We start from the raw sequence: 54,419 nt of genomic DNA on the forward strand, positions 1-54,419 counted from the left end.
CGGCGATGTCGTGGAAAGTGGAGGGATTCTGTTGGCAGGCTCCCTCCGGGCCCCGCCTAAGGATCTGAACCCCTAGGACTTAAGAGGCGAGATCACCCGCACCGCATTACGCGGCGATGGCGAACTCTTCAGCGAAGTTATCGTTCGCAGTTAGTTTAGCGGCCCGATACGGTGAGCCACGCCGAGAGAAAGCATACACCTTTACACGTCTGTCGATGCTGATCGGCCCCATGCATTCCCGTGATAACTCGGGAGGTTTTGGTGGAGCCGCCGGGAATCGCACCCGGGTCCAGTCCGCTTATTACGTGCGCGTTTATCCCCATAGTCCGGGCGAACCCAGACGGACTCAATATAGAGGCTGGGGGGCATGGATGGAAGGCCGCCCGTATTTTTGGCCGTAGCGGGGGTGACGGCGGCGCTGGGCCGGAGGCGGCGGGGTCAGGTTCAGGCGGCCCTCGGTCAGGCGACCGGTCAGCTGGCCGCCGCCGTCCTCGAACAGGCGCACGTCGTCGCCGACCAGCTCGTAGTGGCCTTCGAACACCAGCTCGCCGTCATGACGTTCCTCGAACCGGCCGTCGAGGCGCAGTTCCAGGGCGACCGCCTGGTTGGCGCTGGCCCAGACGCCCGAGATGCGGCGGCCGATCAATGGGAAGCTCCCACAGCGGAAGCGGCGGTGATGAGGGCGGTGGCGGTCAGCCAGACGGCGACGAACCACCGTGGCGCGGCCTGGGGCCGGCGGGGCGAGTAGCGTGTCATGATATCCTCGGGGGCGGACGGCCGCTGCGTCGCTCGGTCCCGAAGCGGGCGCTTCGGGAAGGGGCGGCGACGGCGGCGATGCGGGACGTCCCCACAATGACTCATGGATCGCCGTTCGCGATAGACCGATGCTGCCCCTTGATTGCACGATCCTGCACATCACCTTTGGCAGGCGTGACGGGGTGATCCCCCGAGCGTATGGCAACGTCCATCAGCAAAAGGAAATGTCGATGGTCGAGCAAGGCGAACTCGCCGCGCTGATTGAACGATACGCGCCTCATGACGGCGACCACACCGTGTGCGAGAAGGCCTCGCTGCACCGCTCCAGCCAGCCCACCGAGCCCAAGCACGGCGTGTTCGGCGCCGCGGTCTGCGTGGTGGCCCAGGGCCGCAAGCAGGTGCTGAGCGGCGGATCGGTGCTGGTCTACGACCCGCTGAACTACCTGGTCGCCTCGGTCGACCTGCCGGTGATCGGCCAGGTGATCGAGGCCTCGCCGGACGAGCCCTACCTGTCGTTCCGCATGACCCTGGACCCGGCGGTCATCGGCGACATGCTGCTGCAGCTGGGCGGCGAACCGGCCCTGGCCCAGGACGCCGGGCCGCTGATCCAGGCCATGGCCGTCAGCGAGGTCAATCCGCCCCTGCTGGACGCGGTGATGCGGATGGTCCGCCTGGCCGAGAACCCGCGCGACGCCGCCGTCCTGGCCCCGCTGCTCGAGCGCGAGATCCTGTACCGCATGCTGCTGGGCGACCAGGGGCCGCGCCTGGCCCAGATCGCCCGGGCCGACGGTCGCATGCGCCAGGTCAAGCGGGCGATCGGCTGGATCACACAGCACTTCAACCAGCCCTTCAGCATCGACGAACTGGCGGCCGAGGCGCGCATGAGCCCCTCGGCCCTGCACCGTCATTTCAAGGCCGTGACCGCCCTCAGCCCGCTGCAGTACCAGAAGCAGATCCGCCTGCAGGAGGCGCGCAAGCTGATCCTGGCCCAGCGGATGGACGCCGGCTCGGCCGGCCACGCGGTGGGCTACGACAGCCCCTCGCAGTTCAGCCGCGAATACGCCCGCCTGTTCGGCGCGCCGCCCCTGCGCGACGTGGCCCGCCTGCGCGCCCGGCCCGAGATCCTGCTCGACACCTAGGGCGCGACGTCGCCCCTCCTGGAGGTTTTCCCCCATTTCTGGCCCGGCCGAAGAGGGACAAGCTCGCCCCGCTCGCCTTCGGAGCGAGCTGGGAGAGGAGAGGGTCAGATGTCCAAGTTCGTGGCCGAGTTGATCGGCACGTTCGCCCTGGTGCTGTTCGGCTGCGGCGCGGCGGTCCTGGGCGGCGACCATGTCGGGCAGCTGGGCATAGCCCTGGCTTTCGGCTTCGCGATCGTGGCCATGGCCTACGGGATCGGTCCGGTGTCGGGCTGCCACGTCAATCCGGCGGTCAGCCTGGCGGCCTTCGTGGCCGGGCGGATGAGCGCCAAGCAGATGGTGCTCTACTGGGCGGCCCAGTTCGTCGGCGCCACAGCCGGCGCGGCGGTGCTGCTGTTCATCGCCGGAAGCACGGCCAACGGCCTGGGCCAGAACGGCTGGGGCCCCGGCTACGGCGGCGGGTTCGGCGTCGAGGCGGCCTTCGTCTTCGAGGTGGTGATGACCGCCCTGTTCGTGATCGTCATCCTGGGCTCGACCGGCACGGACTCGGCCCCGGGGTTCGCCGGGATGGGCATCGGCATCGCCCTGGCGGTGATCCACATCGTCGGCATCCAGGTGACCGGCGTCTCGGTCAATCCCGCCCGCAGCTTCGGCCCGGCCGTCTTCGTCGGCGGCCAGGCCCTGGCGCAGCTGTGGCTGTTCTTCGTGGCCCCGGCGATCGGGGCGGTGCTGGGCGCGCTGCTCTACCGCTTCAACCTGCTGAAGGTCGGCTGAGGCGCGCCCAGTCGGCGCGGTGGGCGCTTCGGCCTAGTGCGGCAGGTCGGACCAGTTGATCACGACCGAGTTCTTGGACTGGCCCACCAGGGTCAGCTTCTGGCCCTGGTCGTCGCTGAACACGTCGAAGATGTAGCGCGCGCCGCGGACCTCGACGTTCCGCAGGACCTTGCCGGTGGAGTCGAAGGTGACCACGGCGAACGAGGTGCGGTTGTCGCCGTAGCTGAAGATCCAGGTCCTGGTCGAGCCGTAGTAGACGACCGGGCAGGTCTTGCTGGTCGGCGCGCCGTCGACCGGCGCGTTGATGCAGGCGGTCTGCAGCCCGGGCGGGATCGAGGGGACCTCCGCGGAGGGGACGAACTGGATCTGGGGCGTGTTCGGCACGGCCTGGGCCTGGGCGGCGGTCGCGCCCAGGGCGGCGGCGAGGCCGGCGGCGGCCAGCATGGATTTCAGGACGACGGTCTTGGCCATGGATTCCCTCCGGAGTTATGGTCAAGTTTGATAACGGCGTTATCCAGAAATTGCAATTTCCAGGCGTGGACCCGCGTCTTGCTCGCTAGGGCGAGGTCGGGGGCGGCGCGTCCGGCGTGTCGTCCGGCGCCACGGGCACGGCGGCCGGCTGGGCGCGGCTGCCGGTTCCCGCCTTGAGCCGCCCGCCCGAGGCGATCAGCGAGTCGTAGGCCTGTTGCTGGCGCGAGAAGTCGCCGCCGCGGGCGAACATCGCGTCGAACCGGGCGTCGCGGCCCGACGCCGCCGACAGCGCCGCCGTCAGGGCCGGGGCGATCGAGCCCACCTCGGCGTCGTCGCAGGCCCGGCGCAGGTGGCGGGCCTGGCCGGGGACCAGCAGGGTGACGTCCCACGAGACGCCCTCCAGGCACACCGGCTCCACGGCCCCGCCGCCGTAGTCGACGATCACCGAGCGGGGCTGGGCCCACATCGGCGCGCCGACCAGGGCCTTGAGGGGCGGGATCTGCTGGGTGGCCAGTTCGGCGTCGATGTCGACCCGGCGGCCGATCTCCGGCGTACAGCAGCCCAGGCCGGCGCGGGCCTGGACGAAGGCGCGGCCGTCGCGGCGCACCGTCACCCGGACCACCGCCTGGCGCACGCCGGTGGCCGGCCGGGCCCAGACCTCCAGCACCAGCTCGCCGGGCTTGATCAGCTGGCTCTGCAGGGGCTGCAGGCCCCAGAGGCGGTAGAGCAGGGGATCGACCCCGTTGTCGATCGGGACCAACTGCTCGCCCTTGCGCAGGCGGCGGCCCTGGAAGGGGTCCTGCTCGGGCGGCGGCTTGGGGATTTCCGGCGACCACCAGACGGCGGGATCGGGCGGCGCGGTCGGAGGTGCCTGGGGCGCGGGCTGCTGGCCGGCGAGGGCGAGCCCCGTCAGGAGGCCGGCCAAAAGCATCGCGCCCGTCATGGCTACATCCCTTCAACACCCCGTTCGATGGAAAGCACGCCGGTGCGCGACAGTTCCACCAGACCCAGCGGCCGCATCAGGTCCAGGAACTTGTCGATCTTCGACGGCACGCCCGAAATCTCGAACACGAAGCTCTCCAGGGTGGTGTCCACCGGCTTGGCGCGGAAGATCTCGGCGATGCGCAGGGCCTCGACGCGGTCGGCGCCCGAACCGCGCACCTTGACCAGGGCCAGTTCGCGCTCGACGCCGTTCGGGTCGCGCGTCACGTCGTGCACGCGGCGGACGTTGACCACCTTGTTCAGCTGGGCCTCGATCTGGTCCAGCACCTGGCGGGTGCCGCGGGTCACCACGGTGATGCGGCTGGTGTGGGCCTTGCGGTCGGTCTCGGCCACCGTGAGGCTTTCGATGTTGTAGCCGCGCGCGGCGAACAGGCCGACCACGCGGTGCAGCACGCCCGGTTCGTTGTCCACCAGGAGGGCGAAGGTGGCGGTCTGCTCGACCTGTTCGTTCGGGGCCATGTCGTAGGCGGAGGCGGGTTGAAGGTCGGTCATGACAGGTCTTCCAAGCGGATCTTGATGGCGGGGCGTGTCTGGCGGACGGCGGCGGAAGAGCGCCGGCTGGAGCCGACCTCCTTCTGCAGCAGGGATACGAACTCGCGGCGGGCGTCGCGCAGGGGCTGCTGCAGCCGCCCCTTCCGCTCCGGGCCGGCCTGGGGGATCAGGTGGGCGACATCATAGCCGACGATCACCTGATCCAGGATCACCACCCGCGAACCGCGATAGGCCTCGGGCTTGTCGCCCCGCTGCTGGCCCTTGGACTGGACGTTGGGGAAGAACATCCGGCCCTGGTCGACCAGGCTGGATAGGCGCGCGGCGATGGCCAGGCGCTCGCGATCGAACTCGACGCCCGGCCACAGCGAGGCGGGGTTGGCGCACAGGGTTTCCAGTTCGGCCATGGCGTCCATCACCTTGGCTCCCCAGGCCAGCAGTTCGTCGTCCCGTTCATCCGAACGCTCCCGCGCCGCCAGCAGCCACTGGAAGAGGCTGAACAGACCGGCCACCACGGCGAAGGCCACCGGCGCGACGGCTAGAAAGAGTTGCAGCGACATGGCGTCCCCCACGAATGCCGCCGCAAGCTATAGCAGAGCCCGCGTGTCAGACGAGCCCGGCGCCCGCCGCGCCGATGACATTCCCGATGTCCTCGACGTCGCCCATGATCATCTCGTTGTGGGCCTTGCCCGAGGGGATCATCGGCAGGCAGTTCTCGTGCTTCTCGACGCGGCAGTCGAAGACCACGACCTTGTCGCTGTTGATCATCTCCAGGATCTTGCCGTCCAGCTCGGCCGGGTCGTCGCAGCGGATGCCGACGGCGCCGTAGGCCTCGGCCAGCTTCACGAAGTCGGGCAGGCTGTCGGAATAGGAGTGGCTGTAGCGCTCGCCGTGCAGCAGCTGCTGCCACTGGCGGACCATGCCCATCCATTCGTTGTTCAGGATGAAGATCTTGACCGGCAGGTCGAACTGGATCGCCGTCGACAGCTCCTGGATGCACATCTGGATCGAGGCTTCGCCGGCGATGTCGACGACCAGGCTGCCCGGGTGGGCCAGCTGCACGCCCAGGGCGGCGGGCAGGCCGTAGCCCATGGTGCCCAGGCCGCCCGAGGTCATCCAGCGGTTCGGCTCCTCGAAGCGGAAGAACTGCGCGGCCCACATCTGGTGCTGGCCGACCTCGGTGGTGATGTAGGTGTCGCGGCCCTTGCTCAGCTCGTACAGGCGCTCGATGGCGTACTGCGGCTTGATGACCTTGTCGGACGGGCGATAGGCCAGGCACTGGCGGGCGCGCCACTGGTCGATCTGGGCCCACCATTCGGTGAGGGCGGCCTTGTTGGGCTGGTGGCCGCCGGCCTTCCAGGCGGCGATCAGGTCCTCGAGGATGCTGCCCGCGTCGCCGACGATCGGAAGGTCGACGCGGACGTTCTTGTTGATCGACGAGGCGTCGATGTCGATGTGGATCTTCTTGCTGCCCGGCGAGAAGGCGTCCAGGCGCCCGGTGACCCGGTCGTCGAAGCGCGCGCCGACGCAGACCATCACGTCGCAGTCGTGCATGGCGTTGTTGGCCTCGAACGTGCCGTGCATGCCCAGCATGCCCAGCCAGGCAGGATCGGCCGCCGGGAAGGCGCCCAGGCCCATCAGGGTCGAGGTGACCGGCGCGCCCGTCATCGCCGCGAATTCGCGCAGGGCGGCCGAGGCCTTCGGGCCGGCGTTGATGACGCCGCCGCCGGTGTAGAAGATCGGCCGACGGGCGCCGGCGATCAGCTTTGCCGCCTCGGCGATGCGGGTCTGGTCGCCCTTGACGCGCGGATTGTAGGCGTGGGTCGAGGCGACTTCCGTGGGGCCGTAATATTCGCCCTTGGCGAACTGGACGTCCTTGGGGATGTCGATCAGCACCGGGCCCGGGCGGCCGGTGGTGGCGATCTTGAAGGCCTCGTGGATGATCTGCGGCAGGTCGCGGACGTCTTTGACCAGGTAGTTGTGCTTGGTGCACGAGCGGGTCATGCCGACCGTGTCGGCTTCCTGGAAGGCGTCGGTGCCGATCAGGTGGGTGGGGACCTGGCCGGTGATGACGACCATCGGGATCGAGTCCATCAGGGCGTCCATGATGCCGGTGATGGCGTTGGTCGCGCCCGGGCCCGAGGTGACCAGGACGACGCCCGGCTTGCCCGAGCTGCGCGCGTAGCCCTCGGCGGCGTGGGTCGCGCCCTGCTCATGGCGGACCAGGATGTGCTGCAGGCGCGGTTCGTGGAACAGCGCGTCGTAGATCGGCAGGACCGCGCCGCCCGGATAGCCGAACAGGACCTCGACGCCCTGGTCCACGAGGCCGCGGACCACGATCTCGGCGCCGGTCATGGCGCGATCGCTGATGGTCTGGGCGGGAGCTTTGCTCTCGATGGTCTGGTGGGCGGTCATGGCGGAATCCCTGGATTGGGAGGCGGGCGGGGAAGCTGGGCTTTGGGGTAGGCCGGAAAAGAAAAAAGGCCCCGAAGGACCTTTGTGCGCGCGACCGATCTATCAACGTGACTTCGAGGTCACGCCGTGAACGGCCGCTCCATAAGTACGATCATGGTGTTGCGCACGAGTGTTGCTCCAAATGGATGATTGGGGAATGCCATGCGCACTGGAGAGCGTCAAGGCGCGGTTTGACGCAAGAAACGACCCGTTGCGCTGGCGCAACGCCGTTCTTCCAGGCGAGATTCAGCCCAAGGACTTCAGCAGCAGGGCAAGAGCATGCTCGGCGAAGCGCCGCATGTTGGCCTCGCGGTCGTCCTGGCCCGTCTCGACGGTAAGACTGACCTCGACGCCGGGGCCGACCACGGCGGTGCAGCTGTGGCCGGCGGCGTCGCCGTAACGGTTTCCGTCCGGTCCGGCGGCCCCGGTTTCCGACAGGCCCCACGTCGCCTTGAGGTTCTTGCCGGCCACCCGGGCCAGCAGGACGGCGTAGGGTTCGCTGGCCGAGCGCAGGCCGTCCATGGCCTTCTGCGGGATGTCGAGCAGGGTGAGGCGGGCCCGCGCCGTATAGACCACCGCGCCGCCGACATAGAATTTCGACGCCCCCGGCACGGCCAGCAGGGCGGCCGAGATCAGGCCGCCGGTCGAGGACTCGGCCACGGCGACGGTCTCGCCGCGTTCGACCAGGCGGGCGCCGACGGCGGCGGCGAGGCGGGAAAGTTCGGTCATGGCTATGCTTTCGTCGTCCAGGGAACGACTCGTTCCCAATCCGGGGTCTGGTTCCTGAACCAGGTCATCTGACGCTTGGCGTAGCGTCGCGTCTCCTGGCGGGCGGCGTCCAGCGCCTCGTCCAGCGTGGTCTCGCCGCGCAGGTGCGCCGCCAGTTCGCGATAGCCGACGGCCTTGAGGGCAGGGAGGGACGGGTCCAGGCCGCGCGCCTCCATGGCCCGCACCTCGTCGAGGGCGCCGTTCTGCACCATCAGGCCCAGACGGGCGTCGCAGCGGTCGTAGAGCTCGGCGCGGGGCGGATCGAGGACGACACCGCGCCAGGTCCCTTCGGCGAGGGCCGGCTTGGTGTCGGTCTGCCAGGCGGTCAGCGGCTTGCCCGTGGCCACGGCCACGGCGTGGGCGCGGACCAGGCGCTGGCGGTCGCCGATCTCGATGCGCTTCTCGGCCTCGGGATCCAGCTCGGCCAGGATGTCGCGGAACTCCGGCTCGCCCTGGGCCGCGTACAGAAGGGCCGAGATCTCGCGCTGGGTCTCGGGCACCGGCGGCACGTCGGCCAGGCCGTGGGTCAGGGCGCGGAAATAGAGGCCGGTGCCGCCCACCACGACGGCGGGCCGGCCGCGCGCGGCGATGTCGGCCAGGGCCTGCGTCGCCGCCGCCAGCCAGCGTCCCACCGACCAGCCGTCGGCCGCGTCGGCCACGCCGAACAGGTGGTGCGGCGCCTGGGCCAGTTCATCCGGCGAGGGACCGGCCGTCAGCACCGGCAAACCGGCGTAGATCTGCATGGAATCGGCGTTGACGATCTCGCCGCCGCTCTCGCGCGCCAGGTTCAGCGCGAAAGCCGACTTGCCGCTGGCCGTGGGGCCTCCGATAAGGGTGATGCTGTTGGCGGCCAAATCCTGAGTCCAACGTCTCGTCTCGGCGACACTCTACTGTATCTGGCGCCTGCATATCCGGGGGATGCGATCCATACCATGCTAGACTTGATCTTCACCGCCGCCCTGGTGTCGTCCACGACGCCGGCCGCCACCAAACCCGTCGCGCCGTCGCCGATCGCGGCCCAGTCCAAGGCCGACCAGAAGTTCGGCTGCGCCGTGCTGTTCGTCGGCGCGGACGAGGTCATCCGCAGCAATCCGGCCATCCTGGCCAAGCTGTCGGAAGGCGAGGGCGGCAAGGCCGTCGGGCCGCTGCTCAAGATGATGGGCGTCAGCGGCGAGACCATCCTCAACGCCGCGATCGCCGATGGCGCGGCCCGGGGCGAGAAGCCGGCGGACGTCTATCGCCGCGGCGTGGCCAGCATGGCCAGCATGATGATCGACGCGCCGGTGACCAAGAAGGGCGACGACGCCAACGAGGAGCGCGGCATGCTGCTCTTCACAAACTGCCTGTCGCTGATGAACGAATAGGGCCCCGCCGGGTCCCAATCGCGCACTGCCGGGTTGACGCGGGCGGCTTCCTCCAATAGCCGCCCCTCATGCTCGCGATCACCCTCGTCTCGCCCGACCCTGCCGCCCTGGCGGAGGCCGCCGCCGCCGTGCGCGCCGTCCTGACGGTCTCGTCGGAAGCCCTGCTGGGCGACGGCGCGCTGGACCTGCTGGCCGACGGCCCGCCGGTCGAGACGCACCAGGCGGTGAAGGCCGCCGTCGGCGACCGTCCGGTCGACTTCGCCGTCCAGCCGGTCGCGAACCGCCGGAAGCGCCTGCTGATCGCCGACATGGACTCCACCATCATCAACGTCGAGTGCCTGGACGAGCTGGCCGACTTCGCCGGCGTGAAGGACAAGGTCTCGGAGATCACCGAGCGCGCCATGCGCGGCGAGCTGGCCTTCGAGGGCGCCCTGCGCGAGCGCGTCGGCATGCTGACGGGCCTGTCGGTCGACGCCCTGCAGGCCTGCTACGACGATCGCGTGAAGCTGAACCCCGGCGCCCGCACCCTGGTGCGGACCATGGCCGAGAACGGCGCGCGCTGCGCCCTGGTCTCGGGCGGCTTCACCTTCTTCACCTCGCGGGTCGCGGAAGCCGCCGGCTTCCACCTGAACCGCGCCAACACCCTGATCGAGGCCGACGGCAAGCTGACCGGAACGGTGGGCGACCCGATCCTGGGCAAGGAAGCCAAGCTGGCCGCCCTGCAGGAAGAGACGGCCGCCCTGGGCCTGACCCCGGCCGACGCCCTGGCAGTCGGCGACGGCGCCAACGACCTGGCCATGATCGAGGTCGCGGGCCTGGGCGTGGCCTACCGCGCCAAGCCGATCGTCGCCGCCCAGGCGCATGCGAAGGTCGACCACGCCGACCTGACGGCCTTGCTCTACTTCCAGGGCTACACCCAGGCGGAGTTCGTCTCGTGAGCTTCCCCCGCGGCGTCCAGGCGGTCGTCTTCGACATGGACGGCCTGCTGCTGGACACCGAGACCGTCTACCAGGCGGCGATGATCGAGGCGGGCCGGGCGTTCGGCGTCGACTTCACGGCCGCGACCTACCGCTCGATGGTGGGCAAGACCAATCCGGAATGCGCGGGGATGCTGCGCGACCTCTACGGCCAGGCCTTCCCGGTCGAGGACTATTTCAAGCGCACCTGGGCCGACGTCGAGATGATCCTCGAGGCCGAGGTGCGGCTGAAGACCGGGGTGATGGAGATCCTCGACTACCTGGACGCCCTGGGCCTGCCGCGCGCCATCGCCACCTCCAACAGCCGCCAGGCGGCCGAGCGCTATCTGGGCCGCTTCGACCTGTTCAAGCGCTTCCACGCGGTGGTCGCCCATGCCGACGTCACCCGCCACAAGCCGCATCCCGATCCCTATCTGGAAGCGGCCCGCCGGCTGAACGTCCATCCGACCCTTTGCCTGGCGCTGGAGGACTCCCACCCCGGCGTCCGCGCGGCCCACGCGGCGGGCATGATGACGGTGATGGTGCCCGACATCCTCGATCCCAACGACGAGATGCACGAGAAGTGCATTCACGTGGCCGACAGCCTGCACGTGGTGATGGACCTGCTGAAGGCGGCGGCCTAACGCGCCTTGCGGCGGGCTTTCGCGGGGGCGGAGGCCTCCGCGAGCCGTTGTTCGCCCAGGAACGCCACCAGGGCCTCCAACGCCATCGGCTTGGCGATGTGGTAGCCCTGGGCCAGGTCGCAGCCCATCATCTGCAGCATGGCCAGGGCCTCGCGGCTCTCCACGCCCTCGGCGGTCACCTTCAGGCCCAGGCTGTGGGCCAGGTCGATCGTGGACTTGACCAGCAGGGCGTCCTTGGTGTCGTTCTCCAGCGACAGCACGAAGGCCTTGTCGATCTTCAGCTCGTCGGCGTTGATCTGCTTCAGATAGGCCAGGGACGACAGGCCCGAGCCGTAGTCGTCGATCGACACCGGGATGCCGGCGGCGTTCAGCTTGGCCAGCACGCCCAGGGCGACGTCCGGATTGCCGATCACGGCGGTCTCAGTGATCTCGAAACAGAACCGCGCCCCCGACGCCGCGACCTTCTCGATGGCGCGGTCGGCGAACTCGGCGTCGTCGATCAGGCGGCCAGAGATGTTGATCGAGATCGTCAGGTCGTGGCCCAGGTCGCGCAGGGCGCGCTGGTCCAGGATGGCCCGGTCGATCACGCAGTCGGTCAGGGCGCGGATGTGGCCGGTCTCCTCGGCCATGCCGACGAACAGGTCGGGCCGCAGGAGGCCGCGGGCGGGGTGGTTCCAGCGCACCAGGGCCTCCACGCCCGTGATCGCGCCCGTGCGCAGGTCCAGCTTGGGCTGGTGATGCAGGAACAGGGCGCCGGTCGCCACGCCCTGCAGCATCTCGCTCATCAGCGACAGGTTGCCGGCCGGGTCGCCATAGGCCACCGGGTCGAAGATCGCGACCTTGCGGCCGCAGGCGCGAGCTTGGTCCAGGGCGATCATCGCCTGCTCGATCAGGCGCGGCGCGTCCAGGCCGCCGGCCTCGGCCGCCGCCAGGCCGTTGGACATGTGGACGTCGACCAGTTCGTTGCCCAGCCGCACGGGCGCGGCCAGGTCGACCAGCGCCCGCTCGACCACAGGCACGACCTCGTCGGTCAGCGCTGTCAGGCGGGAGATCACGCAGAGGGTCGAAGTCGTCAGGCGGCCGACCACGGCCTCGGGGTCCAGCACCTGGATCCGCGCCCCGATCTCGCGGACCAGCTGGGTGAACAGGGCGTAGCCGATGGCGCTGCGCAGCACGGTGAAGCGGTCCAGCCCCAGGGCGGCGACCACCACCTGCTGGCCGGGCGCCAGGCGGGCCATGCGCGCCTCGATCTCGCGCTCCATGGCCAGGTGGTTGGGCAGGCCGGTCTCGGCGTCGCGCAGGGCCAGTTCGGTGATCCGGACCTCGCGCTCGCGGATCTCGGCGGCCATCAGGTTGAAGCTGTCGGACAGGCGGCCGATCTCGTCGCTGGAGCGGACGTCCACGTGGGCGGCCTCGCCGTGCCGCAGGCGGCGGGCGGCGGCCTCGAGGGCGGTGATCGGCCGGGCGATGTCGCGCGACAGCGCCCAGCTGGCGGCCACGACCAGGGCCGCGCCGATCAGGCCGGCGATGATCACGGCGGCCATCAGCGGCTGATAGGGCGCCAGGGCCAGGGCCATCGGATAGCGCAGGACCAGGGCGGCCGGGGTCTGGCCGTCCAGCGTCATCAGCCGCTTGACCAGCACCAGGCTGTCGCCCGTGGCGGTGCGCAGGCGGGCGGGTTCGGCGGTCGCCTGGCGCATGGCCGTGGCCACGACCGCGCCCAGGGCGCCGGTGTCGGCGGTCTTGTCGGTGGTCACCCAGGTCTCGCCGCGGCGGTCGAACACCTGGGCGTCCAGGCGGATGGCCGACAGCCGTTCCAGGGCGGTCATCTCGCGGTCGTCGAGGCGCGCGCCGAACACGATCCAGCCGGTCAGGTTCGGCGACATCACGGGTGCGGAGATCAGCTGGTAGGGCGCGCCGTCGACGATGAACACGCCCTGGGCCCGCTCCTCGTGGTCCAGCGCGCTCCACAGCTTGTCGATGTCGACCTTGGCCGGATCGACGCCGACCACGTCGCCGTCGACGCCCACCAGGAAGGCCAGGTCCAGGCCCATGCGCTGGCGCAGGTTGGTCACCGCCGACTCCACGGTCGGCGCGTCGCGGGTGGCCACGGCGGCCCGGAAGCCGAAGTCGCGCGCCAGCAGGTCGGCGCCGTCGCGCAGCCGCTGGGTGCGCAGGGCCCAGACGCTGTCGAACACCGTGCCGGTCGCGGTCAGCTCCCGCCGCACCTGCTGCTGGGCGTTGTTGGCGATGGTCAGGTAGACGCTCACGGCGACCAGGCTCAGGGCCAGGGCGAACAGTCCGGCGTAGAGGACGGTCAGCTTGGTCTGGAGGCGCCTGAACATCGGGGTCAGCGACCGCCTGGACGCAGTTCGATCGTCGCGGTCTCGCGCGCCGCGCCGCGAACGGCGGCGACGGCCAGGGTCTTCTCGTTCTTGGGCGCGCGCAGATAGGGGTGCCAGACCTTGGCGACGACCGGACCGTCCGGCACGCCGTGGATCACGGCCACGCCGTTGGCGTCGCTTTTGGCCGCATAGGCGGTGTCGACCACCTTGATGAAGCCGACCATCTGGTCGTGGATGTTGCAGCCGATCGCCGCCACCCCGACCGCGGGCAGCCGGACCGTGCGGCTCTCCTCGTGGCCATACAGCTTCAGTTCGAACTTGTTGCCGGCCGAGAACGAATAGACGTGGTGGCGGACCTTATCGAGATTGGGGAACGACACCTCGGCCCCCGCCGGCACGATCAGCACGAACGGGGTGAACTGGATGTTCTGCTGGGCGACGCGATAGGGCCAGTCGAACTTGATCGGGCCCTTGGTCGGCTGGCCGTTGGGATAGACGGTGACCACCGCATCCGGGATGGGCTTGCCGTCGGGTCCGCGCACGGCGACCGTCAGGTCCGCGGCCTGCGCCGAACCCGCCAACATTGCTACCGCGAAGAGTATCGGGGCGATCTTCATGACGCCTGCTTAGCCTTGGCGCCGTGAAGTCCCAGTTAACGGGCGTCGAGCGGTGTTCTTCGACCAAGACCTGCGACAAATTGGCAGGGCTCAAGGATCGGTAAGGTCTTACCCGGCATGGTGTTGGACGTAATCGGTTGGGGACGTCATGCGGTCGAGACTTTGGGTTATGGCGGCGGTCGCGGCGACGCTGGCGTTCGGGAGCGGCGCTGTTCAGGCGGCCGAGGCCGAGCCGGGCGGCAAGCTGCTGCTGACTGGCGGCGTCAGCGCCCTCGAGGGGGGCGGGGGCGGCGGCGTGGCGACCTGGGCCCTGATCGGCGGCAACGAGACCTCACGCGGCGTCGGCGGCTCGGTCCACGCCACCTATGTGAACGTGCCCGACTACGAGCTGCGTTCGGCGGGGGTCACCCTGGGCCTGTTCGACCGGGTCGAGCTGTCCCTGGCCCGCCAGGACTTCGACACCGGGGCCACCGGCGCCAAGCTGGGGCTGGGGCAGGGCTTTACCTTCAAGCAGACCGTCGCGGGCGTGAAGGTCCGCGTGCTGGGCGACGCGGTCTACGACCAGGACATCTGGCTGCCCCAGGTGGCGGTGGGCGCCCAGTTCAAGCAGAACGACCAGCCGGCCATCGTCCGCGCCGTCGGCGCCCAGGACGACACCGGGATCGACTACTACGCGGCGGCGACCAAGGTGCTGCTGGACAGGAGCCTGGTCGTCAGCGGCGCGGTGCGCCTGACCAAGGCCAACCAGACGGGCTTGCTGGGCTTCGGGGGCGACAAACACGACAGCTATGGCGCCCAGTTCGAGGGTTCGGCCGGCTGGCTGGTCTCCAAGCGCCTGCTGGTCGGGGCCGAGTATCGGACCAAGCCCGACAATCTGGGCTTCGCCAAGGAGGACGACTGGGCCGACGTCTTCGTGGCCTACGCCTTCAGCAAGACCCTGTCGGTGACGGCGGCCTATGCAGACCTGGGCGACATCGCCACCTTCAGGAACCAGCGGGGGCTCTACGTCTCGCTGCAGGCCGGCTTCTAGGGGAAGACACGACCATGCGCCTCGTCCTGGCCGCCACGGCCCTTTCCCTGACCTTCGCGGGCGTCGCCTTCGCCCAGCAGCCCGTTCCGTCCGGCGAACAGCCGGTCGAGCCCTACGTCCAGTCCAACGCCAACGCCGGCGCCACGCCGATGAAGGACAAGGCCGTGCTGGAGGCCTTCCACGGCAAGGACGGGATCGCGCGGATCGCCAGCGACCTGGTCGACCGCAACATCAGCGACCCGCGGATCAAGGACATCTTCGCCACCGCCGACATCGTCCGGCTGAAGCGGACCCTATCGGAGCAGTTCTGCTACATCCTGGCCGGCCCGGCCTTGGACGGCGGCTGCGACTATACCGGCAAGGACATGAGCGCCACCCACCAGTACCAGGGGATCACGCCGCGCGACTTCAACATCCTGGTCGAGAACCTGCAGAAGGCGATGGACAAGGAAGGCGTGCCCTTCGCCGCCCAGAACAAGCTGCTGGCCAAGCTGGCGCCGATGAGCCGCCAGGTGATCGAGCGGCGCTGATCAGCCCGCCGGGCCCTTCTCGAAGTACTTGAAGAACGCGCTGTCGGGCGAGAGCACCAGGGTGGTGTCGCCCTGGCCCAGCGACTTCTCGTACGCCTGCATCGACCGGTAGAAGGCGGCGAAGCCCGGATCGCGGCCGAAGCTCTCGGCGAACAGCTGGGCGCGCTGGGCGTCCGCGTCGCCGCGGATCTTCTCGGCTTCCTCGTAGGCGGTGGCGACGATCTCGCGGCGCTTCTGCTCGCCGATGGCCCGAAGCTCGGCGGCCTCCTGCTTGCGGGCCGTCTGCATGCGCTCGAACACCGCCTGTTCGTTGGTGGGCGGCAGGTCTGCGCGCTTGATCCGCACGTCGATGATCTGGACGCCCAGGTTCGAGGCGGCCACCTGGCGGGCGACGCGGGCGCGGATGGCGGCCATCACCTGGGCGCGCTTGCCGGCGATCACCTCTTCCGAGGTCGAACGGCCGATTTCCTCGCGCAGGGCGGCGTTGACGATGCGGTCCAGGCGGTCGGCGGCGACCGTTTCCTGGCCCAGGGCGCGGTAGAACTGGCGCGGGTCGGTGATGCGGTAGCGGACGAAGGCGTCGACCACCAGGCGCTCCTGGTCGGCGGCGGTGACTTCCTCCGGCTGGGCGTTCTTCATCTCGATGTTGCGCTTGTCGAACCGGATGACGGTGTCGAACGGGCTTTTCACGTGGAGGCCGGGCTCGCGTACGGTGCGGACCGGATCGCCCAGGCGGACGATCAGGGCCTGCTGGCGCTGGTCCACCTTGAACAGGGTGAAGTTGGCCAGGATCAGCAGGAACAGGGCGCCGACGCCGGTGGCCAGGACGGGCGGGTTGAGGCGGTTCATCGGACGGTCCCCTCGGCGGCGGCGGTGCTGGCGGCGACGGAGTTCCTGGGGCGGAACGCGTCGGGCGGCAGGATCACCGGGGCGGTCGCGCCCTTGTTGTCGATGATGACCTTGTTGGACCGCTCCAGCACCCGCTGCATGGTCTCGATATAGAGGCGCTCGCGGGTGACGGCGGGGGCCAGCTTGTACTGGGCGTAGACCTGGTTGAAACGGTCGGCGTCGCCGGCGGCCTCGCGCACGACCTGTTCGCGATAACCCAGCGCCGCCTGCTTGATCTGGGCGGCTTCGCCCCGGGCGTTGTTGGCGGCGGATTCGGCGTTCTGGGCGGCGCGCTGCACGTCGCGATAGGCTTCCAGCACCGGGCCCGGCGTGGTGGCGGCCTGGATGTTGACGCTCTGGATCGAGACCCCGACGTCGTAGCGGTCGAGGATGCGCTGCATCAGCGCCTCGGTCTGGTCCTGCACCTGGCCGCGGCCGGTGGTCAGGATCGGGGTGAGGGCGGTGCGGCCGATCACCTCGCGCATGGCGCTCTCGGCGACGTCCTTGATCACGGTGTCGGGCTCGCGGACGTTGAACGCGTATTTGGGCGCGTCCGAGACCTTCCATTGCACGGTGAAGCTCAGGTCGACGATGTTCTCGTCGCCGGTCAGCATCAGGCGCTCGTCCGATACCGGCTGGCTGACCGTGCCGCCGATGTCCAGGGTCTGGATCGAGGTGAAGGGCACCAGCTCGGCGTGCTCGACCGGCCAGGGCAGGTGGTAGCGCAGGCCCGGCTGGGCGGTGCGGCTGTAGGCGCCGAAGGTGGTGACCACCGCCTGCTCCTTGGGCTGGACCACGTAGCAGCCCGAGATCCCCCACAGCACCGCCAGGCCGGCGGCCGAGGCGAGGATGGCCCGGCCGCGGCTGGGACCGCCGAACGTCTGGCGCATCCGGTCGGACAGGCGCTCGATCAGGGCGTTGAAGTCGACGGGCGGCGGCGGCTCGCCGGGAGCCCTGGGGCCCCCGCCGCGCGGCTCCTCGCCTCTGTTGCGATCAGCGTCCTTCTTGCCGTCGTTCGGCGGCGGGGCGCCCCAGGGTCCGGGGCCGGCGTTGTCGTTCCAGGGCATGGGCGGTCTGGTCTTCCCGTCGCGGCGAATGGCGGGCCAATGGTGGGCCAAATGGCGGGGTTGTAAAACGACCCCCGCACGCGGATATGAAAGCCCCTGCAGAACAAGGCAAGACAATCCCGTGACCCCAGCTTCCCCCGCCACCCTCGATCACGCCCGCGCGGCGCTGGACCGGGTCGTCGATCCGGTCTCCGGCGAAGGCCTGGTCGCGGCCGGTCTCGTGCAGGGGCTGGTCGTGCGGAGCGGACGCGCGGGCTTCATGCTGGAGGTCCCGGCGTCGCAGGCGGCGACCTACGCCCCGGTCCGCGAGGCGGCCGAGAAGGCCCTGGCGGCCCTGCCGGGGATCGACGTCGCCCAGGTGGTCCTGACCGCCCAGGCGGCCGAGGGCGCGACCCGCGTGCGCAAGGGCGCCAAGGTCTCGGAAGACGGCCAGGCCAAGCTGGTCCCGCCGCCGGAAGCCGAGAAGCCGGCCCATGTGAAGCACGTGATCGCCGTGGCCTCGGGCAAGGGCGGGGTGGGCAAGTCCACCGTCGCCACCAACCTGGCCTGCGCCTTCGCCGCCCAGGGCCTGCGGGTGGGCCTGCTGGACGCCGACGTCTACGGCCCCTCAGCCCCGCGCATGATGGGCGTCGACGGCGAGCCCAGCTTCGAGGACGGCAAGCTGCAGCCGCTGGAGGCCCACGGGATCAGGCTGATGTCGATCGGCTTCCTGGTCGACGAGGGCAAGGCGATGATCTGGCGCGGCCCGATGGCCTCGTCGGCCGTGCGCCAGATGATCCACGACGTGGCCTGGGGCAGCGAGGCCGCGCCGCTGGACGTGCTCGTGGTCGACCTGCCGCCCGGCACCGGCGACATCCAGCTGACCCTGGTCCAGAAGCTGCGGATCGACGGGGCGGTGCTGGTCACCACCCCGCAGGAGATCGCCCTGATCGACGCCCGGCGCGCCGCGGCGATGTTCGGCAAGACCGCCACCCCGATCCTGGGCCTGATCGAGAACATGGCCTTCTTCGCCGACCCGGTCACCGGCGCCCCGATCCCGATCTTCGGAGCCGGCGGCGGCGTGGCGGAAGCCAAGACCCTGGGCGTGCCGGTCCTGGCCCAGGTGCCGATCGAGATCGCCGTCCGCGAGGCGGGCGACGCGGGGACGCCCGTGGTGCTGCGCGCGCCGGACAGCGCGGCGGCCAAGGCGTTCGCAGGGGCGGCGAAGGCTCTCTGGACCAGCATCCAATAATCCGCTCATCCCGGCGAATGCCGGGACCCAGATCCCACAACGGGGTCGGAGGGTTGGAGGGGCTCAGTGTTCCTGGCGACAGCCCCAAAGCCATTCCATCTGGGTCCCGGCATTCGCCGGGATGAGCGGAAGTTGGTTTGAAAGAAAAAGGCCGCCCGGGTTTCCCCGGACGGCCTCGTTCCGTTCAGCTCACGTCGAAGCCTAGAAGCTCCAGCGGACGCCCGTCGACAGGACCACCGCCGAGCCGCCGACGTCGCCCTTGAGGTTCAGGGCCGTCGCCGCCGCGGTGCCGGCGTAGATCGTCTCGGTGCGGTTGATCGTCGTGTCGTCGAAGTTGATGTACGACACGGCCGCGTCCCACGAGATGCTGTCGGTGGCCTTCCAGGTCGAGCCGATCGCGTACAGCATGCGGTCGCCGTCCGGCACGCGGGCGGTGCGGCCGATGTCCGGCGTCGGGGTCGGGTCGAACTGCACGCCGCCGCGCAGGGTCAGCTTGTCGTTGACCACGTAGTCCACGCCGACGGCGTAGGTCGTGGTGTCCTTGTAGTTCTGCTCGCTGATCTGGGTGCGGCCGGCGTACTGGATGACGATCTGGTCGAACTCGCCCCAGCCGATGCGCGAGACCGAGGCGTTCAGCGTGGTCTTGTCGTTGACCTGCCAGCGGGCGCCCAGGTTGGCCATCCACGGGGTGGTGATGTTGGCGACGCCGTCGGTGCTGACGTTGTTGGGGGCCAGCGGGCCGAGCAGGCCCGAGACGACGACCTTGCCGTCCAGGTCGTGCTTGATCTTCGAGCGGTACGACGCGCCGATCGTCAGGGTCGGCGTGGCGTGGAACTGGGCGCCCACGTTCCAGCCGTAGTCCCAGTTGCCTTCGCCCTTCAGCGAGGACGAGCCGTCGGGCAGCAGGGGCGACAGGTTCGGCAGGGCCGAGCTGAGCTCGGCGTCGGTGTACTGGGCCGAAACGCCCACGCCCAGGTCGAGCATGTCGTTGACGCGGTAGGCCACCACGCCGTTGACGTCGATGGTCGTCAGGTTCGACTTCAGGGCATCGTACCGGGTCCAGCTGTTGCTGTTGTAGTCGGTGGTGAAGTTGTAGGGCGCGGCGACCGACAGGCCCAGGGCCAGCTTGTCGTTGACGCGGAAGGCGCCCGCGAAGTTCGGCACGATGCCGTTGTTGATCGGGCCGCCGGCGATGCGGTCGCCGCCGACCGGGGTGGTCAGGCCGGCCGGGGGGATCGGACGGGTCAGGGTCGAGCCGCGGTCGTTGACCTGGGAGTCGACCTGGACGAGGTGCAGGCCGCCGTAGATCTCGTTCTTGTCGAGACCGGCGATCGAGGCCGGGTTCCACCACAGGCTGGCGGCGCCGCGGTCGGCCACTTCGCCCGAATAGGCGCGGCCGGCGCCGCGGACGGATTGCTCTTGCAGATAGAACGCCGCGGCCGAGGCCTGCGAAGCGGCCGCCAGGACGGCCAGCGCCACGCCGGCGGCGAGGGAGGTACGCGAAATAGACATGAGAGACGACCTTCTGGGGAGGAAGCTCCGGCGCCCTTGATGGCGCCGGTTGCCGTCGCTCTAACGCATTAAGTCAAAAAACGTTGCTTTTTATTCGCAAAACGGTGAATTTTGTACCTGATGTCAAATAACCAAGATCGGTATTCGATGTCTATATTTCGCTGTTACGTCAGAAGTGCTTCTCGTTGCCTAAAAACAGCGCGGTTGAGCTGACGTAAGGGAAGTCTACGTCAGCCCAATCCGCGCTGCAATTCAGAATCGTCGGGTGAACGACTTAGCCGCCGGCCAGCGTGCGGAAGAACTTCGCGCCCTGTTCGCCGCCGTTGAAATAGGCCTTCTGGCCGGGCTCGGCGGTGATCTTGTCCCAGTTGTCGCGGACTTCCTCGGCCGACAGGCCGCCTTCGCCCAGATAGACGCCTTCGGTCTCGTAGATTCGCGACAGGGCGAAGGCCCCGGCGCCGGCGGTCAGGATCGCGCCCGTGGGAGCGTCTTCCGAGACCAGGTAGACCACGCCGGGGGTCACGTATTCCGGCTTCAGCTTCTCCAGCACTTCCGGCGGCATCAGGCCCTCGGTCATGCGGGTGGCGGCCACCGGGCTGATGGCGTTGATCTTGACGTTGTTCTTGGCGCCTTCGAGCTTCAGCGTGTTCATCAGGCCCAGCACCGCCATCTTGGCCGCGCCGTAGTTGGACTGGCCGAAGTTGCCGTACATGCCCGAGGACGAGGTGGTGACGACGATGCGGCCGTAGTTCTGGGCCTTCATGATGTCCCAGACCGCCTTGATCGGCTTGAACGTGCCGAAGACGTGGACCTGCAGGACCAGCTCGAAGTCGGCCAGCTCCATCTTGGTCAGGGTCTTGTCGCGCAGGATGCCGGCGTTGGCGATCAGGATGTCGATCCGGCCCCACTTGTCCATCGTGGTCTTGACCAGGTCGGCGACGCCGGCGTCGTCGGTCACCGAGGCGCCGTGCGCGATGGCCTGGCCGCCCAGGGCCTCGATCTCGGCCACGACCGCCTTGGCCGCTTCGGACGAACCGCCCGAGCCGTCGACGCTGCCGCCCAGGTCGTTGACCACCACCTTGGCCCCGCGCCGCGCCAGCTCCAGCGCATGCTGCCGGCCCAGGCCGCCGCCGGCCCCCGTGACGATCGCCACCTGACCGTCGAACCGGATATCGTCCGCCATGCTCGTATCTCCCTCAAACGCGTGTTTGGTTTGGCGCGTTTGTGCGGCGCGGGAGAGGGGGCGTCAAGATGGAGCCTCTTCCCCCTCCGGGGGAGGAGGTCGCGCAGCGACCGGAGGGGGCAAGGGCTAGGTGCAGAGCGGGCGAACACTTGCCCCCTCCGCGCCTGCGGCGCTCATCCCCGGAGGGGGAAGAGGACTCGGACTAAGCCTTCTTCTTCTCGCCCCCGGCCACCGGCGGCTTGGGCTGGTCGCGCTTCACGCCGGCTTTCTGGCCGGGCTTCATGAACTTGACCAGCACGCGCTGGCCCACCAGGACCGGGGCGCCGTCGGCGCTGACCACCACCTCGACGACGCGCTCGTCGCTGCGCTGGCTGGGATCGTCCGAAGCCAGTTTGCGGGCCCCGAACACGGCGGCGCGGCGCAGCACCTTGCCGACATAGGTCTTGGTCGGGTCGGCTTCCGGCTGGATCTCGACCTCCTGGCCGATCGTGACGTTGGGGATGTCGGCCTCGACGATCTCGGCGCGGACGATGCGGGCGGTCTGGGGCTCGAGGTCGAACATCGGGGTGACATTCAGGGTCGAGGCGCCCGAGCCCGGATTGGCGTAGCGGCGGGCGATGCGGCCGTTGGCCGGGGCGCGGATCACCGTCAGTTCCTGGTTGTAGCGGGCCTGGGCCAGCTGGGCGGTCGCCACCTGGATCGCGGCCTGCTGGGCCTGGATGTTGGCGTTGGCCGACGAGATCTGGTCCTGGGCGGCGTCCAGGCGCTGGCCGGCCACGAAGTTGGAGGCCGACAGGTTCTGCAGGCGCTTGTACTCGCGTTGGCCGGTGCGCAGCTGCACCTGGTAGACCGCGATCTGGGCGCGGGCCGAGGCGAGGCTGGCCGAGGCGGTGTCGGCGGCCAGGCGGGCGTCGTCGTCCTCCTGCTTGGCCAGGGGCTGGCCGGCGACCACGTCCTGGCCTTCCTGCACATAGACCTCGCGCACGATGCCCTGGCGGCGCGCGGCCACCTGGATGATGCCGCCCTCGACGTCGGCCTTGCCGTTGGCGATGGCCGCGTAGGGGGAGGGCTCCTCCGCCACGGCGGCGGCCTCGAGCTTCTTCTTCTTTTCGGCCGCCTGGCCCTTCAGGAACAGGAAGCCGCCGCCCCCCAGCAGGACGAGGGCGATGACGATCCAGAAGGCGGGACGGCGCAGGAACGCGGGCATGTTTGAGAGCTTCCCCAGAGATCAGTGGCTGAGCGGCGGCGGATTGGCGTCGGGCGTTCTACGCACGTCGTCCAGGATGCGGCCGTCTTCGATGTGGATGACGCGGTCGGCATAGGCTTCCAGCCGCGGGTCGTGGGTCACGCAGATCACCGCCGCGCCGCGCTCGGTGGCGGCCTGGCGCAGCAGGCGGATGACCACCTCGCCGCTCTTGCCGTCCAGGGCCGAGGTCGGCTCGTCGGCGAAGATCAGGTTCGGGTTCTTGGCCAGGGCGCGGGCGATGGCCACGCGCTGCTTCTCGCCGCCCGACAGCTCGGACGGGCGCTGGTTGACGCGCGGGCCCAGGCCCACCGACTCCAACACCGCCTGGGCGCGCCGGCCGGCCTCGCCAGGGCCGACGCCCTGGTACTTCAGGGCCGTCATCACCTGCTGCTTGGCGGTCAGGGCCGGGAACAGGTTGAAGCCCTGGAAGATGAAGCCGCAGTGGTCGAGACGGAACTTGTCGATCTTGCCCGCCGACAGCTTCCACAGGTCGGGCGTGTCCATCGCCTGGACCTTGCCTTCCTCGGGACGCAGCAGGCCCGACAGGGCCGCCACCAGGGTCGACTTGCCCGAGCCCGAGGGGCCCATGACCATGGTTACGTCGCCGTGCTTGGCGTCGAAGTCCACGCCCTTGAGCACCTCGATGAAGGTGCGGCCGGTCTTGAAGCGCTTGACCAGACCCTTGGCCATCAGGGCGCTTTCGCCGCGCTTGTGGCTGTGATCGCCGTTCATCGCAAAAGGTCCGCGGGCTGGCTGTTCTTGAGGATGCCCAGCGACAGGAAACCGGACAGCATGGCGATGACGATCAGGAAGACCGAGACCAGCGCCACCAGGGCGGGCGGGAAGGCCATCGGCACGCCGTTGGCCGTGGCGATCAGCCAGACCAGCCAGGTCAGCAGGCCCGAGGCCAGGACCCCGACCACCCCGACCCAGAAGCTCAGCTCCATGACGATGTTGCGCAGGTCGCCCATCGACACGCCCAGGGCGCGCAGGCTGGCGAACTCCTTGATGTTGGCCATGATCGCCTGGCGCAGGGTCTGCCAGGTGATCACCACCCCGATGAACAGGCCCAGGAACGCCGAGAAGCCCAGGATGATGCCGATGATCTGGTCCTCGAACATCGCACCGGAATTGGCGTCGGCCAGTTCCTGACGGGTCCAGGCGCGGAACTTGCCGTCGCCCTTCTTGTTCAGCTGGGCGGCGACGATCTCGGCGCGGGCCGGGTCGCGGATCTGCACCATCAACGGGCCGACGCGCTGGCCGGTGTCGGCCTCGCCCAGCATCCGCAGGGTGTCGCGCGACATCACCAGGGTGGGCTGGATGATGTTGGGATAGCCGTCTGTGACCACGCCGATGGTGATGGTCTTGCCGTTGTACAGCGCCTTGTCGCCCTTCTTGACGCCCAGGCGGGGCAGGGCGGTGCGGTCGACCGCCACGGCGTAGGGCTGGCGCAGGGCCTCGACCATGCCCGGCGTGTAGTCGGTGGGCACGGTGACGTAGCCGGGGATGGCGTCGATGACGGTGACGTTGACGAACTCGCTCTTGCGTCCGCCCCCGCCGCCGCCCTTTCCGCCCTTCTTGGCGCGGGCCTCGGCCTTGGCCTGCTGCTCGGGCGACAGGATGTTCTGGAAGCGTCCGCCGGACCCGTCCAGCGGGGCCACCTGAACCACTTCGGGGTGGGTGTAGACCAGCGGGATCATCCGGCGCGGCAGGCCGGACGGGCCGCCGTTGAACAGCGCCTTGGCGCCCGGGCCCAGGACCATGATGTCCGCGCGGGCCCGATCGATCTGGGCGGTGAAGCCTTTGCCGATGCCGACGAAGATGCCGACCTGCGCCAGCACGAGCAGGCCCGAGAAGGCCAGGGCGACGACCGCCGCCATGTATCTACGCCACTCGTACAACAGTGTGGCCAAGGCCAACGACATGCTTGAAACGCTCCCCACATCTAGGGTTGCAGCAATGACCGGTGAACTTCAAGCGGCCAAGTTAAATCGGGTTAAGGCGTGTCGGGCGGGCCCTGGAAGCGGCGCCTTGCGCGTTTCGGCGGCGCGGACGCCGGCGCGCGCCGCCTGGCGAAGCGCGCCGATCCCCTCCCGCCGTATCGATGGCCGGGCCATTGTAGCGTTCCCGTAACAACTTGAAATAGGGCACGTTTTTCGCACCCCACCGACCGCGTCGAGCCTTCGGCGCGGGCGCCCGGCGCAGGGACCGGCGCTCCTTCGTCAAAGGAGAGACAGATGACCATATCCAGTGTCGGGTCCTCATCGCTTCTGCAGCAGTTGATGCAGGCCAGGGCGACGACCGCGACCCAGACCGACTCCACGTCCAGCGAGGCGCTGTCGTCGATCGGGCAAAACCTGCAGACCGGCGGCAAGAACGGTCCGCCGCCGCCGATGCAGGGCTGGTCCTCGTCGGGCCAAGGTTTCGGGGCCGATACATTGGCCTCGCTGCTCTCGACCCAGCAGACCGACCAGAGCGACCGCGCCGCCGCGATGTTCGCCGACGCCGACGCGGACGGCGACGGCTCGGTGACCAGCGACGAGCTGGCCACGGCCATGGCGGCCCACGCCCCCGAGGACCTGCCGTCCGACGCGCCCAGCGCCACGGACATGGCGTCGAACATGATCTCCAGCGGCGACACCGACGGCGACGGCAAGCTGTCGGCCAGCGAGTTCCAGGCCATGAAGCCGCAGCACGGCGGCCCGCACGGGGCCGGCGGCCCGCCGCCAGGACCGCCGCCATCGGGCGGCGCGGACGACAGCGGCTCGTCGACGTCCGACTCGACCGACCCGGCCGACCTGAACGGCGACGGCGTGGTCTCGGCGGCCGAACTGGCCCAGACCCTGAGCGCGTCGGTCGATCAGCTGGGTTCGGACGTCTCCAGCGACGCCTCGGACCTGATGCAGAAGCTGCTGGCCCAGCTGACCGCCAACCTCACCAGCACGACGATGTCCACCAGCTCGACCTCGTCCTCGGTCGACGTCGCGGCCTGACGGCGGCCTGATCCCGGGACGCGCGAGGGTCGGGCAGTTCGCCCGGCCCTCGCGGTTTCGCGCGCATACCGCTTGCGCGCCGCCCCCCATTCATAGTCATTTGGGCCCTTGGCCGCGTCGCGGGGGCGCGTCGCTCATCTAGGATCCTTCGTCTTGATCTTCCTTCCCGAGAACGTCCAGGCCCTGGCGGGCGTGGCGCTGATCCTCGGCCTTTGCTGGCTCGTCTCCGAGAACCGCAAGCGCTTTCCGCTGGTTCTGGCCGTCTGCGCGATCGCCATCCAGCTGGTCCTGGTCTTCGTGCTGTTCCGCCTGCCGGCCACGCGCGACGCCCTGCAGGGCGTGAACGGCGCGGTCGAGGGCCTGGCCTCGTCGACTCAAGCCGGGACCAACTTCGTGTTCGGCTACCTGTCGGGCACCACGCCGCCCTATACCGAGACCAATCCGGGGGCCGGCTTCCTGTTCGCCTTCCGCGTCATGCCGGTGATCCTGGTGGTCTGCGCCCTGTCGGCCCTGCTGTGGCACTGGGGCATCCTGAAGTGGCTGGCCAAGGGGCTGGGCTTCCTATTCCAGAAGACCCTGGGCCTGCGCGGCCCGCCGGCCCTGGCCACCGCCGCCACCATCTTCATGGGCCAGATCGAGGGGCCGATCTTCATCCGCGCCTATCTGGAGCGCCTGACCCGTTCGGAGCTGTTCATGCTGATCGCGGTCGGCATGGCCTGCGTCAGCGGCTCGACCATGGTCGCCTACGCCACCATCCTGCACGACGTCCTGCCCAACGCCGCCGCCCACGTGCTGGCCGCCTCGCTGATCTCGGCCCCGGCCGGGGTGCTGCTGGCCCGGATCATGGTGCCCGGCGACCCCAGCGAGAAGTCCGACGACCTGGACCTGGCCGAGGAGGACAAGACCTACGGCAGCTCGATCGACGCGGTCATGAAGGGCACCACCGACGGTCTGCAGATCGCCCTGAACGTCGGCGCCACGCTGATCGTCTTCATCGCCCTGGCCACCATGGTCGACAAGATCCTGCTGGCCCTGCCGATGGTGGGCGGCGAGCACCTGAGCATCGCCCGCATCCTGGGCGTGATCTTCGCGCCCCTGGCCTGGGCCATGGGCATCCCGTGGAAGGAGGCCGGCGCGGCCGGCGGCCTGCTGGGCGTCAAGCTGATCCTGACCGAGTTCACCGCCTTCATCCAGCTGGCCAAGGTGGGCCCGGAGATGCTGGACCCGCGCACCCGGATGATCATGACCTACGCCCTGTGCGGCTTCGCCAACATCGGCTCGGTGGGCATGAACGTCGCCGGCTTCTCGGTGCTGGTGCCCACGCGCCGGCAGGAGGTGCTGGGCCTGGTCTGGAAGGCGATGATGGCCGGCTTCCTGGCCACCTGCCTGACGGGCTCGCTGATCGGCCTGATGCCGCGCGGCTGGTTCGGCCTCTAGATCCCCCCCCCTCCGGGGGAGGTGTCCCGAAGGGACGGAGGGGGTTTCCTTCCCTCACGGAACCGAAGCATCCTCCCGGTCAAAAGCCGGGAGGATTTTTCGTTGAAGCTCTACGACAGCCGCCGTGCTCCCAATCCCCGCCGCGTGCGGTGGTTCATGGCCGAGAAGGGCATCGACGACATCGAGATCGTCGACGTCGACATCTTCGGCGGCCAGCACCGCACCCCCGAATACCTGGCCAAGGTCGGCCTACCCAACGTGCCGGCGCTGGAGATGGACAACGGCCAGACGATCACCGAGTCGGTGGCCATCTGCCGCTTCCTGGAAAGCCGCTATCCGCAGCCCAACCTGTTCGGCGAGGACGCCTGCGAGGCGGCGGTGATCGAGATGTGGTCGCGCCGGGCCGAGATGATGGTGGCCACGCCGCTGATGATGCTGGTCCGGCACACCCATCCGGCCCTGGCGGCCATCGAGACCCAGGTCCCCGAGATCGCGGCCGGCAATCGCACCATCGCGGAGCGGGGGCTGAAGATGCTGGACCGCCGCCTGGCCGAAAGCGAATTCATCGCCTGCGAGCGCGTGACCATGGCCGACATCCTGGCCGCCACCGGCCTCGACTTCGCCCGCATGGCCCGTTTCCGGCCCGATCCGGAGCTGGCCAACGTCAAGCGTTGGCTGGACGGCATGATGGCCCGGCCGGCCGCGAAGGCGGGGACCTAGCGCTCCACGGCTGGGGACAGGCGCATGCGCCTGTCCCCAATTCTAGCGCGGCCGGATCTTCTTGATCACGCCCGAGAAGCTCAGCATCGGCGCGCCGCCGGTCGAGATCAGGCCGCGCACGAACAGCAGCGAGCCGCCGGCCTTGGTGACCTCGCCGGTCGATTCCACCAGGTCGCCGGCCTTGGCCGGGCCCAGGAACTCGCCGTTCAGGCTGACGGTCACGGCGCGGACGTCCTTCAGGTGCGCCCACGAGATCGAGAACAGCGAATAGTCGGCGAAGGTCATCATGCAGCCGCCGTGCATGAAGCCGCCGCCGTTCATGTGGCGGGCCTCGGCGCGGAAGGCGCTGCGGACGACGCCGTTCTCTTCCTTGAAGTAGAACGGCCCGGTCTGGTCCTCGAAGGCGTCCATGCCGGCCCAGGTGCGCCAGCCGGCCCACTCGCCGTCCGTCACCAGCTTGGGTCCGTCCCAGATCTCGTTGCCGCCGTCCATCCGTCCCTTGCCCCGTTTTTCTTTGGGTTGTCTTTGAGGACCTAAGGCCCGACGGCCAGGCGCGCAAGTCGGCCCATGTCATAGGGTGTCAGCAACAATCGGCGTGACGGCCCCCGGTCGCGCCGTGCACAGTCCGGGCGACTCGGCGGGGGAGGGGCTCATGACGGTCGGAAAGCGGATGGCGTGGATCGCGGCGGGGATCGCCGCGGTGATGCTGGCGGGCCCGGCCTGGGCCGGCGTGATGTCGCCGTTCGAGTTCCGGCTGGAGCTGCGCGACGCCATCCACCGGTTGTCGCCGAAGGCCAAGATCGAAATGGTGGGCGATGACGCCCTGCGCGTCGTGCCGCCGGGATCCAAGCCCGACGACGGGGTCTCGCTGTTCATCGGCAACGCCTATCAGCGCTATCTGAACAAGCCCGAGCTGCTGGAGACCATCGTCGGCCAGATGGCGCGGTCGGCGCTGGGCGACAGCGATCAGGCGGCGGTCACCCCGGAAAGCCTGGTCGTGCTGATCCGGCCCAAGGACTACGTGACCGCGCCCGGCGCCGGGAAGGTCAAGATGCTGACGCGGCCGTTCGCGGGGGACTTCATCGAGATCATCGCCGTCGACGGGGAGGAGACCTTCACCATGCCCTCCGCCGACAAGGTCACGCCGCTGTTCCCCGACGTGGCGGCGGCCTGGGCGCGGGCCGACGCCAACACCCGCGCCAAGATGGGGCGCATGGAGATCGACACCCTGGAGCCCGGGGTCTGGACCATCACCAACCAGAGCAGCCTGGCCCTGAACTTCGTCGACCAGCCCGACACCTGGGCGGTCCACGGCGTGACCATGACCGGCGACCCCGTCGCGGTCTTCTCGCAGCGCAATCTCTTGCTGCTGGTCGACGGGGGGGATAAGGAGCGGCTGGAACGCGTCGCGATGTTCGTCGATCAAATCGCCGGCGACCCCGAAATCATCTCCACGACCATGTTCACGCGTCACAACGGCGTCTGGTCCGTGCTCGAGCGAAAACCATGACCACCCCGATCCAAGACACCATCCTTTCGCAGCTGGCCGCCGTGGCGCCGGGCAAGTCCATCGATCCGATGTCGGTGGCCAAGGCGATCCAGCCCGAGCGCTGGCAGCGCCTGCTGGGCCACATCCGCACCGACGTCATCGAGCTGGCGCGCCAGGGCCAGATCGTCATCCTGCGCCACAACAAGCCCGCCGACCCCGAGACCTTCCGCGGCGTCTACCGCCTGCGCCTGCGCCAGGACGGCGACCCGACCAGCTTCGAGAAGGTCGCGGACGAGGGCGGCGATGAGGGCGGCGAGGACTGATCGCACCTAAGTCTTGATTCAAAACGCGATCGGTGGACCTATGAGTTGAACTCATAAGGGAGGGTCCACCATGATCGTCTACGGCTCGTCTCTGTCGCCCTATGTGCGCAAGACCCTGGCCTTCGGGGCCGAGAAGGGGCTGGTGCTGGAGAACAAGGTCCCGCGGCCCGGCGAGCCCGATGCCGAGTTCCTGGCCTGCAGCCCGTTCAAGAAGATCCCGGGCTTCAAGGACGGCGATTTCCAGATCTCCGACTCCTCGGCGATCATCACCTATCTGGAAGCCCTGCATCCCGAGCCGAACCTGATCCCGACCGACCCGCGCAACCGCGCCCGGGCGATCTGGTTCGAGGAGTTCACCGACACCATCGTGGTCGCCGCGGCGGGGCCGCTGTTCTTCAACCGCATCGTGGGCCCCAAGTTCATGGGCGTGACCGGCGACGAGGGCGCCTGCGTCAAGGCCGAGCGCGAGACGATCCCGCCGCTGCTCGACTATCTGGAACGCATCGTGCCCGACGCCGGCGGCTTCCTGCTGGAGGATCGGATCACCCTGGCGGACCTCGCCGTGGCCAGCCCGTTCGCCAATCTCGATCATCTCAGCTTCGACCTGTCGGCCTGGCCCCGGACCAAGGCCTATGTCGAGGCGATCCTGGCCCGGCCCTCGTTCGCCGAGCGGGTCGCCAAGGAAAAGCGCCTGCTGGGCGCGGTGGCCTAGGAGCCGGACAGGCCCAGGAACTTGAACGGCGTCGCCGGCTTGAAGTCGGCGGTCGCGTCGCCCGAATAGGTGTGGTCCTGGTCCTTGCCCAGGTCGAGCCGCTTCACCGGCGCCTTCTCCGAGAAGTCGATCTTCTTGAGGTCCACCCAGAAGGTGTTCGGCGTCAGGGCGGACTCGAAGAAGTAGAGCTTGCGCTTGTGGTCGAACACAGTGCGCCAGCGGGTCGACGAGATGTTCGGCTCGTCGGGGGTGGTGATCCCGTAGGGCACCGAGGCGTTTCGGATCACGCTGAACACGCTGGCCAGGGCGCGGTTGGGGTCCTCGTCCTTGGGGATGGCGTCGACATAGAACGCGGCGCGGGCGAAGCGGTCAGAGGCCCGGTTCGTGCCGGGCAACATCACCGTGCCGCCGATCTGCTTCCAGTAGGCGACCAGGGCCAGCTGCTGGTCGAAGGTCGGCGAGTTGGTCATCACCTGGTACTGGCGGCCGTGGTGGATCACCTGCTTGCCGCCGACATATTCGACGATGGCGCTGTCGCCGGTCGCGTCCGACATCGACAGGTGCAGGGTGGCCAGGCGCTGCTCGCCGGGCACGGCGTCGGTGACGATGGTGAAGGGCTCCTTCTCCAGCGCCGCCACGGCCTCGGCGACGGTGGCGTAGTTGTCCAGCACGTACTGGGCCCAGGCGGCGATGGTCAGGCCCGGCTTGCTGTCCTTGCCGAACGGCGGGTACTGCGACTCCACCAGCCACAGCACGTTGGCCATCAGGCCCTTCTCGTTGACGCCGTCGGTGGTCGAGATCTCGTAGCCGGTGGCGATCACGCTGCCGTATTTCGAGGTCCACTTGATCGAGTTGGAGCCGGCCTGGCCGTCGCGGGCCATGCCGCGCGGGAAGATCCAGAGGTTGGTCTGGACGTCCACCTTCCAGTCCATCGACCGGGCGGTGATGATGTTGTCGTTCGGGCCCAGATAGACCACGCGGGTGCAGGCCTGGGCGATGGGCGCGGCCAGGGTGACGGCGATGGCCAGGGCGACGACGATCCAGGCGGCGAGCGTCTGCGGCATGACGGTTTCCTCCGTGTGGAAGGCCATTGATGGGGTGTCCGCCCGAGACCGGACAATCGGGGATCGCCTCTAGCCGGCCTCCTGCGATTTCCCGATCCGCGACGCCGCGCCCCGCTTGCCATCCGGGGCGCAGGGCCTAAGTCAGCGGCATGCCGCTGGACGCCATCCTCGCCGACATCGCCGCCTGCCGCGCCTGCGCGCCGTACCTGCCGCACACGCCCCGACCGGTGGTGCGGGTGGGGGAGGGCACGCGCCTGCTGATCTGCGGCCAGGCGCCGGGGCGGCTGGTGCACGAGACCGGCCTGCCGTTCAACGATCCGTCGGGAAAGCGCCTGCGCGATTGGATGGGCGTCGATCGCGAGACCTTCTACGGCCGCGAGGAGATCGGGGTGGCGGCCATGGCTTTCTGCTTCCCGGGCACCAATCCCAAGGGCGGCGACTATCCGCCGCCGGCCCGCTGCGCCGCCCTGTGGCGCAAGCCGCTGCTGGCGGCCCTGCCGAACGTCGAGCTGACCCTGCTGGTCGGGAGCCATGCCCAAGCCTGGGCGTTGGACTCCAGGATGAAGGGAAGCATGACCGACACCGTCGCCGCCTGGCGCGACTACATCGACCAAGGGGTCCTGCCGCTGCCGCACCCGTCCTGGCGCAACACCGCCTGGCTCAAGCGCAACCCGTGGTTCGACGCCGAGGTCGCGCCCTATCTTCGCCGCCGAGTGGCGGGCATCCTGGCGTCATGAACCGTCGGATTCTCCTCCTCGGGGCCGCCTGCACGGCCGGCCTGGCCGCCTGCACCCCGGTGACCCAGCGTCCGGGACCGGGGCAGCTGGGCTATCGCGGTCCGCGCCTGGACGACGACGGCCTGTTCAGCTTCGACGGCAAGAAACTGGGCCTGACGAAGTGGCTGCCGCCCGAAGGGACGCCCATCACCCAGGTGATCGTCGCCCTGCACGGCATGAACGACTATTCCAACGCCTTCCACCTGGCGGGGCCGTTCTGGGCCCGGCAGGGGATCGCCACCTACGCCCTCGACATCCGGGGCTTCGGCCGCTCGCCCGACCGGGGGGTCTGGGCGCCGCCGGAGCTGGTGGTCGAGGACATCCGCACCGCCGTCGCCCTGGTCCGCGAGGCCCATCCCGAGGCCAAGGTGGCCCTGGCCGGCGAGAGCATGGGCGGGGCCCTGGCCATCGTCGCCATGGCGTCGGAGCGGCCGCCGGCCGTCGACCGCCTCCTGCTGTTCGCCCCGGCCGTCTGGGGCTGGTCGAACCAGCCTCTGCCCTACAAGACCAGCCTTTGGATCACCGCCCACACCACGCGCAGCTGGGTGGTCAAGCCGCCCGAGTGGCTGGTCAGGAACGTCCAGCCGACCGACAACATCGAGGAGCTGCGGCGCATGGGCCGCGATCCGTTGATGATCTGGGGCGCGCGGTCCGACACGCTCTACGGCCTGGTCGGGCTGATGGAGAAGGCCTGGGCGTCGCTGGGCAAGGTCCAGGTGCCGGTGGCCTATTTCTACGGGGCCAACGACCACATCATCCCCAAGGAGCCGACCATGGAGGCGGCCCGGCGGCTCAAGCCCGACGACCGCTCGGCCTTCTACGCCGACGGCTGGCACCTTCTGCTTGTCGACAAGCAGGCCCAGGTGGTGTGGACCGACGCGGCGGCGTTCCTGAAGGACGCGCTGGCCGACCTGCCGTCCGGCGCCCCGCCGATCCCGGGCGCGCCGACCGCGCCGAACGTGGTGCGCAGTCAGCTTTCCAAGCAATAAAACTCCGCTCATCCCGGCGAATGCCGGGACCCAGATCCTAAAGCCGGGTGGCTGATTGGAAGGGCTCAGCGCTCTTGGCGTCAGCCACACCGCCATTCCATCTGGGTCCCGGCGTTCGCCGGGAAGCGGATGTTGGAGGATGTGGCGATAAGCCATGTAGCCAAAGGGCTTGTTCACACCACCTGGCCAGCGTACACCCGCGCGCAAACTTTCTGACCTAGGGCAGGACTCACGGCATGACTTTGTTCGATTCCCCGGATTTCGAGGGACACGAAGGCGTACACGCGTTCTTTGACGAAAAAACCGGCCTGAAGTCGATCATCGCCCTTCATTCCACCGCGCGCGGCCCGGCCGCCGGCGGTTGCCGCATGTGGGACTATTCCAGCGCCGACGCCGCCGTGACCGACGCCCTGCGGCTGTCGAAGGGCATGTCGTACAAGAACGCCATGGCCGACCTCGAGTTCGGCGGCGGCAAGGCCGTAATCATCGGCGACGCCCGCAGCCAGAAGACGCCGGAGCTGTTCGAGGCCTTCGGCCGCGCCGTCGACAGCCTGGCCGGCAAGTACTGGACCGCCGAGGACGTCGGCGTCTCGCCCGCCGACCTGGTCGCCACCCGCCGCACCACCCAATACGTCGCCGGTCTGGAAGGCCACGCGGCCGCCTCGGGCGACCCGTCGCCGGTCACCGCCGAAGGCGTGTTCCGGGGCGTGCGCCTGTGCGTCCAGCGGGCCCTGAACCGCGACCTGAACGGCGTAACCGTCGCCATCCAGGGCGTCGGCCACGTCGGCGCCTATCTGGCCGAGAAGCTGCACGCCGCCGGCGCCCGGCTGATCATCGCCGACGTCAACCAGAAGGCCCTGGACGAGGTGGCGGCCAAGACCGGCGCCAGGATCGTCTCGACCGACGCCATCTTCGACGTCGACGCCGACGTCTTCGCCCCGTGCGCCCTGGGCGGCGCGATCTCGGCCACCACCCTGCCGCGCCTGAAGGTCAAGGTGATCGCCGGCGGGGCCAACAACCAGCTGGCCGACAAGACGATCGGCCAGGCGGTCTATGACCGCGACATCCTCTACGCCCCCGACTACGTGATCAACGGCGGCGGCATCATCAACGTGGCCGGCGAGATCCGCGCCCTGGAGGCTGGGACGGCCTTCGATCCCGCGTGGGTGGCCGCCAAGCTGGACCGCCTGGCCCAGACCCTGGGCGAGGTGCTGGACCACTCGCTGGTCGACAAGCGCCCGGCCAACCTGGTCGCCGACGAGATCGCTCGCGCGCGCATCGCGGCGGCGAAATAAGAAACCCTCTCCCAGAGGGAGAGGGCGGGGCCCGCGCTCGAAGAGCGTGGGAGGGTGAGGGGTTACACCCTCACCGATTTCTCACGAGCGCCCTGCCGGCACGCCGTCAGCCGTTCCTAACCCCTCACCCTCCCACCGCTACGCGGCGGGTCCCTCCCTCTCCCTCTGGGAGAGGGCGTCTACGCGCACCCTTCCCGAAATCTCCGCCCCCGCGTCGCGGTCCAGCCGCAGGTAGACCGGCAGGGCCGCCAGCGTCACCAGGCCGATGGCCACGAACGGCCAGGTGAAGCGGTCCGGCGTCAGGTGGGCGCCGTGGCCGCGCGCCAGGTGCAGCATCAGGCCGCCGAAGCTCACTCCCAGGGCCAGGCCGACCTGCTGGGTCACAGCCGCCAGGGTCGAGGCGGCGGCCACCCGGGGCTGGGGCACGTCGGCGTAGGCGATGGTGTTGGCGGCGATGAACTGGTTGGACCGCGCGAAGCCGGCCAGGAACAGGGTGGCGGTCATCACGACCATGGGCGTGGCCGGCGTGAAGAAGCCCGGCATGGCCGTCAGGATCGCCGTGGCCACCACGAACACCGCCAGCGAGGTGCGGAAGCCGAAGCGCTTCAGCCCCGCCGCCGCGAAGGGCCGGGCGATCAGGGTGCCGACCCCGGTGCCCAGGGTCACGGCGCTGGCCTTCAGCGGGCTCCAGCCCAGGGCCACCTGCAGCAGCAGCGGCAGCAGGAAGGGGCTGGCCCCGATGCCCAGCCGCACGAACGACCCGCCCAGCAGGCTGGCGCGATAGGTGCGGTACTTGAGCAGGCCCAGGTCCAGGATCGGCCGGGGCGTGATCTTGGACTTGCGCAGATAGAGCCAGCCGGACGCCAGGGCGATCGACAGCACGGTCGCCTGGCCCCACGGCGGCAGCAGCGACAGGCCCGCCGTCTCGGCCACCACGACCAGGCCGCTGATCGCCACGGCCGACAGCAGGAAGCCCAGGGTGTCGAACCGGCCCATCTCCTGGGGCTGGCTCTTGGGCACGAACCGCATCACCGCCGTCATGCCCAGCAGGCCGATCGGCAGGTTCAGGTAGAAGATCCACGGCCAGTCGGCGACGGCCAGGACCAGGCCGGCCAGGGGCGGGCCGATCAGCGGACCGATCAGGGCGGGCATGGTGAACCAGCCCATGGCCCGGATCAGCTTGTCCTTGGGCGTGGAGCCCACGACGATCAGCCGCGCCACCGGCGTCATCATCGCCCCGCCGATCCCCTGCAGGATGCGCGAGGCCACCAGCGCCTCCAGGTTCCGCGACAGGCCGCACAGGGCCGAGCCGGCCAGGAACACGACCATGGCCGTCATGAACACCCGCCGGGCGCCGAACCGTTCCGCCGCCCAGCCGCTGGCCGGGGTGAACACCGCCAGGGCCAGGATGTAGGAGGTCAGGGCCAGCTTCAGGTGGATGGGATCGACGCTGAAGGCCCGGGCCAGGGTGGGCAGGGCGGTCGACAGGGCGGTGGAGTCGATGAACTCCATCAGCAGGGCGCTGGCCACGGCCAGCGAGATCAGCCGGGTTCCGAGAACCGAGTTGTCCGGGGAAGGGGAAAGCGGATCGGTCGACACGACGGGCGGCTTACGCCTGCCGGGGCGCGATCTCAAGTCGCCCGATCCAAAGTGGGATGGCCGACCGATCCGACATTTCGCGCGTTATCTTCCGTGCACACGCCGGGAGTCCGCGATGACCCAGGAAACCCATCTGTCGGAACTGGAGGAGGAGATGGCCCAGGCCGTCGCCGCCGAGGACTTCGAAACGGCCGCCCTGCTGCGCGGCCAGATCGACCAGATTCGCCGCGACCAGCGGGTCCTGGAACAGCCCGGCGCGAACGGCCCCCAGGCCGCCTATTTCAAGAACCGCGAGACGGGCAAGGCCGGCTTCCGCCTGCAATAGGCCTACTGCCCGGAGAGGGCGTCGAGCAGTTCCCGGTCCAGTTGCTCCAGCGTGAACGGCTTGGTCAGCAGGCGGGTGCCCGCGTCCAGCGTGCCGTTGTGGACGATGGCGTTGCGGGTGTAGCCGGTCATGTAGACCACCTTCAGGTCCGGCCGCAGGGCCAGGGCGGCCTCCACCAGCTGGCGGCCGTTGGAGCCGGGCATGACCACGTCGGTCAGCAGCAGGTTGATCTCCGGACGCTGGGCCAGGCGCTCCAGCGCCACCGCCGCACCGTCGGCCTCGATGACCTTGTAGCCCAGCTCGCGGGCGGCGCTGACGGTGAAGCTGCGCACGCCCGGATCGTCCTCGGCGACCAGCACGGTGAAGGCCTCGCCGCGGGCCACGACCGGGGCGGGGACCACCGGCTCGTCAAGCGGCAGGCCCTGGGTGTCGCGCGGCAGGTACAGCTTGACCGTCGTGCCCACGCCTAGCTCGCTGTAGAGCTTGATGTGGCCGCGCGACTGCTTGAGGAAGCCGTGCACCTGGGACAGGCCCAGGCCGGTGCCTTCGCCCAGGCGCTTGGTGGTGAAGAACGGGTCGAAGGCGCGCTCCATCACCTCAGGCGTCATGCCGCCGCCGGTGTCGGTGATCGCCACCAGCACGAACTGGCCGGCCTCGACTTCGTCGTGGGCGTCGGCATAGGCCTTGTCGAGGAAGGCGTTCGAGGTCTCGATCGTCAGGCGGCCGCCGCCGAGGTTGGCCTCGCTCATGGCGTCGCGGGCGTTGACCGCCAGGTTCAGGATGGCGCTTTCCAGCTGCGGCGGATCGACGAAGGCGCGCCACAGGCCGCCGGCCAGCACGGTCTCGACGGCGATGTGCTCGCCCAGGGCCCGGCGCAGCAGTTCCGACATGTCGGCCACGCACTTGTTGACGTCGGTGGGCTTGGGATCCAGCGGCTGCTGGCGCGAGAAGGCCAGCAGGCCCTTGGTCAGGGCGGCCGCGCGGTTGGCGCCCGACAGGGCGTTCTCGGCCAGGCTCAGCAGCTTCTCCTGCCCCGACAACCGGCGGATCAGCATGTCCAGATTGCCGACGATGATCGCCAGCATGTTGTTGAAGTCGTGGGCGACGCCGCCGGTCAGCTGACCCAGCGCCTCCATCTTCTGGGCCTGGCGCAGCTGGGCCTCGGCTCGTTCGCGCTGGGCGATTTCGGTCTTGAGGGCCAGGTTGTGGCCGCTTAGTTCGCGGGCGTGGTCGCGGGTCTCGCGGGTGACCGCATAGGCTAGCACCGCGGCGGCGACCAGGGCCAGGACGATGACCCCGATCAGCAGCGATCGCTGATTGGCGACGGCCGCTTGGCGCTGGACCAGCAGGTTCGCCTCGTAGGTCTCGAAGTCCTGGCTGAGCGCGCGGACGCGGTCCATCTGGGCCTTGCCCAGGTTGGTCTTGAGACGGGCGACGGCGGCGTCGGCGCGGCCGTCGCGGGCCATGGCCACGGTGAGGTCCAGCTCGGCCATCTTGGTGTCGATGGCCTGGATCAGGTCGGCGACGCGCCGGCGCTGCGCCGGATTGTCGGCCACCAGGGCGCGCAGCTGGGCCTTCAGGGCCGGAAGGCGGTCGTGGGTCTGGTTGTAGGGCTGCAGGTAGGCGGGATCGTGGGTCAGCAGGTAGCCGCGTTGGGCGGTCTCGGCGTCCTGCAAGGCGCTGAAGGTCACCGTCTGGACCCGGCGCACCTCCACGGAGTGCGACGCCCAGCGCTCGGCCGCCGCCCCGCTGATGGCGACGACCATGGCCGCGACCGCGGCGCAGACCAGCAGCAGGAAGCCCACGACGAGGCTCAGACGCACGCCCCGTCCGTGGGGCTGGGCGTCGCTCGACAGATCACGCGCCAAACTCGACTACTCCCCGATGGGTGTCCCGTCCCCTTCGAACCCAGGTTTGATACGTGGAATCGAGGAGGGCGACAAACGGGGCGATGCGCCGTGGCCGCCGAAACGGCGGCGCCCAGCGCCATGGGGCGCCTCGCTTGGCGCCGCTTTCAGAATTCCTCCGTCCGCGTTCCATCTTGACGCTTGCGCCAATTTCGAACGGCCGTAAGACTTCCCCGCAGGTAAAGGGGATACCGTAGTGAGTCCGAAGAGCGACGGCGCGACCGTCACCACCGCGCCTGAAACCGACGTCGAGGGCGTCGACAACGAAGCCGTCACCAAGAACCTGGTGTTCGTCGCCGCCGAACGTCTGTTCGCGCTGCACGGCTTCCAGAACGTCTCGGTGCGCGACATCACCGCCGCGGCGGGCGTCAACCTGGCCTCGGTGAACTATCACTTCGGCTCCAAGGACGCCCTGCTGTACGAAATCTTCCGCCGGCGCACGGTGGAGCTGAACCGCGAGCGGGCCAAGAAGCTGCACGAGGCGATCGATCGCCACGCGGGCAATCCGCCCGTGCGCGAGATCCTGGCCGCCCTGCTGACCCCGCCGCTGAAGTGGCTGGCCCCCGACCACGAGCGCCGCATCTCGCTGCAGTTCCTGATCCGGGCCCGCAGCGAGGGCACCGACGAGATCCGCAAGGTGCTGCAGACCGACGTCACCCACCTGCGCCGCTTCTCCGACGCCCTGCTCAAGGCCCGTCCGGACCTGCCGGCCGAGGAGATCTACTGGCGGCTGCACTTCACCCTGGGCATGCTGCACAACAACCGCTTCGCCGAGTTCGACCGCCTGAACGTCCTGTCGGAAGGCACGACCAGCGAGGCCGACGTCGAGGCGCTGCTGGGGCGGATGCTGAACTTCGCCGAGGCGGGCTTCTCGGCCTAGCAACAGGTCCACGCCATCGAGATCGGCCGCGTTCCGCAAGGGGCGCGGCCTTTTTCTTGGGCGTTTGCCCGTGGTGGTCGCGCCACACCGCTGCCGTTTATCCGACAATTGAGGGGCCAGGCCGCGCCTCGGTTTGACAGGGGAGGGCGCTACCCCTTATTGCACTTGCGACTCATTCTTGATCGCAAACGAGCCCCGCCCATGACCTCCTCCCTGCGCGCCTTCCTGCTGGCCGGCGCCGCCGTCGCGACCGTATCGACGGCGACCGTCGCCCATGCCGAGGACGCGCCCGCCGCCGTCGACGCCAACGCGACCGAGAACCAGGTGGACGGGGTGGTGGTGACCGGGGCGCGCGCCCGCACCTCGGCGGTGGCGGGCCTGGGCTTGAGCCTGCGCGAGACGCCGCAGTCGGTGACCGTGATCGGCCGCCAGCAGATCGAGACCTTCGCCCTCAACGACGTCAACCGCCTGCTGGCCAACGTGGTGGGCGTGAACGTCGAGCGGGTCGAGACCGACCGCACCTATTACAACTCGCGCGGCTTCGACATCACCAACTTCCAGGTCGACGGCGTGGGCCTGCCGATGATCTGGGGCATCCAGTTCGGCGACCTGGACACCGCCATCTTCGACCGGGTCGAGGTGGTGCGCGGCGCCAACGGCATGCTGACCGGGACGGGCAATCCGTCGGCGACGGTCAACTACGTGCGCAAGCGGCCCACCCAGGATTTTCAGGCCCAGGCCTCGGCCTCGTACGGTTCGTGGAACGACATGCGGCTGGAGGCCGACGCCTCGGGTCCGCTCAACGCCTCGGGCACGGTCACCGGCCGCCTCGTCTACGCCAACGAGGATAAGGACAGCTACCTCGACTACAACAAGGTCAACCGGAACGTCTATTACGGCGTCCTGTCGTGGGACGTGACGCCGAAGCTCAACGCCACGGTCGGCTATTCGCGCCAGGACAACCTGTCCAGTGGCGTGCTCTGGGGCGCGCTGCCGCTGGAATATTCGGACGGGACGCGGATCGACTATCCGCGCTCGGCCAGCACCGCGGCGGACTGGACCTACTGGGACACCAAGGACGAGAACGCCTTCGCTGAGCTGACCTACCAGATCGGCGCGGGCTGGACCGCCAAGGGAACCTACAGTCACAAGACCTTCGAGGAGAACGCCAAGCTCCTCTACGCCTTCGGCAATCCCGATCCGGTCACCGGCCTGGGCGTGCAGGGCATGGTCGGCCGCTATCCCTCCACCTACAAGCAGGACCTCTGGCAGATCGAGGTCACCGGCCCCGTCGAGCTGTTGGGCCGCCAACACGACCTGGTGTTCGGGGTCAGCACCGCCAAGCAGCACGGGCTGGAGTGGGAGGATTTCTCCGACACCTATGTCGACTATCCCGCCCTGCAGGACTGGGGCGGCCAGCAGCCGACCGAACCGACCTATCCCGGCGCCTATCTGGCCGCCGACACCCGGGACCGCCTGAACCGCTTCTATGGCGCGGCGCACCTGAACTTCAGCGATCGCCTGAAGGGCGTGGTCGGCTTCAACGCCATCGACCTGAAGTCGTCCGGCGATTCCTACGGAACCGACCAGGCGCGCTCGGCCTCGAAGGTCAGCCCCTACGCCGGCCTGGTCTTCGATCTCACAGCCAACGTCTCGCTGTACGGCAGCTACACCGACATCTTCAATCCGCAGTCGGAAGTCGACATCACCAACCACAAGCTCGATCCGGCCAAGGGGTCGAGCTACGAGGGCGGGCTCAAGAGCGAATGGTTCGGCGGCAAGCTCTACGCCGCCGCCGCGGTGTTCCGCTCCAAGCAGGCCGGGCTGGCCTCGTACGCCGGTACGTTCAACGACGGCGAGAACGACGACAACGAGGCGGACGGCCACGGCGACTACTACAGCGGCGTCGACACGACCGCGAAGGGCTACGAGCTGGAGATCGCCGGCGCGCTCACCGAGCAATGGACGATCAGCGGCGGCTGGACCCAGCTGTCGATCAAGGACGACGCCGGCGCGGCGGCCCGCACCTTCCTGCCGCGCAAGACCCTGAAGCTGGCCACCACCTACAGCTTCCCGGAGGTCCGCAACCTGACCCTGGGCGCCCAGCTGCGCTGGCAGGACGACGTCTCGATGGTCGACTACGTGGCGGCCAGCGACACCAGCGTGGAGATCGTCCAGAAGGCCTATACGGTCGTCGACCTGAGCGCCGCCGTCGACCTGACCGACAAGGTCCGCGCCTCGGTCAACGTCAACAACGTGTTCGACAAGACCTACCTGACCAGCCTGCTGTGGAACCAGTCGTTCTACGCCGCGCCGCGCGCGGCCTATGTGCGCCTGGCCTACAGGTTCTAGGGGCGGGCATGGACGCGCGAACCCAGGACCTGGCCTCCGCCGCGCCCGACGCCGGAGCCGCGCCCGCGCGGTCGGGCGCGATGCGGTTCGCGCCGCCGGGGCTGCGGCCGGCCCTGACGTTCCTCCATCGCTGGGTCGGGCTGTTCATCGCCGGGTTCCTGTTCGTCTCGGGCGTGACCGGCGCGGTGATCTCGTGGGACCACGAGCTGGACGACGTGCTCAATCCGCACCTGATGTTCGCCCAATCCAGCAAGGCAGGGGGCAAGGACGGCCCGCCTCTGGCGCCGCTGGACCTGGCGCGCCAGATCGAGGCCCGCGACCCGCGCGTGCAGGTGACCTATCTGCCCCTGGCGCCCGAGCCCGGCGGCACGCTGGCCTTCGGGGTCGAGCCCAAACGCGATCCCGCCACCGGCAAGCTGTTCGAGCCGCACTACAACCAGGTATTCATCGACCCGGCGACCGGCGCCGAACAGGGGCGGCGCGAGTGGGGCGCGGTCTGGCCGATCACCAGCGAGACCTTCGTCTCGTTCCTCTACGTGCTGCACTACAGCCTGCACATTCCCGAGATGTGGGGGATCGACCGCTGGGGGATCTGGCTGCTGGGCGGGGTGGCGATCCTATGGACGCTGGACTGCTTCGTCGGCTTCTACCTGACCCTGCCGTCGCGCCAGAAGGGGGCGGCCAGGCCAGGGCGCGGCTTCTGGGCGCGCTGGAAGCCGGCCTGGGTGATCAAGACCTCGGCCAGCGCCTACCGGATCAATTTCGACATCCACCGGGCCTTCGGCCTGTGGCTGTGGGGCGTGCTGTTCACCGTGGCCTTCACGGCCTTCTCGCTGAACCTCTACACCGAGGTGTTCTATCCGGTGATGTCGAAGGTCTCGAAGGTGACGCCCAGCCCCTTCGACCTGCGCACGCCGGCCGACCATCATTCGCCGATCGTCGCCACCCGCACCTACGCCCAGGTGCTGGCCGGCGCGCGGGCCGAGGCGACCAAGCGGGGCTGGGAAGCCCCGGCCGGCGGGGCCTTCTATTCGCCCGAATACGGCATCTACGGGGTGGCCTTCCACGAGCCGGGCGGCGACCACGGCGCGGCCGGGGTGGGACCGCCCTACCTCTATTACGACGGCAGGACCGGAGCCTTGCTGGGCGACTCCCAACCCTGGAAGGGGACGGCGGCCGACATCTTCGTCCAGGCCCAGTTCCCGCTGCACTCGGGCCGGATCCTGGGGATTCCCGGGCGCATCCTGATCTCGCTGACCGGCGTCGTGGTGGCGGCGCTCAGCGTGACCGGGGTGGTGATCTGGCTGAAGAAGCGCAAGGCGCGGGCAGGGCGTCGGGCGAAGCTGGCGAGGGGCGGCTAACGGCCGGGGGACATGCACTTGTGCGTGTCCCCATCGGTGAGCGCAGTGTCCGGAATTGGGGACACGCACAAGTGCATGTCCCCCGGCTTAGCCCGCCAGCTTCCACGCCAGGCGCAGGTCCGCGACCAGCTCCGCATAGGCGCGGTCCTTCGCCTCCGGGTCCGGTATCCGCAGCATGAAGGACGGATGCCAGCTGACGAGACCCTGGGCGTCGCCGTCCAGGACCTGGCGCTGGCCCCGTGTCTTGCCGACGGGCAGGGCCTTGCCGAACACCGCCTGCACCGCCGTCGCGCCCAGGGCCAGGATCACCTTGGGCCGCACCAGCCGCCGCTCGGCGTCCAGCCACCAGCGGCAGGCCTGGACCTCGCCCCGGTCCGGGGTCTTGTGCAGGCGGCGCTTGCCGCGCGGCTCGTGCTTGAAGTGCTTGACCGCGTTGGTGACGAACACCCGGTTGCGCGGAATGCCCGCCTCGGCCATCGCGCGGTCCAGGAGTTGGCCGGCCGGGCCGACGAAGGGCACGCCCCGCAGGTCCTCCTGGTCGCCGGCCTGCTCGCCGACGATCATCAGCGCCGCCTTGGCCGGACCTAGCCCCGGCACCCCCTGGGTGGCGTCGCGCCAGAGGTCGCAGCGGCGGCAGACCTGGATCCCGGCCGCCACCTCCTGGAGATTGACCAGGTTGCTCTCGCCGAACGACCCGTCACGGGCGTGCTTCAGCGCGGCCTTGAGGACGCGGTCCGACGGCTTGGTGGGCTGGGCGGCGACCATGGTTTCGGTCCGGCTCTGGGCTTTCTCGATCAGCTCCGGAATGAGCGCCGCCTCGGGCAGGTTCCGCCAATAGCGCTTGGGCATTTCCTGTTTCATCATCGCCGGGTTGAGCCGGGCCGGATTGAAGATCGAGGCGTAGTAGGTGCGCCACATCTCCTCCTGGGCGTCCTGCGAGGGCGCGTCGGCGGGATCGGCGCCGGGCGACATCGTCAGGAGGCTTCCGTCCCAGTGGACGCAGGCGTCGGGCGTCAGGATCGACCAGTTCATGTTGGCGAACCGCCGCGCGAAGAACGGGGCGGCGGCTTCGGTGACGCGGTGGGCCGGCTCGAACCAGGCCACGTAAGTTTCCGGTGTCACGTCCTCCACCAGGCGGAAACGGACGAAGGCGTGCATCTTGTGGATCGCCCGGCCCACGCCCTTGGCCATGTCGCGCGCCTTGGCGACGTCGGCGTCGGCGGGGTTGTCGAGCAGGCGGGGCTGGCGTTCGAGGCGGTGGAGGATGCGGTACAGCAGGGCGAGGCGCTCGGGCGAGCGATGCAGGATCACGGTCTCGGCCAGGTCGACGAAGGCCTTGGGGACACTAAAACTCTTTCCCTCCCCCTCGTGGGGAGGGTGGCCCCGAAGGGGTCGGGTGGGGTTTGATGAGTCTTGCGGCGGCGAGACCCCACCCACCAGCTTCGCTGGTCCCCCCTCCCCACAAGGGGGAGGGAAGAGGTCCTCTCCGAACAGCTCCCGCTGCACCGTCCAGACTACCGCCTCCGGCGCCACGCCCTCCGCCCGCAGCGCCCGGGCGGCGAGGCGCCAGCCGTTGAAGTCGATCTCGGACTCCAGTCGCGCCACCCGCATCAGAACAGGCTTAGCTGCTGCGGCGCGACCAGCGAGGCGCGCAGGTCGTCGCTGTCGACGGCCGCGCCCGGCGTCCAGTCGGCGGTGACGATGAACGGCTTGGCGCGCTTGACCGAACCGCAGACGCGCTTGACGTCGTCCAGGGTCAGGCGGGTCTGGGTCCGGGCCTGCAGGATGCGGTCGACGCCCCGCGCGCCCAGTCCCGGCGTGCGCAGCAAGGTCTCGCGGTCGGCGGTGTTGACGTCGACGGGGAAGTCGCCCCGATGGCGCAGGGCCCAGGCGGTCTTGGGATCGACGGCCAGGTCCAGGTCCTGGCCCGGCGCGACGATCTCGCCCTGGCCGAAGCCGTAGAACCGCATCAGCCAGTCGGCCTGGTAGAGGCGATGTTCGCGCACCAGGGGCGGGCGGCTCAAGGGCAGGCGGGCGCTGCCGTCGGGGATGGGGCTGAAGGCCGAGTAGTAGACCCGCTTGAGCTGGTAGGAGCCGTACAGCGCCGCGCTGCGGGCCAGGATGTCGCCGTCCTTGGCCGCGTCGGCGCCCACGATCAACTGGGTCGACTGGCCGGTGGCGAACTTGCGGCGGCCGGTCTTCCGCGCCGGCTCGGCGTGGTCCTCGATCCGCAGGCGCATCCGGCCCATGGCCCTCTTGATCCCTGCCGCGTCCTTCTCCGGCGCCAGCACCGCCAGGCTCTCGTCGGCCGGCAGTTCGACATTGATCGACACCCGGTCGGCGTAGAGCCCGGCCTCGGCGGCCAGTTCAGGCGAGGCCTCGGGGATCAGCTTCAGATGGATGTAGCCGCGGAAGTCGTGATCCAGCCGCAGGCTCCGGGCCACCCGGACCATCTCCTCCATCGTGTAGTCGCCGGTGCGGATCACGCCCGACGACAGGAACAGGCCTTCGATATAGTTGCGCTTGTAGAAGTTCAGCGTCAGGTCGACGACCTCCTTCACGCTGAACCGGGCCCGCTGGACGTTGGACGACACGCGGTTCACGCAATAGGCGCAGTCGTAGATGCAGAAATTGGTCAGCAGGATCTTCAGCAGGCTGATGCAACGGCCGTCCGGCGCATAGGCATGGCAGATGCCCATGCCCTCGGTCGAGCCGACCCCCTTGCCGCCCAGGGAGTCGCGCTTCTCCGCGCCCGAGGAGGCGCACGAGGCGTCGTACTTGGCGGCGTCGGAGAGGATGGCGAGCTTGCGTTTCAGATCGAGGATGGCCATCCATCCAACCTATTGTTCTTATTTTGTTCCGTCCATGCCGATCACCCGCCTGTGATGGAACGAAGCAGGGCCGGCGGGGTTATGCAGAGCCTATGGCGCGGCTCAGCATCCTTCATGAGACCCGGTACAGCTACGCCCGGCCGGTCGGCTTCGGGGCGCATCGGCTGCTGATCCGCCCGCGCGACAGCCACGCCATCCGGATCGTCGAAGCCTCGCTCCAGACGTCTCTTCCCGGCCAGACCCGCTGGACCTATGACGCGGCGGGCAATTGCGTCTGCTGGTTCACGCCGCAGGGCGAGGCCGACAGCTTCACCATCACCAGCCGCCTGGTCATCGATCGCTATCCCGCGCCCCTGATCAGCCTGCAGATCGACGACCCGCACACCATCTCGCCGATCGTCTATTCGCGCGAGGACCGAGCGGTGCTCAACCCGTTCATCACCCCCGCCACCGACGACGACGACCGGGTGCTGCTGCGCTGGCTGCGCCAGCAGATGGAGCGTCCCGACGAACCGGCGATCGACTTCCTGCTGCGGATGAACGCCACCATCCACGACAGCTTCGTCTACAAGGCCCGGCCCGAGGCCGGCACCCAGACCCCGGCCCAGACCATCGCCTCGGGGGAGGGCACCTGCCGCGACTTCGCCTGGCTGATGGTCGAGGCCCTGCGGCGGCTGGGTTACGCGGCGGTGTTCGCCACGGGCTACATCTACAGCGGCCCGGCCTCGGCCCTGCGCGGCGCCGGCGCCACCCACGCCTGGTGCGAAGTCTTCCTGCCGGGCCTGGGCTGGACCGAGTTCGATCCGACCAACGGCCTGGCGGAATCGCCGGACCTGATCCTGGTCGCCCATACCCGCACGCCCAACGAGGCCAAGCCGATCTCGGGCACCATCCTGGATGATCCGGGAGAGGCGCACCTCGGCGTCAAGGTCGAGGTGCGGCTGCTGGACGCGCTCGAAGCGGCGGCGTGATGAAAACGACACGAAAAATCGGGAGGATAAGGCCATGATGAAGCCCTTCCAGCAGCAAGCTCCCCTCGGCGGCGGCCACCTGCCGCATCCCGAGCCCAAGCCCCAGCACGGCCAGAAGCCGGACGCCGAGTGCCTGAAGGTCCCGGAGAAGCGCTCGTTCGAACCGCGCCCGGCCCACTAGCCAAGGCGCGGCGCTGAGCGCCGGTTGAGCGGATCGCGCCGCTCGCGACGTTTGGAATTGCGGTCTCGGCGATCTTCCCCGAGGCTCCTGTTCGACGTCGCTCCGAGAGGCTTGATGATCCTGTCGCGTCCCGCCCGTTCGCTTCGAGGCATGGCCCTCGTCGCCGCCCTGGCCCTCTTCCTTCCCGCCGCCGCCCTCGCCCAGGGCGCCAAGGCCACCTCGGCCGTCGATCTGGCCCACCGGGCCGATGCCCTCCAGCCCGGACAGTGGGTCTGGGCCCCGCAGATCGCGCCCAAGGGGCCGGTGACCGTCTATGTCGACCTGTCGCGCCAGCTGGCCACGGTCTACCGCAACGGCGTGCGCATCGGCGTCTCCACCGTGTCGAGCGGCAAGGACGGCTACGAGACCCCGACGGGGGTGTTCACGATCCTGCAGAAGGACGCCGACCACCGGTCCAACAAGTACAACAGCGCGCCCATGCCCTATCAGCAGCGGCTGACCTGGGACGGGGTGGCGCTGCATGCCGGCGGCCTGCCGGGCTATCCCGAGAGCCACGGCTGCGTGCACCTGCCGATGGGCTTCGCCAAGGCGCTGTTCGCCGTCACCCCGATGGGCGGCACGGTGATCGTGGCCGGGACGGCGGGGCAGGGGGCGACCATGACCGAGGCCGCGGGGGTGCTGGGTCCCAAGCCGGACGCGCCCGACCATAGGCCCCTGGCGCCGGACGAGGACTTCCGCTGGACGCCCGAGGTCTCGCCGACCGGGCCGCTGACCATCATCGCCTCGCGCACCGACGGCCGGGCCATCGTGCTGCGCAACGGCAAGGAGATCGGCCGCGCCCGCGTGACCCTGCCGGTGACCGACTTCCAGACCCACGTCCTGACCTATGCCGGCAAGGCCCCGGACGGCGAGGACCGCTGGATCTATGTCGGCGTGCCCGGCCACGCGGGCGAGGACGGCAAGCTGCTGGACGCCAAGGTCATGGCCCAGGCGGTGATGCCCGCCGCCTTCGAGGCCGACGTCCGCGCGATCCTGGTGCAGGGCGCGACGATCCTGGTCACCCAGGACCCCGTGCTGCCCGAGGAGACCGGCAAGTCGATGACCGTGATGACCAGCGAGGCGCCTTAGGGGCCGGGGACATGCCCTCGGGCGTGTCCCCACAAGTCCTGGCTCCGTGGGTGCCGATGGGGACACGCGCGAGCGCATGTCACCGGCCGGTCAGCCCCGCACCAGTTCCCGCATGGCCTTGTCCAGGCCTTCCAGGGTCAGGGGGAACATCCGGTCGTTCATCAGCTGCTTCATCACGCCGATCGACTGGGTGTAGTCCCAGTGCCGCTCGGGCGTGGGGTTCAGCCAGACGGCGCTCTGGTAGATGTCGGTGACCCGGCTCATCCAGATGGCGCCCGGCTCCTCGTTCCAGTGCTCGACGCTGCCGCCCGGATAGGTGATCTCGTAGGGGCTCATGGTCGCGTCGCCCACGAAGATCACCTTGTAGTCGTGCGGGAACTTGTGGAGCACGTCCCAGGTCGGGATCTTCTCGACCTGGCGGCGGCGGTTGTCCTTCCACACGGCCTCGTACAGGCAGTTGTGGAAGTAGAAGAACTCCAGGTGCTTGAACTCGGTCTTGGCGGCGCTGAACAGCTCCTCGCAGAGCTTGATGTGGCCGTCCATCGAGCCGCCGATGTCGAAGAACAGCAGCACCTTGATGGTGTTGCGCCGCTCGGGACGCATCTGGATGTCCAGATAGCCCTTCTCGGCCGTGCCGCGGATCGTGCCGTTCAGGTCCAGCTCGTCCAGCGCCCCCTGGCGGGCGAACTTGCGCAGGCGCCGCAGGGCGACCTTGATGTTGCGTGTGCCCAGCTCGACCGAGTCGTCGAGGTTCTTGTACTCGCGCTTGTCCCAGACCTTCACGGCGCGGCCGTGGCGGCTCTTGTCCTGGCCGATGCGCACGCCTTCGGGATTGTAGCCGTTGTTGCCGAACGGCGAGGTGCCGCCCGAGCCGATCCACTTGTTGCCGCCCTCGTGGCGCTCCTTCTGCTCCTTCAGGCGCTCCTGCAGGGTCTCCATCAGCTTCTCGAAGCCGCCCATGGCCTCGATCTGCGCCTTCTCCTCGTCGGTCAGGAACTTCTCGGTCAGGGCCTTGAGCCACTCGGCCGGGATGTCGGCCGTGATGCCGTCCTCGACGGTCTCCAGCCCCTTGAACACGTGGCCGAACACCCGGTCGAACTTGTCGAGGTTCTTCTCGTCCTTCACCAGGCTGGCGCGCGACAGGAAGTAGAAGTCCTCGATCCGCCGGTCGATGACGTCCTTGTCCAGCGCCTCCATCAGCTGGAGGTACTCGCGCAGGGACACCGGGATCTTGGCGGCGCGGAGCTCGGAGAAGAAGCGCAGGAACATGCCACGGACCTTGGGGCGGACTTTCGAACGGTTGTTCGAGCCCAGGATGGCGGTCAGGAGGCGGGCTGTCCAGCCGCAGGCGCCGGCGGGTGGTGATAGGTGTCGGCCTTGAGGACGTAGAACAGCCAGCCGATGCCGTCGCCGGCGTCGGCCAGGAACTTGGCCATGCCAGCGTCGCCGCTGAGGCGGTACTTGATCGCCCAGCCGTCGATCACCGTGACCGACACGCTTTCGTAGTTCCCCCCGACCAGGAAACGCTCCGTGCGGCTGGCCGGAATCTTGTCCGAGGCCAGGATCTTGGCGATCATCGGATTGACGGTCGCCTTGTAGGGCTTGGCCTTCGGATACTTGGCCTTCAGGGCCATGACCGCCGCCGCGATCTCCTGGTCCAGGGTCAGGGTCGTGCGGGTGGCGTAGACCGTCCGGCTGTCGAAGCTGGTCACGCTGTGGCAGCCGACGTCGTCGCCGTTGGGATTGAACAGCACGACCTCGCTTTCGGTCCGGCCCGGATTTAACAGGCAGTAGAGGCCCGAGCCCTTGTGCTGCAGGATCACCGCGCCGTCCTGGTCGGGCTGGTCGCTGAGGTTGTTGAACAGGGCCGCGGCGCCGGCCTTGGCCAGGATCGCGTCGCCCTCGGCCTTGGCCGCCGCGCGCTTGGCCGGCGCGTCCGGGCTCGTCCCGGGCGCCGGAGCCTGGGCGGAGGCCGCGCCCGTCAACGCCAAGGCCGCCAGCGCGGCGCCGCAACCCGTCAGGAACCGTCGCATCGTATCCTCCCCCAAGAGCTTTGCGGGAGATTGCAGCCGCAGGTCGAGCTTGGCTAGCCCCGCCGCAGGATGAACTCCAGGTCGCGCGTCTCGCCGACCGGGAAGTGGTATTCCCCGACCTTCTCGAAGCCCTTGGATTCATAGAGCTTCTGGGCGCCGAAGTTCTCGGACCAGACGCCGATCCACAGGGGGCGGGGGCCGTCCTTCTCCAGCCAGTCCAGCGCGGTCTTCAGCAGCAGCGAGCCGCGCCCGCCGCCCTGGAAGGCCTTGAGCACGTAGATGCGGTGCAGTTCGCCGTCGCCGGGCTTCACGTCGTCGTGGGGCAGGCCGCACGGGCCGGCCGTGGCGTAGCCGATCGCCTCGTCGTCCAGCTCCAGCAGCCAGGTGGCCTTCTCGGGATCGGCCAGGTCGCGCTTCGTCCGCTCCAGGCCGTAGGCGTAGGCCAGGAAGGTCTCCAGGTCCTCGGTCGGATACAGGTGGGCGAAGGTGTCGCTGAAAGTCCGGGCGCCGAGGCTGGAAACGACGTCGGCGTCGTCGATGGTGGCCCTTCTTATGGAATGGGGGCGGATGGTCGCGGCGGTGGTCAAGAGGTAGGGTCCTCGCATGGATGTCGCGCTCTATACGCACCTGGATATGCTCGACCACCGCCCCGGCGACAACCACGTCGAGCGGCCCGAGCGCCTGCGGGCGGTGATCGACGCGCTGGACGACGACGGCCGCCTGGACCTGGAGAGCCTGGAAGCGCCGCTGGTCGACTTCGCCGACCTGGCCCGCGTGCATCCGCAAGGCTTCATCGACGACGTGGTCGCCGCCGCGCCCCGCAGCGGCCGCCGGGCGCTGGACCCCGACACCGTGCTGTCGACCGGCAGCCTGGCCGCCGCCCGCCGGGCCGCCGGGGCGGTGGTCGCCGCGACCCGCGCCGTGGCGACGGGGCAGGGGACCCGGGCCTTCTGCGCCGTCCGCCCGCCCGGCCACCACGCCGAGCCCGACACGGCGATGGGCTTCTGCGTGTTCTCCAACATCGCGGTGGCCGCCCGCGTGGCCCAGGCTTCGGGGCTGGGCCGGGTGGCGATCGTCGATTTCGACGTCCACCACGGCAACGGCACCCAGGCCGCGTTCGAGAACGATCCGACGGTGTTCTTCGCCTCGATCCACCAGTCGCCGCTGTATCCGGGCACCGGCGATCCGTCCGAGACCGGGGTCGGCAACGTCGCCAACGCCACGGTGGCGCCCCACGCCCCGCGTGAGCTCTGGCGCAAGCGCTTCGAGGGGCTGATGGACAAGGTCGACGGATTCGCGCCGCAGCTGATCCTGGTCTCGGCCGGCTTCGACGCCCATGTCCGCGATCCCCTGGCCGCCCAGAGCCTGGAAGCCGAGGATTTCGCCTGGGCGACGCGGGCGATCGCCTCGGTCGCCAACCGACGTTGCGGCGGGCGTATTGTTTCCTCGCTCGAGGGCGGTTACGACCTAGAAGCGCTCGGCCGTTCGGCGGCGGCGCATGTCAAAGCGTTGCAGGAGGGGTGAGAGGTCCGAAATCAGGTCGCCGGTGGCGATGAAGGGACCTCCAAGATCTATGGCCGACGAATCCGCCGACCACCTTTCCGCTCCGCCCGTCCGCCCCGGCGCGATCACCCTGGCCCGCCACGGCGAGCCGGCCCTGTCGCGCAAGGTCCGCTTCAACGCCCCCGCCTACGGCGACTGGTGGGCGCGCTACGAGGAGGGCGGGCTGCTGCCCGGCCAGACCCCGCCGGATTCGCTGAAGGCCACGGCCAGGCGGGCGGGGGTGATGATCGCCTCGACGCGCCGCCGCTCGATCGAGACCGCCCAGGCGGTCGCCGACGGCAAGGCCTTCGCCACCGACCCGCTGTTCATCGAGGCGCCGCTGCCGCCGCCGCCCTGGCCGCGCTGGATCAAGATGTCGCCCAAGAACTGGGGGTTCTTCGCCCGCTTCTGGTGGTGGTTTTTCGATCACCACGCCGGCCAGGAAAGCCGGGCCCAGGCCGAGGTCCGTGCCGACCAGGCCGCCGACCTGCTGATCGACCTGTCCAAGAACGGCCAGGAGGTGCTGCTGGTCGCCCACGGCTTCTTCAACACCATGATCGGCCTGGCGCTGCAGAAGCGCGGCCTGAAGAAGACGCAGGACCAGGGTTTCAAATACTGGTGCGTGAAGCGCTTCGAGCGGCCCTAGGCGCCTCTTGCGACCGCAGGGACGCCCAGGCCCTGAACCTCGTTCACCAAAAGCCCCGCCAACGGCGTTGCCCGCGCGGCGACCCGCCACTAGGGTGCCCCTGTTCGCCCCGGAGTAGAAATGATCAGTCCGCAAGATCTTGAAGGCATGAGCTTCGAGCAGGCCCTGCAGCGCCTCGAGCAGATCGTCGGCGAGCTCGAGTCCGGCAAGGCCGAGCTCGAGCGCTCGATCGAGATCTACGAGGACGGCGCGGCCCTCAAGGCCCACTGCGAGAAGAAGCTCGAGGCGGCCCGGCTGAAGGTCGAGAAGATCGTGCTGGGCCAAGGCGGCTCCGTGACCGCCGAGCCGGCCGAGTTCAACTGATGGGTCAGGCGTCGCCGCAGATCGGCTACGAGGACTTCGAACGGGTCGATATCCGTATCGGCACGATCATCGAGGCCACGCCGTTCCCGGAGGCGCGCACCCCGGCCTACAAGCTGACCATCGATTTCGGCCCCAAGATCGGCGTCAAGAAATCGTCGGCCCAGGTGACCAAGCACTACGCCCTGGACGAGCTGGTCGGGCGCCGCGTGGCCGCCGTGGTCAATTTTCCGCCGCGCCAGATCGGTCCTATCCAGTCCGAGGTCCTGTGCCTGGGCTTCCCGGACGCCGAGGGCGGCGTCGTACTGGTCGACGTGGACCGTGACGTTCCCAACGGGGGTAAGCTGTTTTGATCGACCTCGAAAAGCGCATCGTCCAGGCGGCCGACATCGTCACCGTGGCGCTCGACGAGCTGCTGCCGCGCGCCGACGGTCCGGAGAGCCGCCTGACCGAGGCCATGCGCTACGCGGCCCTGGGCCCGGGCAAGCGGCTGCGGCCGTTCTTCGCCCTGGAGACGGGCAAGATGTTCGATCTGGCCGAGCGGCCGGTCCTGCGCGCCGCCTGCGCCCTGGAGTGCATCCACGCCTATAGCCTGGTGCACGACGACCTGCCGGCCATGGACGACGACGACATGCGCCGCGGCCGTCCCACCGTGCACGTGCAGTACGACGAGGCCACCGCCATCCTGGCCGGCGACGCCCTGCAGACCGCCGCCTTCGAGATCATGGCCCACCCCGACACCCACGACGACGGCAACGTCCGCTCGGAACTGGTGCGCAAGCTGGCCATCGCCTCGGGCGCCAAGGGCATGTGCGGCGGCCAGATGATCGACCTGCTGGGCGTCCGCGACGACCTGGGGGCCGTGGCCCGCATGCAGCGCCTGAAGACCGGGGCCCTGATCGCCTTCGCCTTCGAAATCCCGCTGATCATCGCCCGCGCGAAGGCCGAGGAGCGCGCCGCCCTGATGGGTTTCGCCCAGGACCTGGGCCTGGCCTACCAGATCGTCGACGACATCCTGGACGCCGAGGGCGACGAAGCGGTGCTGGGCAAGGCCGCCGGCGGCAAGGACGCGGCCAAGGGCAAGGCCAACTACGTCACCCTGCTGGGCCTCGAGGCCGCCAAGGAACGAGTCAATCTTTTGGCCGCTCAAACCAAGTCACATCTCGATATTTTCGGCGAACGGGCTGAACATCTGCGCCGTAGCGTGGATTTCGTGCTGGACCGTCGCAACTGACCGCGCTTTCTTCGGACATGCCTGCTTTGACCCCTCTCCTCGACACCATCTCGTCCCCGGCCGACACCCGCGGCCTCAGCGTGCCCGAACTGAAGCAGCTGGCGAGCGAGGTGCGGGCCGAAACCATCGACGCCGTCTCGGTGACCGGCGGCCACCTGGGCGCGGGCCTGGGCGTGGTCGAGCTGACCGTCGCCCTGCACCACGTGTTCGAGACGCCCAAGGACATCGTCATCTGGGACGTCGGCCACCAGGCCTATCCGCACAAGATCCTGACCGGCCGCCGCGACCGCATCCGCACCCTGCGCCAGGGCGGCGGCCTGTCGGGCTTCACCAAGCGCGCCGAGAGCGAATACGACCCGTTCGGCGCGGCCCACGCGGCCACCTCGATCTCGGCGGCCCTGGGCTTCTGCGCCGCGCGCGACGCGAAGGGCGAGAACAACAACGTCATCGCCGTGATCGGCGACGGCTCGATGAGCGCGGGCATGGCCTACGAGGCGATGAACGCGGCGGTCGACACCACCAAGCGCCTGATCGTCATCCTCAACGACAACGACATGTCGATCGCCCCGCCGGTGGGCGGCATGAGCGCCTATCTGGCCAACCTCGTCTCGGGCGGCGCCTATCGCAAGGCGCGCAAGCTGGGCAAGACGGTGGTCGAGAAGCTGCCCACCCCGATCCGCGACGCGGCCCGCAAGGCCGAGGAATACGCCCGCGGCATGGTCACCGGCGGCACCTTCTTCGAGGAACTGGGTTTCCACTACATCGGCCCGATCGACGGCCACGACATGGACGCCTTGGTCTCGGTGCT

The 54,419-nt window shown here is 69.2% G+C and carries 56 protein-coding genes and 1 other RNA gene (1 of these 57 running past the window's edge); 30 read left to right on the forward strand and 27 right to left on the reverse strand.

Annotated elements, in window-relative coordinates:
* Window positions 1-16 precede the first annotated feature (16 nt).
* Together ssrA and WAE60_RS20590 are read right to left on the reverse strand one after the other, a co-directional pair.
* Window positions 17-381: a transfer-messenger RNA gene (gene ssrA, locus WAE60_RS20585) on the reverse strand.
* Entirely contained in the window at window positions 347-646 is a 300-nt protein-coding gene (locus tag WAE60_RS20590) for an Atu4866 domain-containing protein (RefSeq protein ID WP_337688371.1), read from the reverse strand. Before WAE60_RS20590 ends, ssrA begins: the two co-directional genes overlap by 35 nt.
* A gap of 340 nt (window positions 647-986) precedes the next feature.
* On the opposite strand from WAE60_RS20590, the gene WAE60_RS20595 reads away from it, so the two are divergent.
* Window positions 987-1,895, forward strand: coding sequence for an AraC family transcriptional regulator (locus WAE60_RS20595; protein ID WP_029915669.1), 909 nt, complete (start codon window positions 987-989; stop codon window positions 1,893-1,895).
* A gap of 108 nt (window positions 1,896-2,003) precedes the next feature.
* The gene (locus WAE60_RS20600; RefSeq protein WP_029915671.1) at window positions 2,004-2,666 is read left to right on the forward strand and encodes an aquaporin; all 663 of its coding nucleotides are present in this window, start codon (window positions 2,004-2,006) and stop codon (window positions 2,664-2,666) included.
* Window positions 2,667-2,699: 33 nt separating this feature from the next.
* On the opposite strand, the gene WAE60_RS20605 is transcribed toward WAE60_RS20600, so the two are convergent.
* The 7 genes from WAE60_RS20605 to miaA all read right to left on the reverse strand — a co-directional run bounded on the left by WAE60_RS20605 (window position 2,700) and on the right by miaA (window position 8,704).
* On the reverse strand, window positions 2,700-3,137 hold the full coding sequence (locus WAE60_RS20605; RefSeq protein WP_029915673.1) for a hypothetical protein: 438 nt from the start codon (window positions 3,135-3,137) through the stop codon (window positions 2,700-2,702).
* A gap of 85 nt (window positions 3,138-3,222) precedes the next feature.
* On the reverse strand, window positions 3,223-4,080 hold the full coding sequence (locus WAE60_RS20610; RefSeq protein ID WP_337688374.1) for a hypothetical protein: 858 nt from the start codon (window positions 4,078-4,080) through the stop codon (window positions 3,223-3,225).
* 2 nt (window positions 4,081-4,082) lie between these two features.
* Window positions 4,083-4,631, reverse strand: coding sequence for an acetolactate synthase small subunit (gene ilvN / locus WAE60_RS20615; RefSeq protein ID WP_029915677.1), 549 nt, complete (start codon window positions 4,629-4,631; stop codon window positions 4,083-4,085).
* On the reverse strand, window positions 4,628-5,188 hold the full coding sequence (locus WAE60_RS20620) for a hypothetical protein (protein ID WP_029915679.1): 561 nt from the start codon (window positions 5,186-5,188) through the stop codon (window positions 4,628-4,630). Before WAE60_RS20620 ends, ilvN begins: the two co-directional genes overlap by 4 nt.
* Window positions 5,189-5,234: 46 nt before the next feature.
* A complete protein-coding gene (locus WAE60_RS20625) occupies window positions 5,235-7,043 on the reverse strand; it encodes an acetolactate synthase 3 large subunit (RefSeq protein ID WP_029915681.1) in 1,809 nt (602 codons plus the stop codon).
* A gap of 285 nt (window positions 7,044-7,328) precedes the next feature.
* Entirely contained in the window at window positions 7,329-7,811 is a 483-nt protein-coding gene (locus WAE60_RS20630) for a CinA family protein (protein WP_029915683.1), read from the reverse strand.
* A 2-nt stretch (window positions 7,812-7,813) separates the two neighbouring features.
* Entirely contained in the window at window positions 7,814-8,704 is an 891-nt protein-coding gene (gene miaA, locus WAE60_RS20635; protein ID WP_029915686.1) for a tRNA (adenosine(37)-N6)-dimethylallyltransferase MiaA, read from the reverse strand.
* A 78-nt stretch (window positions 8,705-8,782) separates the two neighbouring features.
* Here miaA and WAE60_RS20640 point away from each other — a divergent pair, with 78 nt between their 5' ends.
* From WAE60_RS20640 to WAE60_RS20650, 3 genes are all read left to right on the forward strand, one after another.
* Window positions 8,783-9,214, forward strand: a complete 432-nt coding sequence (locus tag WAE60_RS20640; protein ID WP_156035850.1) for a hypothetical protein — start codon at window positions 8,783-8,785, stop codon at window positions 9,212-9,214.
* Between the two features lie 68 nt (window positions 9,215-9,282).
* Complete coding sequence (gene serB, locus WAE60_RS20645; protein ID WP_337688381.1) at window positions 9,283-10,152, forward strand: phosphoserine phosphatase SerB; 870 nt, start codon at window positions 9,283-9,285, stop codon at window positions 10,150-10,152.
* Window positions 10,149-10,814, forward strand: coding sequence for an HAD family phosphatase (locus WAE60_RS20650; RefSeq protein WP_337688383.1), 666 nt, complete (start codon window positions 10,149-10,151; stop codon window positions 10,812-10,814). Before serB ends, WAE60_RS20650 begins: the two co-directional genes overlap by 4 nt.
* Here the strand turns inward: WAE60_RS20650 and WAE60_RS20655 are convergent.
* Entirely contained in the window at window positions 10,811-13,159 is a 2,349-nt protein-coding gene (locus tag WAE60_RS20655; RefSeq protein WP_337688385.1) for an EAL domain-containing protein, read from the reverse strand. The two genes, WAE60_RS20650 and WAE60_RS20655, sit on opposite strands and share 4 nt — an antisense overlap.
* Before the next feature lie 5 nt (window positions 13,160-13,164).
* Entirely contained in the window at window positions 13,165-13,776 is a 612-nt protein-coding gene (locus tag WAE60_RS20660; protein ID WP_337688387.1) for a methylamine utilization protein, read from the reverse strand.
* Between the two features lie 169 nt (window positions 13,777-13,945).
* On the opposite strand from WAE60_RS20660, the gene WAE60_RS20665 reads away from it, so the two are divergent.
* Both WAE60_RS20665 and WAE60_RS20670 read left to right on the forward strand, forming a co-directional pair.
* On the forward strand, window positions 13,946-14,806 hold the full coding sequence (locus WAE60_RS20665; RefSeq protein WP_337688389.1) for a DUF3034 family protein: 861 nt from the start codon (window positions 13,946-13,948) through the stop codon (window positions 14,804-14,806).
* Window positions 14,807-14,820: 14 nt separating this feature from the next.
* Window positions 14,821-15,336, forward strand: a complete 516-nt coding sequence (locus tag WAE60_RS20670; protein WP_337688391.1) for a group 1 truncated hemoglobin — start codon at window positions 14,821-14,823, stop codon at window positions 15,334-15,336.
* On the opposite strand, the gene WAE60_RS20675 is transcribed toward WAE60_RS20670, so the two are convergent.
* Together WAE60_RS20675 and hflK are read right to left on the reverse strand one after the other, a co-directional pair.
* Window positions 15,337-16,185 (reverse strand): protease modulator HflC, encoded by an 849-nt coding sequence (locus WAE60_RS20675; RefSeq protein WP_029915704.1) that lies wholly within the window; start codon window positions 16,183-16,185, stop codon window positions 15,337-15,339.
* Window positions 16,182-17,291: an FtsH protease activity modulator HflK gene (gene hflK, locus WAE60_RS20680; RefSeq protein WP_029915706.1), complete on the reverse strand. Its 1,110-nt coding sequence runs from the start codon at window positions 17,289-17,291 to the stop codon at window positions 16,182-16,184. Before hflK ends, WAE60_RS20675 begins: the two co-directional genes overlap by 4 nt.
* Window positions 17,292-17,412: 121 nt before the next feature.
* Between hflK and WAE60_RS20685 the strand changes: the two genes are divergently transcribed.
* Window positions 17,413-18,522 carry an Mrp/NBP35 family ATP-binding protein gene (locus tag WAE60_RS20685; protein ID WP_337688395.1) on the forward strand — a complete coding sequence of 370 codons (1,110 nt, stop codon included), beginning with the start codon at window positions 17,413-17,415 and terminating at the stop codon, window positions 18,520-18,522.
* A 201-nt stretch (window positions 18,523-18,723) separates the two neighbouring features.
* Here WAE60_RS20685 and WAE60_RS20690 read toward each other — a convergent pair whose 3' ends face one another.
* The 5 genes from WAE60_RS20690 to WAE60_RS20710 form a co-directional block, all read right to left on the reverse strand.
* Window positions 18,724-20,034: an outer membrane protein transport protein gene (locus WAE60_RS20690; RefSeq protein ID WP_029915709.1), complete on the reverse strand. Its 1,311-nt coding sequence runs from the start codon at window positions 20,032-20,034 to the stop codon at window positions 18,724-18,726.
* 274 nt (window positions 20,035-20,308) lie between these two features.
* A complete protein-coding gene (locus WAE60_RS20695) occupies window positions 20,309-21,217 on the reverse strand; it encodes an SDR family NAD(P)-dependent oxidoreductase (protein WP_337688397.1) in 909 nt (302 codons plus the stop codon).
* Window positions 21,218-21,419: 202 nt separating this feature from the next.
* Window positions 21,420-22,424, reverse strand: a complete 1,005-nt coding sequence (locus WAE60_RS20700) for an efflux RND transporter periplasmic adaptor subunit (protein ID WP_337688400.1) — start codon at window positions 22,422-22,424, stop codon at window positions 21,420-21,422.
* A 21-nt stretch (window positions 22,425-22,445) separates the two neighbouring features.
* On the reverse strand, window positions 22,446-23,195 hold the full coding sequence (locus WAE60_RS20705) for an ABC transporter ATP-binding protein (protein ID WP_029915714.1): 750 nt from the start codon (window positions 23,193-23,195) through the stop codon (window positions 22,446-22,448).
* A complete protein-coding gene (locus WAE60_RS20710; protein ID WP_029915715.1) occupies window positions 23,192-24,388 on the reverse strand; it encodes an ABC transporter permease in 1,197 nt (398 codons plus the stop codon). Before WAE60_RS20710 ends, WAE60_RS20705 begins: the two co-directional genes overlap by 4 nt.
* A gap of 312 nt (window positions 24,389-24,700) precedes the next feature.
* Between WAE60_RS20710 and WAE60_RS20715 the strand changes: the two genes are divergently transcribed.
* The 3 genes from WAE60_RS20715 to WAE60_RS20725 all read left to right on the forward strand — a co-directional run bounded on the left by WAE60_RS20715 (window position 24,701) and on the right by WAE60_RS20725 (window position 27,613).
* Entirely contained in the window at window positions 24,701-25,456 is a 756-nt protein-coding gene (locus WAE60_RS20715; RefSeq protein WP_337688404.1) for an EF-hand domain-containing protein, read from the forward strand.
* A gap of 156 nt (window positions 25,457-25,612) precedes the next feature.
* Window positions 25,613-26,893, forward strand: a complete 1,281-nt coding sequence (locus tag WAE60_RS20720) for a nucleoside transporter C-terminal domain-containing protein (RefSeq protein ID WP_029915717.1) — start codon at window positions 25,613-25,615, stop codon at window positions 26,891-26,893.
* 102 nt (window positions 26,894-26,995) lie between these two features.
* Window positions 26,996-27,613 carry a glutathione S-transferase gene (locus WAE60_RS20725; RefSeq protein ID WP_337688406.1) on the forward strand — a complete coding sequence of 206 codons (618 nt, stop codon included), beginning with the start codon at window positions 26,996-26,998 and terminating at the stop codon, window positions 27,611-27,613.
* A 42-nt stretch (window positions 27,614-27,655) separates the two neighbouring features.
* Here the strand turns inward: WAE60_RS20725 and WAE60_RS20730 are convergent, their stop codons facing one another.
* Window positions 27,656-28,105: a PaaI family thioesterase gene (locus tag WAE60_RS20730; protein WP_337688408.1), complete on the reverse strand. Its 450-nt coding sequence runs from the start codon at window positions 28,103-28,105 to the stop codon at window positions 27,656-27,658.
* 160 nt (window positions 28,106-28,265) lie between these two features.
* On the opposite strand from WAE60_RS20730, the gene WAE60_RS20735 reads away from it, so the two are divergent.
* From WAE60_RS20735 to WAE60_RS20745, 3 genes are all read left to right on the forward strand, one after another.
* On the forward strand, window positions 28,266-29,123 hold the full coding sequence (locus tag WAE60_RS20735; protein WP_337688410.1) for a hypothetical protein: 858 nt from the start codon (window positions 28,266-28,268) through the stop codon (window positions 29,121-29,123).
* On the forward strand, window positions 29,120-29,425 hold the full coding sequence (locus WAE60_RS20740; RefSeq protein WP_337688412.1) for a DUF3253 domain-containing protein: 306 nt from the start codon (window positions 29,120-29,122) through the stop codon (window positions 29,423-29,425). Before WAE60_RS20735 ends, WAE60_RS20740 begins: the two co-directional genes overlap by 4 nt.
* Before the next feature lie 70 nt (window positions 29,426-29,495).
* Window positions 29,496-30,137: a glutathione S-transferase family protein gene (locus WAE60_RS20745; RefSeq protein WP_337688413.1), complete on the forward strand. Its 642-nt coding sequence runs from the start codon at window positions 29,496-29,498 to the stop codon at window positions 30,135-30,137.
* Here the strand turns inward: WAE60_RS20745 and WAE60_RS20750 are convergent.
* The gene (locus WAE60_RS20750) at window positions 30,134-31,201 is read right to left on the reverse strand and encodes a linear amide C-N hydrolase (protein WP_029915724.1); all 1,068 of its coding nucleotides are present in this window, start codon (window positions 31,199-31,201) and stop codon (window positions 30,134-30,136) included. The genes WAE60_RS20745 and WAE60_RS20750 overlap by 4 nt on opposite strands.
* Before the next feature lie 149 nt (window positions 31,202-31,350).
* On the opposite strand from WAE60_RS20750, the gene WAE60_RS20755 reads away from it, so the two are divergent.
* From WAE60_RS20755 to WAE60_RS20765, 3 genes are all read left to right on the forward strand, one after another.
* Window positions 31,351-31,938 (forward strand): uracil-DNA glycosylase family protein, encoded by a 588-nt coding sequence (locus tag WAE60_RS20755; RefSeq protein ID WP_337688414.1) that lies wholly within the window; start codon window positions 31,351-31,353, stop codon window positions 31,936-31,938.
* Window positions 31,935-32,966, forward strand: coding sequence for a lysophospholipase (locus WAE60_RS20760; RefSeq protein WP_337688415.1), 1,032 nt, complete (start codon window positions 31,935-31,937; stop codon window positions 32,964-32,966). Before WAE60_RS20755 ends, WAE60_RS20760 begins: the two co-directional genes overlap by 4 nt.
* Before the next feature lie 236 nt (window positions 32,967-33,202).
* Window positions 33,203-34,261 carry a Glu/Leu/Phe/Val dehydrogenase gene (locus WAE60_RS20765; RefSeq protein WP_337688417.1) on the forward strand — a complete coding sequence of 353 codons (1,059 nt, stop codon included), beginning with the start codon at window positions 33,203-33,205 and terminating at the stop codon, window positions 34,259-34,261.
* A gap of 138 nt (window positions 34,262-34,399) precedes the next feature.
* On the opposite strand, the gene WAE60_RS20770 is transcribed toward WAE60_RS20765, so the two are convergent.
* Window positions 34,400-35,860, reverse strand: coding sequence for an MFS transporter (locus tag WAE60_RS20770; protein WP_029915730.1), 1,461 nt, complete (start codon window positions 35,858-35,860; stop codon window positions 34,400-34,402).
* Between the two features lie 115 nt (window positions 35,861-35,975).
* Between WAE60_RS20770 and WAE60_RS20775 the strand changes: the two genes are divergently transcribed.
* On the forward strand, window positions 35,976-36,185 hold the full coding sequence (locus WAE60_RS20775) for a UvrB/UvrC motif-containing protein (protein ID WP_029915732.1): 210 nt from the start codon (window positions 35,976-35,978) through the stop codon (window positions 36,183-36,185).
* A 2-nt stretch (window positions 36,186-36,187) separates the two neighbouring features.
* On the opposite strand, the gene WAE60_RS20780 is transcribed toward WAE60_RS20775, so the two are convergent.
* Entirely contained in the window at window positions 36,188-38,008 is a 1,821-nt protein-coding gene (locus WAE60_RS20780; RefSeq protein ID WP_337688418.1) for a CHASE3 domain-containing protein, read from the reverse strand.
* Between the two features lie 280 nt (window positions 38,009-38,288).
* Between WAE60_RS20780 and WAE60_RS20785 the strand changes: the two genes are divergently transcribed.
* From WAE60_RS20785 to WAE60_RS20795, 3 genes are all read left to right on the forward strand, one after another.
* Window positions 38,289-38,972, forward strand: a complete 684-nt coding sequence (locus WAE60_RS20785) for a TetR/AcrR family transcriptional regulator (protein ID WP_029915737.1) — start codon at window positions 38,289-38,291, stop codon at window positions 38,970-38,972.
* 201 nt (window positions 38,973-39,173) lie between these two features.
* Window positions 39,174-41,324: a TonB-dependent siderophore receptor gene (locus tag WAE60_RS20790; protein ID WP_337688420.1), complete on the forward strand. Its 2,151-nt coding sequence runs from the start codon at window positions 39,174-39,176 to the stop codon at window positions 41,322-41,324.
* A gap of 8 nt (window positions 41,325-41,332) precedes the next feature.
* Window positions 41,333-42,685 (forward strand): PepSY-associated TM helix domain-containing protein, encoded by a 1,353-nt coding sequence (locus WAE60_RS20795; RefSeq protein WP_337688422.1) that lies wholly within the window; start codon window positions 41,333-41,335, stop codon window positions 42,683-42,685.
* Between the two features lie 87 nt (window positions 42,686-42,772).
* Here WAE60_RS20795 and WAE60_RS20800 read toward each other — a convergent pair whose 3' ends face one another.
* Together WAE60_RS20800 and WAE60_RS20805 are read right to left on the reverse strand one after the other, a co-directional pair.
* Window positions 42,773-44,296 carry a UdgX family uracil-DNA binding protein gene (locus WAE60_RS20800; protein ID WP_337688424.1) on the reverse strand — a complete coding sequence of 508 codons (1,524 nt, stop codon included), beginning with the start codon at window positions 44,294-44,296 and terminating at the stop codon, window positions 42,773-42,775.
* Window positions 44,296-45,516, reverse strand: coding sequence for a putative DNA modification/repair radical SAM protein (locus WAE60_RS20805; protein ID WP_337688426.1), 1,221 nt, complete (start codon window positions 45,514-45,516; stop codon window positions 44,296-44,298). The genes WAE60_RS20800 and WAE60_RS20805 overlap by 1 nt, the downstream gene beginning before the upstream one ends.
* A gap of 92 nt (window positions 45,517-45,608) precedes the next feature.
* On the opposite strand from WAE60_RS20805, the gene WAE60_RS20810 reads away from it, so the two are divergent.
* The 3 genes from WAE60_RS20810 (at window position 45,609) to WAE60_RS20820 (ending at window position 47,796) form a co-directional block, all read left to right on the forward strand.
* A complete protein-coding gene (locus WAE60_RS20810; protein ID WP_029915746.1) occupies window positions 45,609-46,487 on the forward strand; it encodes a transglutaminase family protein in 879 nt (292 codons plus the stop codon).
* A 34-nt stretch (window positions 46,488-46,521) separates the two neighbouring features.
* A complete protein-coding gene (locus tag WAE60_RS20815) occupies window positions 46,522-46,668 on the forward strand; it encodes a hypothetical protein (RefSeq protein WP_197026737.1) in 147 nt (48 codons plus the stop codon).
* A 150-nt stretch (window positions 46,669-46,818) separates the two neighbouring features.
* On the forward strand, window positions 46,819-47,796 hold the full coding sequence (locus WAE60_RS20820) for a L,D-transpeptidase family protein (protein ID WP_156035852.1): 978 nt from the start codon (window positions 46,819-46,821) through the stop codon (window positions 47,794-47,796).
* Between the two features lie 90 nt (window positions 47,797-47,886).
* Here WAE60_RS20820 and WAE60_RS20825 read toward each other — a convergent pair whose 3' ends face one another.
* Genes WAE60_RS20825 through WAE60_RS20835 form a run of 3 tightly spaced genes read right to left on the reverse strand, consistent with a single transcriptional unit; the run spans window position 47,887 to window position 50,416 of the window.
* Window positions 47,887-49,065, reverse strand: coding sequence for a VWA domain-containing protein (locus tag WAE60_RS20825; RefSeq protein WP_029915751.1), 1,179 nt, complete (start codon window positions 49,063-49,065; stop codon window positions 47,887-47,889).
* A gap of 53 nt (window positions 49,066-49,118) precedes the next feature.
* A complete protein-coding gene (locus WAE60_RS20830) occupies window positions 49,119-49,829 on the reverse strand; it encodes a hypothetical protein (RefSeq protein ID WP_337688433.1) in 711 nt (236 codons plus the stop codon).
* Window positions 49,830-49,882: 53 nt separating this feature from the next.
* Window positions 49,883-50,416, reverse strand: a complete 534-nt coding sequence (locus WAE60_RS20835) for a GNAT family N-acetyltransferase (RefSeq protein ID WP_029915755.1) — start codon at window positions 50,414-50,416, stop codon at window positions 49,883-49,885.
* Between the two features lie 16 nt (window positions 50,417-50,432).
* Between WAE60_RS20835 and WAE60_RS20840 the strand changes: the two genes are divergently transcribed.
* From WAE60_RS20840 to dxs, 6 genes are all read left to right on the forward strand, one after another.
* Window positions 50,433-51,353 carry a histone deacetylase family protein gene (locus WAE60_RS20840; RefSeq protein ID WP_029915756.1) on the forward strand — a complete coding sequence of 307 codons (921 nt, stop codon included), beginning with the start codon at window positions 50,433-50,435 and terminating at the stop codon, window positions 51,351-51,353.
* Window positions 51,354-51,402: 49 nt separating this feature from the next.
* On the forward strand, window positions 51,403-52,017 hold the full coding sequence (locus WAE60_RS20845; RefSeq protein WP_197026738.1) for a histidine phosphatase family protein: 615 nt from the start codon (window positions 51,403-51,405) through the stop codon (window positions 52,015-52,017).
* A 120-nt stretch (window positions 52,018-52,137) separates the two neighbouring features.
* Window positions 52,138-52,380, forward strand: a complete 243-nt coding sequence (locus WAE60_RS20850) for an exodeoxyribonuclease VII small subunit (RefSeq protein WP_337688440.1) — start codon at window positions 52,138-52,140, stop codon at window positions 52,378-52,380.
* Window positions 52,380-52,730 carry a tRNA-binding protein gene (locus WAE60_RS20855; RefSeq protein ID WP_029915762.1) on the forward strand — a complete coding sequence of 117 codons (351 nt, stop codon included), beginning with the start codon at window positions 52,380-52,382 and terminating at the stop codon, window positions 52,728-52,730. Before WAE60_RS20850 ends, WAE60_RS20855 begins: the two co-directional genes overlap by 1 nt.
* Complete coding sequence (locus WAE60_RS20860) at window positions 52,727-53,611, forward strand: polyprenyl synthetase family protein (RefSeq protein WP_337688442.1); 885 nt, start codon at window positions 52,727-52,729, stop codon at window positions 53,609-53,611. Before WAE60_RS20855 ends, WAE60_RS20860 begins: the two co-directional genes overlap by 4 nt.
* Before the next feature lie 17 nt (window positions 53,612-53,628).
* A protein-coding gene (gene dxs / locus WAE60_RS20865) for a 1-deoxy-D-xylulose-5-phosphate synthase (RefSeq protein ID WP_029915766.1) crosses the window boundary here: on the forward strand, window positions 53,629-54,419 show its start. 1,126 nt of this gene lie beyond the right edge of the window; the window shows 791 of its 1,917 coding nt (coding positions 1-791); the start codon lies at window positions 53,629-53,631; its stop codon lies off the right edge, out of view.

The sequence above is a fragment of the Caulobacter sp. CCG-8 genome, from assembly GCF_037402475.1.
Classification (GTDB): Bacteria; Pseudomonadota; Alphaproteobacteria; order Caulobacterales; family Caulobacteraceae; genus Caulobacter.

What these genes read in the sequence shown, in the direction of transcription:
- WAE60_RS20750 (WP_029915724.1), bottom strand. Translation starts at nt 31,201, where the DNA reads ATGCCGCAGACGCTCGCCGCCTGGATCGTCGTCGCCCTGGCCATCGCC.
- WAE60_RS20670 (WP_337688391.1), top strand. Translation starts at nt 14,821, where the DNA reads ATGCGCCTCGTCCTGGCCGCCACGGCCCTTTCCCTGACCTTCGCGGGC.
- WAE60_RS20625 (WP_029915681.1), bottom strand. Translation starts at nt 7,043, where the DNA reads ATGACCGCCCACCAGACCATCGAGAGCAAAGCTCCCGCCCAGACCATC.
- WAE60_RS20825 (WP_029915751.1), bottom strand. Translation starts at nt 49,065, where the DNA reads ATGTTCCTGCGCTTCTTCTCCGAGCTCCGCGCCGCCAAGATCCCGGTG.
- WAE60_RS20715 (WP_337688404.1), top strand. Translation starts at nt 24,701, where the DNA reads ATGACCATATCCAGTGTCGGGTCCTCATCGCTTCTGCAGCAGTTGATG.
- WAE60_RS20710 (WP_029915715.1), bottom strand. Translation starts at nt 24,388, where the DNA reads ATGTCGTTGGCCTTGGCCACACTGTTGTACGAGTGGCGTAGATACATG.
- WAE60_RS20775 (WP_029915732.1), top strand. Translation starts at nt 35,976, where the DNA reads ATGACCCAGGAAACCCATCTGTCGGAACTGGAGGAGGAGATGGCCCAG.
- WAE60_RS20605 (WP_029915673.1), bottom strand. Translation starts at nt 3,137, where the DNA reads ATGGCCAAGACCGTCGTCCTGAAATCCATGCTGGCCGCCGCCGGCCTC.
- WAE60_RS20850 (WP_337688440.1), top strand. Translation starts at nt 52,138, where the DNA reads ATGATCAGTCCGCAAGATCTTGAAGGCATGAGCTTCGAGCAGGCCCTG.
- hflK (WP_029915706.1), bottom strand. Translation starts at nt 17,291, where the DNA reads ATGCCCTGGAACGACAACGCCGGCCCCGGACCCTGGGGCGCCCCGCCG.
- WAE60_RS20800 (WP_337688424.1), bottom strand. Translation starts at nt 44,296, where the DNA reads ATGCGGGTGGCGCGACTGGAGTCCGAGATCGACTTCAACGGCTGGCGC.
- WAE60_RS20730 (WP_337688408.1), bottom strand. Translation starts at nt 28,105, where the DNA reads ATGGACGGCGGCAACGAGATCTGGGACGGACCCAAGCTGGTGACGGAC.
- WAE60_RS20620 (WP_029915679.1), bottom strand. Translation starts at nt 5,188, where the DNA reads ATGTCGCTGCAACTCTTTCTAGCCGTCGCGCCGGTGGCCTTCGCCGTG.
- WAE60_RS20690 (WP_029915709.1), bottom strand. Translation starts at nt 20,034, where the DNA reads ATGTCTATTTCGCGTACCTCCCTCGCCGCCGGCGTGGCGCTGGCCGTC.
- ilvN (WP_029915677.1), bottom strand. Translation starts at nt 4,631, where the DNA reads ATGACCGACCTTCAACCCGCCTCCGCCTACGACATGGCCCCGAACGAA.
- WAE60_RS20740 (WP_337688412.1), top strand. Translation starts at nt 29,120, where the DNA reads ATGACCACCCCGATCCAAGACACCATCCTTTCGCAGCTGGCCGCCGTG.
- WAE60_RS20660 (WP_337688387.1), bottom strand. Translation starts at nt 13,776, where the DNA reads ATGAAGATCGCCCCGATACTCTTCGCGGTAGCAATGTTGGCGGGTTCG.
- WAE60_RS20790 (WP_337688420.1), top strand. Translation starts at nt 39,174, where the DNA reads ATGACCTCCTCCCTGCGCGCCTTCCTGCTGGCCGGCGCCGCCGTCGCG.
- WAE60_RS20830 (WP_337688433.1), bottom strand. Translation starts at nt 49,829, where the DNA reads ATGCGACGGTTCCTGACGGGTTGCGGCGCCGCGCTGGCGGCCTTGGCG.
- WAE60_RS20600 (WP_029915671.1), top strand. Translation starts at nt 2,004, where the DNA reads ATGTCCAAGTTCGTGGCCGAGTTGATCGGCACGTTCGCCCTGGTGCTG.
- WAE60_RS20845 (WP_197026738.1), top strand. Translation starts at nt 51,403, where the DNA reads ATGGCCGACGAATCCGCCGACCACCTTTCCGCTCCGCCCGTCCGCCCC.
- WAE60_RS20815 (WP_197026737.1), top strand. Translation starts at nt 46,522, where the DNA reads ATGATGAAGCCCTTCCAGCAGCAAGCTCCCCTCGGCGGCGGCCACCTG.
- WAE60_RS20695 (WP_337688397.1), bottom strand. Translation starts at nt 21,217, where the DNA reads ATGGCGGACGATATCCGGTTCGACGGTCAGGTGGCGATCGTCACGGGG.
- WAE60_RS20840 (WP_029915756.1), top strand. Translation starts at nt 50,433, where the DNA reads ATGGATGTCGCGCTCTATACGCACCTGGATATGCTCGACCACCGCCCC.
- WAE60_RS20810 (WP_029915746.1), top strand. Translation starts at nt 45,609, where the DNA reads ATGGCGCGGCTCAGCATCCTTCATGAGACCCGGTACAGCTACGCCCGG.
- WAE60_RS20760 (WP_337688415.1), top strand. Translation starts at nt 31,935, where the DNA reads ATGAACCGTCGGATTCTCCTCCTCGGGGCCGCCTGCACGGCCGGCCTG.
- serB (WP_337688381.1), top strand. Translation starts at nt 9,283, where the DNA reads ATGCTCGCGATCACCCTCGTCTCGCCCGACCCTGCCGCCCTGGCGGAG.
- WAE60_RS20765 (WP_337688417.1), top strand. Translation starts at nt 33,203, where the DNA reads ATGACTTTGTTCGATTCCCCGGATTTCGAGGGACACGAAGGCGTACAC.
- WAE60_RS20610 (WP_337688374.1), bottom strand. Translation starts at nt 4,080, where the DNA reads ATGACGGGCGCGATGCTTTTGGCCGGCCTCCTGACGGGGCTCGCCCTC.
- WAE60_RS20640 (WP_156035850.1), top strand. Translation starts at nt 8,783, where the DNA reads ATGCTAGACTTGATCTTCACCGCCGCCCTGGTGTCGTCCACGACGCCG.
- WAE60_RS20855 (WP_029915762.1), top strand. Translation starts at nt 52,380, where the DNA reads ATGGGTCAGGCGTCGCCGCAGATCGGCTACGAGGACTTCGAACGGGTC.
- WAE60_RS20795 (WP_337688422.1), top strand. Translation starts at nt 41,333, where the DNA reads ATGGACGCGCGAACCCAGGACCTGGCCTCCGCCGCGCCCGACGCCGGA.
- WAE60_RS20820 (WP_156035852.1), top strand. Translation starts at nt 46,819, where the DNA reads ATGGCCCTCGTCGCCGCCCTGGCCCTCTTCCTTCCCGCCGCCGCCCTC.
- WAE60_RS20700 (WP_337688400.1), bottom strand. Translation starts at nt 22,424, where the DNA reads ATGCCCGCGTTCCTGCGCCGTCCCGCCTTCTGGATCGTCATCGCCCTC.
- WAE60_RS20745 (WP_337688413.1), top strand. Translation starts at nt 29,496, where the DNA reads ATGATCGTCTACGGCTCGTCTCTGTCGCCCTATGTGCGCAAGACCCTG.
- WAE60_RS20735 (WP_337688410.1), top strand. Translation starts at nt 28,266, where the DNA reads ATGACGGTCGGAAAGCGGATGGCGTGGATCGCGGCGGGGATCGCCGCG.
- WAE60_RS20675 (WP_029915704.1), bottom strand. Translation starts at nt 16,185, where the DNA reads ATGAACCGCCTCAACCCGCCCGTCCTGGCCACCGGCGTCGGCGCCCTG.
- WAE60_RS20665 (WP_337688389.1), top strand. Translation starts at nt 13,946, where the DNA reads ATGGCGGCGGTCGCGGCGACGCTGGCGTTCGGGAGCGGCGCTGTTCAG.
- WAE60_RS20655 (WP_337688385.1), bottom strand. Translation starts at nt 13,159, where the DNA reads ATGTTCAGGCGCCTCCAGACCAAGCTGACCGTCCTCTACGCCGGACTG.
- WAE60_RS20705 (WP_029915714.1), bottom strand. Translation starts at nt 23,195, where the DNA reads ATGAACGGCGATCACAGCCACAAGCGCGGCGAAAGCGCCCTGATGGCC.
- WAE60_RS20630 (WP_029915683.1), bottom strand. Translation starts at nt 7,811, where the DNA reads ATGACCGAACTTTCCCGCCTCGCCGCCGCCGTCGGCGCCCGCCTGGTC.
- WAE60_RS20755 (WP_337688414.1), top strand. Translation starts at nt 31,351, where the DNA reads ATGCCGCTGGACGCCATCCTCGCCGACATCGCCGCCTGCCGCGCCTGC.
- WAE60_RS20595 (WP_029915669.1), top strand. Translation starts at nt 987, where the DNA reads ATGGTCGAGCAAGGCGAACTCGCCGCGCTGATTGAACGATACGCGCCT.
- WAE60_RS20805 (WP_337688426.1), bottom strand. Translation starts at nt 45,516, where the DNA reads ATGGCCATCCTCGATCTGAAACGCAAGCTCGCCATCCTCTCCGACGCC.